Raw genomic sequence first — 57,671 nt, 5'->3', positions numbered from 1 at the left:
CGGCCAATTGGACGCTCATCTCTTCGATCCCCTCCTTCTCGTTATTTCACTTGAAATCCGCTGGCCATCACGTCCGCGCTGATGAGACGCTGGGCGGCCACGAGCAGAATGATGGTCGGCGCCGTCAGGATGATCGAAAATACCGCGCCGGCGCTGCTCGGAAAGTCCGATATAATCGAGTACATGATGATCGGCATCGTCTTGATGTCGGGGATGCCGACCAGGAACGTCCCTTGCGCTTCGTCGAGCGAGTTGAGGAACGTGAATACGGAGGCGACCATGATGCCCGGCATCGCCATCGGCAGCGTGATGCTGCGGAATACGCGCAGCGGCGTCGCGCCGACGTCCCGGGCCGATTCCTCCTGGGCGGCTTGAATGTTGCGGAAGGCCGCGGTCGGAATCCAGGTCATGAACATAAGGACGTTGATCATGTGCACGAGGACGACGCCGAGCATCGTGTTCATGAGTCCCACTTTGTAGAACAGCACGGCGATCGATACGTAGAGGCCCATTTTCGGAAAGGCGTGCGTCAGCAGGAAGGAGAACAAAAACACTCTTTTGAAAGGGAAACGAATACGGGCGAACGCGTAAGCCGCCGGAATGCAGAGAACGATGGACAGCGCGGTGACGATCGTCGCGATCAGGAAGGACAGCCCGATCGACTTGGCGACGTCGTCCTGTTCGAACACAAACTTCCACCATTTAAAGGACCATTGATGGGGCAGCAGATCGGGATACGTCCATTGGCCGCTGAAGGCCAGCACGACCAGATTCAGCAAGGGGCCCGCGAAAAACACGGCGAACACCGTCAGTAGAATAAATTCGATGATTCTTCGTCTGCCGATGGCTTTAAAATACCAGCCCACAAGGCTCGCGCCTCCTTCTCAAGTCGATTCGCGAATCAGGATTTCGCTGGCGAATTCGTTCTTTTTTAGACAGGACCTCTTCTTGATGAATGAGGCGGTCGAGCAAAGCGACGGCGTCGTACCCCATCCGGTTCGTATCGACCTTGACCGTCGTCAGCGCCGGCGCGTACGCCGCCGCGAAGTCGATATCGTCGAAGCCCATCACCGCCGCTTGTTCGGGTATGCGGACCGATCGCTGCAGCAGCACCTTCATGGCGCCGAGCGCCAGCATGTCGTTCGTGGTGAAAAGCACGGTATAACCGCCTCCGATGAAAGTCCCGAAGTGCTCCGCCATAAGCCGGGCGCCCTGCTCGAGGTTCGACTCCGGGGACAAGACGACGGCCAGGTCCGACGCCGGGACGCCGAGCTGCTGCAGCCCTTGCTTGAACCCCTCCAGCCGGAGATGGTGGCTTCGATGCTCCTGAGGTCCCGCGATGACGAAAAACCGCCGGTGCCCGAGGCCGTGCAAGTAAGCGGCCGCCTTGGCGCCGCCCTCCTCGTCGTTGCTGACGAGGTGGATGACGTCCGGATCGTCGGTCGAGCCGTTCACCATCAGGTAAGGGAGGTTGTACTTCTTGACGTGGTCGACGACGTTTTTGCGCAGTCTGCTGATCAGAATGAGGCCGTCGACGCGCCGCTCCAGCATGTGATCCGCCGAGCGGACCGACATCTCCCGATCGGTCTTGAGCAGCACCGAGTAGCCAAGCCCTTCGGCCGCTTCGAGGATCGCGTCGATCAGCTTGCCGTACAGCGGATGGGAGACGATCGGCTGCCGCTCGCGGAACACGATCACGCCGATGTTGTTCGTCCGCTTGGCGACCATCGCCCTCGCCACCGCATTCGGCTTGTACTGCAATTGCTCGACGACTTCGAGCACGCGCGCCCTGGCTTCGGGGCTCGCATAACCGTTGCCGGATATGACTCTCGAAGCCGTCGACTTGGATACGCCGGCCAGCGAAGCGATCTCCTTGATGTTATAGGTCATGCCCGCACCGCCCCTCTCCTAACCAGCCTTGCTTGACGCGCAGCAGCGTCGCGACGTCCCGCGTCGTAATCGACTGGACGCCCAGCTCCGCGTACTTCTTCATGTCCTGCGCCTCGCCGATAGTCCAGACGAATACCGACAGTCCGCGATCGGATGCGAGCGTCATAAGCTCCGGCAGGGCAAGCTGATAGGGCACGTTGAGACCGAAGCAGTCGGCGCGCAGCGCTTGCTCGCAGGCCATTCTGGCCGCTTCGGCATAGGCGGACGATCGGAAGCTGCCGATATCGACGTTCAACAGCTTCGCGATGCCGCCGTCCACGTCGTTCGCCCGAACCGCTCTGCCGTATTCGCAGCCGGTCAGCAGCACCCGGTCCGCGAGGTCCCGCTTCCGGATGAGCGCCATGATGGGCTCGACGCAATCGTCCGTCTTGAGGTCCAGATTCATTCGGGTTTGCCCGCCGCTGCCGGTTAATAGATCGAGCACGGTCTCGAGCCGGACGATCGGCGCCGCCAGCCCTGCGTCCAGCTCTTGCAGGGTCAGACGGGACAAGCTTGCGATCCGTCCGTCGGCCAGCACGACGCGATCGTCATGGCTCAGCACGAGGACGCCGTCGCGGGTGACCCGAATGTCGTCTTCGACGATGTCCGCGCCCAGAGACAGGCCCGCCCGGGCGGATTCGACGGAATTGTCCGGCGTGCCCATGCATCCGGTATGCGCGGTGATCAGTGGAAAATCGTTCATCGGCATTCTGCTCCTAATCGAAATAAATGGCGTTGGTAAAAGCGATCATCGTCGTCACGCCGCGGACGTTTCCCCACAACTCGGCCCGCATCCATGACAAGCCTTCGGTTTGCACGGACATGCGGAATGCCTGCATCCCCTGTGTCCCCTGTGTCCCCTGAGTCCCCTGCGTCCCTTCCATATCCCGGACCGCGCTTTCTTCCAGTACGCCCCTATTTGAGGACAAGCGTATGCGGTAAGCGGGATCGGCAAGCGCCCACAGACCTTGGCGGACGGAGAAGTCGATCCCGATCCGGACGATTGCCTCGGGTTCGCCGGCCGGGACGACATCTCCGATCCGGCAGGAGGCGGCGGATGTATCAACTTCCAGCGTGACCAGCGGACCGATCGTGACCGATACCCGGCCCCGGCGCAGCGCCTCTACCGCCTCCTCGCCGATCGGTCTCGACTCGTCTTCAAGGCGGAGATAGGTGACCGAGATCGGCTCGTCCGTCTCTGCGTCTTCGTGCCAATCGCGTCCGGACGTAGCCGCCAGCCGATAGCCCTCGTTCAGCTTGTCCGTCCACAACGAGAACGCGCGCGCATTGTCCGTCTTGATCGGCGCAAATGTGCCCGACCAGGCCTCGATATAGTCGAAGTCGTTCCAATCGTCCACCTCGTACTCCCAGTAACAGCCCGTGCAAGCGGGACTTCCGATGCGAAACGGATGCGCGAGTCCGGCGACGCCGCCGCGCGCATGGACGGCGGACACGCCGTCGTGGATATTGCCGGCATTCGCGTGCCGCCAGTCGACGTATTCCGCCTGGCCGACGGTGACCATGTGTCCGTGGAATGTCGTCCACTCCATGCCGGGCAAGATCGCGATTCCCGCTCGGCGCTCCGCCGTTTCCTTGTCCGCCAGGCCCGACATCGTATTGTGATCGGTGAGCGCCACGCACTCGAAGCCGAGCTTGGCCGCCGCCGACGCAAGCTCCGTCAGCGTCATTTTGCCGTCGCTATGAAGCGTGTGTGCGTGCAGCTCGCAGGCCGTCCATCTCATGGCCGCTCCCCCCTTCCGTTCCTCGTCCGCCGTCCATACTTGCAGGCGATAGGCGCAGTTGTCGGAGACGATGGCATGCAGGCTAAGCGTGATCGTCCATTCCCCCGCCGCGAGTTTGCCTTTCACTAAGCCCGGAGACACTTCGCGCTCGGAGATCGTTAGAGACTGGACCGGATCGGGGCGGTGACAGGCACCGCGGCAGCCGTCCGGGTCGTCCACCGACAACGTAATGAGGTTGTTGAGCGGCAAAGACCGGTCGAGCCTTTCCTTGGCGAGCGCCAGTTGCTCCGGAAGGACGTATTTTTCAAAGCTCTGTTCCAGCAGCTCGCGCGCTCTGCCGTCGTCGTCCAATCGCTTGGGCGAATATTCGAAATGAATTCGTACCGCATATGCCGGCTCGTCCAGCTTAAAGGCGAAGCGGACGTGCGTACGGGAGTCTTCGGGAGTCGCGTTCGCACGGATATCGATCAGCATGACAGGACTCCCTTTTTTTAATGGCGTGGTATGGGAACGATCCCACAGCTATAAATTTAATACCGAAATGTTCGAGCAGTATGTCCAAAAAAAACAAATCTGTGTAAAGGATCGGGGGGACGAGGGCATGGAGATGTGTTCTGCGCCACGCAGAAAGACCTTCAAGTCAGCAGACTCTGAAGGTCTTTTCGTTTGGTCGCTGCATAGGTACGGCTCCTGTAGCCGCGCTTTTCTCGCTTACAGCGGCTGCCTGCTCATGCAGCAGCGTTTACCTCGCTTACAGCACGGTCCCGCACCGTCGTCGCTCGAGTAACGTTGCTTTTCTCGCTTATAGCGGCTGAAAACCGAAGCAGCCGCATTCCCCTCGCCTTGGAAGAGGTGGAAACGCGCGAACCGACAAGGCCGCGACGCAAGACTCGCTGAACGAAAAAAGGAGCCTTTGCGATCGGCAAAGGTCTCCGTTTTTTTGGGTGCGCCTGCTTGGAATGTCAGCCTCGCGCTGCGCGCGCAGCGCCTTCTTCCTCGTTCGGCCCGTATACGCCCGGGGGAACGACGTCCGCCTGCCGCATCAGGATGGTCATCTGGCCGCGATGGTGAATTTGATGGCGAACGACCAGCGTGAGCACGCCGTCGTAAGTCATGTTCATCGAGCCGAACAGGAGCAGGCTCTCGGACAATCGCGCGTCCGTCCATTGGGCTTGGATCGCGTCGGCTACGGCTGCGCTCATGCTGCGGTAGGCGTCCACAATCTCCGCGGCGCTCTCGGGAACGGGCCGTTTGAAATCCGGTCCTGCGATCTGAAGACCCGCGGCGCCCAGGATGCCCGCGGGCGCGCTTGCCACATGCCAGGCGAGCTCGCCGAGCGTCTTGCGGCGGGTGGCGGATACCGCTTGCTTCAGCGAAGCGTCGCTCAGCCCCTCGAATACCTTAAGTGTCATCGCCGCTTCCTGGTTCCAGTCGCTCAGGACTTGTTCGATCGATCGATACATCCTATTCATCGCTCCTCTATAGAGTAGATATAATATATAGGTCAAGCATATCATCGTGCGCGGCCAGGAACAAATTAGGAGCCTCCCCAGATCGCTACGATCAGACTACAAAGGAAGATCATGCCCGCCGCGGGCGTCATGACGGCTTTTTCCCGCTTGCTCTTCGATGCCAGATTGCCCAGCGTGTTGAGGCCGAAAAAGACGGCAATGGCCCAAATCATGATGACGGCGACGGCGCTATCGCCCATTTGGATCACGTCCGCATACGCCAGTATCATCAGCGCGATGATAGCGAGCAGGACGGCGGACGGCAGGCTCATCCATCGGACGCGCGGCGGCAATATTCCCGCGTACTTCCCTCCCCAGCTATAGGCACCCAGCGGCAAACCAAGCAGAAGCAGCAAATGAAAAATCGCGATCAATGCCGCGATCGCCGCTCCGATGACGGCCGCAGCCTGTACGACCGCTTCACTCATGCGAGTCCCTCATCCTCCTTGATTTCCCGCAGCAACGATTGGAACCAGGACGGCATCGAGCGGTGAAAATGAAGCCCGAGCTCCATCGTCTTGAACCGATACTTGGCGAATGCGTGGCAGCGTTCGGTGCGGAGTTACACGGTTTTTCCGTGCAACTGAGCCATTTGGGTACCGGTGCAGCGTTTCGAAGGGCAGCTCGACCAGTCGCCGAACTACCCCGCGGTAATCATCCATCGTATGCCGAATTTGTCCGTCAGCTCGCCATAGTATAAGCCGAACGGCTGCATCTCGATCGGATGCCTGATCTGTCCGCCCTCGGCAAGCTTCACGAACGCTTCGCGCGCTTCGTCCTGCGACCCGTAGCCGATCGACAGCGAGATCGCCGAACCGGCGTCGACCGGCTCGATCGCATCCGCTAAAAAGACATAGTTATCTCCTGAAACGGCGATGCACATATGCATAACCTTGTCCTTGTGCTCATGATCTGCGCCCATCAGCTCGCCGTGCGTGCCGACGGACATCAGTTTGCCGCCGAGTGCCTGCAGGTAGAAGTCCGCCTGCGCTCTGGCGTCCTCCGACTGGATATACGGCTTCAATGCGCCCATGATAAGCCTCCGCCCCGATCTGTTTGTATGATCCTCCTTCAAGGTATCACAACGATGCGTGCCGGATTTCTTACGAATTGCTGTCTTTGGAAGTTTGCTTGCCTTCATCTTTGTTGCCGTTAACCTCTGCTGCCGTTAACCTCTTGCCGGGACATCCGTCTCAATCGCGATAATAGGAAAGCACCCAGCAAACGCCGTTGCGATCGGTCACGATCGCCAGCAGTCCGTTAAACGGCGCTTCGTACGCCTCCGCGTTGACCGTGCCGCCGGCCGCCAATCCTTCGTAGACCCTTCGGAACGCGTCCTCGGTCTCGAGCTTCAGGAAAACTCTAACGTAGTCGCCCTTCCGCGCCGGCTTCGCCGCCTGCGTATCGGCGAACTTCAGCGTCGCGCCGTCCACGTGCAGATCCGCGTTGAGCACCTTATCTCCCTGCTTGCGTAAAACCTCGATCTCGCCGCCGAAAATCGTCCGATAATACTCGATCTCTTCCTTGCAGTTGTCCAATACGATAAATGGGATGACGATCATTCGCGAATCTCCTCCAGTTCGGTTAAATTGCGGAGCACGATCTTTAACGATTGAATGAACGAATCGTACGCTTCGTCCGAAAGCCCCTTCCGCGTCCTCGCCTTTACGCGAGCGAGCGCCTCCTTCACATAAGGCACGATTTGCCTTCCCTCGTCAGTCAGTTCGAGCAGCTGATAACGGTTGTCTGCGGGGTCTGGATCCCTTCGCACGTAGCCTTCCGCTTCGAGTTTGGCGATCGCCTTGGCCGTCGTCGCCTTGTCGACGAGCAGCCGCGCGCTCAGCGCCTTCTGCGTAACGGCTCGCCCGGACGCGATCGCCATCAGGAAAATGTACTGGCCGCTCCCGATCCGGTAAGGCGCCAGCTCGGCGGCGATCACGACCTGCATGTGACGGTAGATGGCCGATATATACTGGCCATGCGAATCGGCGGCGCCTGCGGCTGCGCCGTCGCCGTCTGAAAGCCCCGGCTCGCTCATGTCACTCATCCTCTCCAATAGAATGCTATTGCAACTAATTACAGAATACGCTATATAGGATGATATTGCAACTAATTTAAACCAATATGTTCCTCCGATCTATCGTGCACCAATTCCAAAAGAGACTACTGCTTCAGGCGGTAGCCGATTGTCCCGCCTCGCTGCGCAACTTACCCGAAGAGGTCGTCAAGCATGGCTTCGTTCTCGGGCACGAGACCGAGAACGACGGCCGCGAGCTGTATTTTATATTCAAGCGTGAAACGCACGGTAGTCCAAAAACGCAAATGGGACGAAGCAGAATGACTGCTTCGTCTCGTTTGCGTTTTTGGACTATGCAGATTGCGCTAAGATTAACGCGCGCCATTAATTTGGGCAGCCGCTGCGATATACACGATCCCCTCTCGCTCGCCCGCCGCTCACCATAGTACTCGGAATAGCGCAAATCTGCGCTATATTTGAACGCACACCTAGCAACCGTAGGCCCGTCGCTCACGCGATACTAGGAATAGCGCAAAATCGCGCTATTCTCGAACTCACACCCTGCAACCGCACGCCCGTCGCTCACGCGATACTAGGAATAGCGCAAAATCGCGCTATTCTCGAACTCACACCCTGCAACCGCACGCCCGTCGCTCACTCGGCCCTCCGAATAGCGCAAAATCGTGCTATTCTTGAACGTCCGAGCTCCCGCTCGCCCCAACTAGCGCGGTTCGCCCGCTAAGCCGACGCGCCGCAACCGCAGCGGTCCCGGTTCGCCGCGCAGCAGCACGGGCTCGCTTGCGCCGAGCGCGCCGCGCCCGATGCGGCCGTGCCGCGCGAACGCGAAGTCCGCCGGCGCGCCCAGCACCTCGTAGTCGCCGGGCTCGAGCGCGAGCCGGCCCCAGGCAAGTCGGGCGCCGTCGACGTCGCGCCAAGCCTCGAGCGACACCTCGCCGTGCGCGCCGTCGATCTCGGTCGGCAGCGTCACCGGCGCGAGCGGCCCCGGCAGCGGCGCGTCGTCCAGCCGGAAGGCATGCTGACCCCGCTCCAGCCGGAGCGCCAGTCGACCGGGCGCCGCGGTCCAGTACGCGCCCCCCGGCGCCAAGACGGGCGGCGGGATCGCCGTCCGCCGGCAGCTCGCGGCCGGTGACGAGCTCGCGCAGGCGGACCTCGCCCGGCGGCACCGCCAGCGAGAGCGAGACATCGCGATCGGAGGACGCGGACAGCCGTCCGTCGCCCCACGCTGCCGTCGCCGGCGCGTCGCTCTCGAAGACGACGCCCCCCGTCGAGCTCGACCCGCGTTCCCTGCACGAGCAGGAGCGCATCGCCATGCACGGCCAGCGCCGCGCCGTCGAAGCGGTAGCCGCCGGCGCCGGTGTCGACCGTGCCGGCAGCAGCCGTGCGAACATAGAGCGCGGCGTCCCCTTCGAACGACAGCCGGACATAGCCGGCGCACTCCGCCGTCGCGACCGCCGCAGGCGCACCGCTGTCAAGCCGGTAAGGCGCCAGCGTCGCGATCAGCACCGCCGCCCGCTGCTTCGGCGTCGCGAACGTTGCGTGCACCTGCGACTTGCCGGCCGCCCATGCGACCGGCGTCGCCTCGTTCCCGTCCGGATCGAGGAACCGGGCCTCGACCGACGCCGTGCTGCCGCGCGAATCCGCGCCGTGCAAGCGGACCTGCAGCCCGGCCTTGCCCTTCTCGATCGTGGCGCCGACGCCGTCCGGATTCAGCGTCAGGCGCTCGTCGGCATGCAGATTCCACTCGAAGGAAACGCCCTCCGGATCGGACGCGGCCAGCTCGTCGATGACGACAAAGACGTCCGGCTTCATATAGACGATATGCCGCAAAGCGCTCGAGAGCTCGCCGCCCCGGTACGCCGCGACCGCATCGCCTGTCGCCGCGTCGAATGCCGGATGGGACGCGAATCCGACCATTCGGCCCTTGGCGTCGAAGTCGTCGATCGGCTGGCCCTGCCGTCCATCGAACGTGATCGCGTTCGCAGAGTACGTCCGCTTGGTGTAGCCGCGATGGTGCACGCTGTTGTAATAATCGTAGTAGCCGCTCTTGAGCGCCAGCGTCTCGCCGAACGCATGGATGATGAAGCCGTTCTGATCCGCCTGGCTGTGGCTGTAGCTGCCGTACGGGCTCGACTTGAAGTACAGCGAGATCCGCTCGGGATCGGTCAGGTTGCTGTGCATGGCGACGAGGCCCGTCGTCTCAAACCACTTCGCCTTCGGCAAGTCTGCCGGCGGCCGCGGGACGATGCTTTCGTCGCCGTAGAAGTAATCCTGCAGCCCCGAAGCCGTCCGCTCGCCGATCGCCTCCGCCGCCCACTTCAAACGCGGATCGCCGTACACCTGCGCCAGCCGGTTCAGCAGGCCGATGCTGGGCCAGTCCGGCAGGTAGTGGCTATCGTTGCCGAACACGCCGGTCGGACTGCCGTGCGGGAACATATAGATCGGATACAGACCCTCGTGCCGCGAAAACGCTTTGTCGTACGCGTCGATGGCGCCCACGCTCAGCAGCACGTCCATGAGCTCCTTGTTCGAGCCGGACGACCACTGCCAGTAACCGGTGCCCTGCGACCACGAGCCGTCCTCACCGCCCCATGGCGGGAGCAGGTTGATGAATGCAGGCACGGCGCGGCGCACCCACACTTCGGCTTCGGGGATGTCGTGCAGCAGGATCGTGCCCATCAGCCCGATGTAGCCGGCGATCGTCCAGCCATGGGAGTCGAACGGATACTGATTGATCGGCTGACGGTCCAGGTAATGCTCGATCAGCACCGCGATGCGCGTGCGGACCATGTCCTGGACGGCCTGCCGCTCGGCGGGAGACAGCAGGTCGTGCAGCCAGTCGTAGGCGATGGCGGAGCGGTACGCGACGGCGCGGTGAACCTGGTCGTTAATGTCGAACCGGGTCGCGGCTTCGGGGTCCCACGAGGCGAAATTCAGCAGTTGGGCCTTAGCGCGCTCGCCGATCCCGCGGTCTCCCCCCGATAAGATAGACGAACGCGGCTTTGAGCAAATGATCGAGCGCGGCGTCGGCGTACTTGCGCAGATCCTGCAGCGCCTTGACCCACTCCGGCGACACGCTGGAGATGGACCTGTCCATGTACGGGAAGGTCGGATCCGGCGGCAACGGGTCTTCCATACGCGAAAGGACCGAATCCCGGGCGTGCTCGAACACGGTTTTAGCGACGCCGTGCAGGCGCCGCTCGCGGAATGCCTCAAGCTCCCGAGGGTTCGTCCATACCCGCGGATGTGCCCTCTCCATGCGCGCGAGCAGCTCGTCGACCGGCGGCACGGGAAACGGCACGCTGCCTTCCGCAATGCGGAATTTGCGCACGTCGCTCCACGCGGACCAGCCGGTCTCGGGCGTATGGAATCGCACGCGCCAATGCCAGGTACCTTCTTCTAAAACATGCGGAAAATTATAAAAGTTGATCGCCGGCTCCGCGGACGCGGTCGCGCCGCCGTCGAAGGCGGCATCGCGCGCGAGCTCCAGCCGGTACCCGTCCGCGCCCGGGACGAAGGGCCAGCCGAAGTCGGGCGGGTTCTGCGTCGTGACGAGCGCGTCGGCCGGGCGGAACGGGAGGTTGGCGTTCGCCATTAGCTCGGCAGGCCAAGGGTATCCTGTCACTTCGCGCGGCTGCTTGATCGATGCGGCCTCCGCGCTTCTGCTTGCGTTTTCCATAACAAACTTCCTTCCTCTTCGGAATGTAGCCTCATGGTAAGCGCGGCAGCTGGACGGCACAACTCAACAATGTGCAGTTTTATGAACGATCGGCACCTGGTCGGATGTTTTCAGTTTTGTGCGGAACGCTTTTAACGGTTGTTTTGCAAGTAATGCTCGATTTTCCGCAATCGGACGTGCAGATGCTCGACCGACATCTCCGCCTTGTTCGTGATGGATTCGCGGAACGCCTCGATCTCTACCTGCATGTCTCCGAGCAGCTTGTACAGCTTTTCGTAATCCTTCACGACCTGGTCCAAAAACGCGTCCACTTGATCGGCGTCGTAGCGCCGCGACATCATGCGGCCTTTATCGAACTGCTGGTTAAAAATATCCAAGGCCGAAAACGTGACGCCTTTGTCGGCCAACATTTGCTGAAGCTTCGGGTTGACGGTCATGGGAGCACCTCCGATATTGGAATGCGGCGAAGCGCCGATCGGGCTGATTGCGCCAAGCTTAAGCCTGCTCGGCCGTGCGTCCGCGCCTCACCAGCAGGAAATAAGCGAGCATCGCGGCCGCGCTCGTCGCCAGGATGATGACGCCGAGCGGAACGGCGGTATCTTCGCCCGCGATGCCGACGAGCGGCGAGACGACCGCGCCGAGCAGGAACGGAATGACGCCGAGGAGCGCGGCGGCGCTTCCCGCCATTTTCGCCTGGCTCTCCATGGCAAGCGGGAAGGCCGCCGTGGACGTCATGCCGATGGACGCGACGAACACGAACAGCGGAATGACGAGCGTAAACAACGGACCGTGCACGTAAGCCACGATCAGGACGGCGACGCTGGCGATCATGGCCATCCACAGGCCGAACAGCAGGAAGGCGCGCTCGGATATCCGGTGCGATGCCCGTCCGACGATCTGGGAGCCGATGATTAGGCTAATGCCGTTCGAACCGAACAACAGCGCGAACAAGGTCGGCGAAGCGCCGTATATATTCTGATAAATGAACGGCGTTCCCGAGACGTAAGCGAACACGCCCGCGATCATGATGCCCTGCGCCAGCATGTAGCCGACGAACTGTCGGTCGCGCAGGAGCGTGCCGTAGTTTCGCAGCTTGCTGCCTGAAGTTGCTCGGGCTCCGCCGCTCAGCCGGAAGCGTCTCCTTCAGGCGCCACTTGGTCATGCTCCACAAGTAGACGCCGAGCAGCGACAGCGCGACGAACACGCCGATCCAGGAGGAAAACGACAAGACGCCGCTGCCGGCGACCGGCGCCACGAGCGGTCCTAAATTGCCGACCAGCAGGAGCATCGAGAAAAACCGGGTGAGCGCATGGCCTTCGTACAGGTCCCGCGCGATGGCGCGCGAGATGACGATGCCCGCGGAGGCAGCGAAGCCCTGCACGAACCGGCAGGCGATCAAGATGCCGATATGAGGCGATAAAGCGCAGCCTAACGAGGCGATTACGTAAAACGCCATGGCGATGAGCAGCGGATTGCGCCTGCCGTGAACGTCGCTGAGCGAGCCCATTACAAGCTGGCCGATGCCAAGTCCGAGCAGGCAGGCGGTGAGGCTGAGCTGTACCAGCGAAGCGGTCGTGCCGAATCGTTCCACGATCTCCGGGAACGCCGGCAGATACATATCGATCGTAAACGGCCCGAGCGTCGAAAAAAAGCCCGAGCAATAGCGCTTGTCTGACGACATGCGCGTTGTTCTGGTTGGACATAAGATGGCAATCTCCTAATCCTATCTTTTATCTGTGTCTGTAATTGCCTCAATTTAAAGGCCAGTCCATCCTACCATAATCGGACGAATTTCGACAACAATTTGCGACATGCGCGCAAAAGCGCACTCGCGCGTTCGCATTAATTGCGTTTCTTTAATTGCGTTTCTTATAATGAAGCAATAATTTAAGGATGGTCATAATTATTCGCGGAGTTGAGTTACGAACAGGTCGGGCGTAAATATTTCACTCGCATGCGGTTCTATGTAAGCATCATCTTCTCGAAAAGCCATTCATTGTATGGTTCGGAAACGAGAGCGTTTGATTAGCGTTTTCTCATGTAATAAACTGTGAAAAAGGCATCCTCGTTAAATCCAAACTTCCTATTAGCTTTGGGAGGCAAATCCTACACTAAATTGATCATTATTCAGTCGCAAGACATGTTCTAGCAATGCTATAAATCCATTTCCCTTAGGCTCCATAGCCCAATAAGTTTTTTCATTCATCATCACTTGTTGGCATCCTGTTGCTCTTACACTCGCTTTAGATGCGGACTGAGATGGAAAAATAAAAGTCATTTCATACTCAACGCCATTATCTGCAGGACAAGAGATGAAGGTTTGGGGAAATGAAGGAAGACTCGATATTTTTTCATACAACTTCTTAACGTCTGCTTCGTCTTGAATGCTCTTCTCAAATTCTGTATCAGATTGATGCAGAGGGTCTAAGCGTTTCACAATAAGCATGGCGGATTCTGGCTTAGGCGAAAGCATGTCGGCGTGTGGTGTAGTCGACGAATCACTGCACGAAGTCAAAAGGTAAAAGACCAAACAAATCAAAATGGTGATAGAAGTGTGCTTCATGCTTCCCTCCTTTATTATTTGCCACTATTTAAAACGCGATGAAGGAGGGATTGTTGCACTTTCCTTCCAGTTAGCTGATCAGCCTGCCGTTTCTTGACGGCAGGCTGGTTAATTGAACTATCGTTCTCCGTTAGCTTAAAGATCGGTTATGCTTTCCAATTTTGTGATGCTGCATAAATTATGATGTTCCCAAATAACCCCTGCTTGTACCCTATGTAACCCTCCATCTCAAGAAGCGAATGTAGTGTCAAACGAACAGCCTCCGTGGTCAATCCTTGTCCGTTTAACGGCTCATCCATGAAGTACCCCAGTGATCAGCTTGCTCATCTGAAATTCGTTCTAAATCAATCTATACGGGTAAGATATTTATTCTTTTGTGTAATCGAACGTTTTTACAACCTCGTACATGCCAGATTCGAATGTTGCCATTGTGAGTGCTTCTTTAAAAAAAAGGTAACGGTCTTGGATCGTCGCGCATCGCTTGATAAAGCTCCAAGCTTTGCCATTGAGCGTACATCGTTACTTTTGTTCCATCTGTGCTTTTGTGTAATGCACAAGAAATAAAACCGGGTGTAAATTTAACTGAACTTTCTGTTACCTGAGTCAACAGTTCCACGACACGTTCCTGATTTTCTGGTTCAACTTTGAAGACGTTAATAAAAGTCAAAATTGGATCATTAGCTTTGATTTGTGTCATTTTATTTTTCCTCCTCTAAATGGCAAAGATATTATAGATTGATCCCTTTTAACTCAAGATATGCAGACAAACCTGCAGCACCAAATTCGCGTCCGATACTGCTCGCTTTTTTAGCCACCTTGCTATGCTGCCCGTTAGCTGAGCAGTCAGCGATTCCGTTGACTTCAAGCGTACTGGTGAACCCACGCCTTTATTTGAAAGGCAACCTCGGTTACATCCGTATTGGTAGTATCAATAGTAGGCATAGGCGGGTTATAGACTTCATCCGCGATTTCAAGCAATCGTTTGGCAAAATGTTTGTGGTTTTGAATCTCTTCCTCCGTCCAGTTTCTTTCGCGCAGACGTTTTTCGCGCGTTTGTTCATCGCAATGCAGGTTTAGATAATAGACATGCTTAAAAAAAAGGAAAGTCCGCACATTTTTCAATGTCCCAAGGCATCATCGTTCCGCATAGGATCGTCATGCGCCCGCTTTGAGCAATATTTCGCGCAACCCGCAGCCAGATGTTTCGCATTTTCTCCCAATCGTGTCCGATAAATTCAACTAGATCATCCGGGTCGAAAATATCGAAATCAGGCATCATTCTCCGCAGTTCCTTAATGACGAATGTTTTCCCGGACCCGCTTGCGCCCGTCACGATAAATAAAGGCAATGTGTTTTCCATCGTCTAACCTCGTCTCCTCTCAATCCTATCGCCCCAACCATCCATATACATACCAGCTCCCCCCACACAGCCAGCGCGATCCAAAGGGCAATGATGAGCGCGCCCGCAATCCAGTTCTTCTGTTTACCTCGACCTCTTAGTGCCTCCGCCCTTGCCCGACATTCCTCCAGCACTTCTCGCGGGAGCAGCTTGAGAGCTATATAGACACCTAGCGGTACAATAATCAAGTCGTCCAGGTATCCAAGGACCGGTATAAAATCGGGGATCAAATCTATCGGACTAAATGCATACGCAACCACGCAGAGCGTGAAAGCTTTCGCGAACAACGGGACGCGCGGGTCGCGGTAAGCCAAATACATCGCCAGCAAGTTGGACTTCAGCTTTTTTGCCATCGCTTTGATTTTATGAAGCAACGATCGTTTTTTGGCGGCATCATCCAATGTCGAATCATCCTTTTCAGATGGCGTCGTTCGAAAAATCCAGTCCCCTGACATAACGCTGTCAGCAGAGTACCCCTATAATCGGAATCGTCAAATAAAAAACCCTCCCCGGGGCTGAAGGGACGATCTTTTATGCAATTTGCATCCGTAAGAATCATTACCGACGACTTGGAACGATTGATCGCATTTTATGAAAAGGTGACGGGCGTATCGGCGCAGCGGCCCGCTCCGGTCTTCGCAGAATTCGTTCTGCCTTCCTGCACGCTGGCGATCGGCCACTCCCAGACGGTGTCGCTGTTCGGTGCGGACGCCGCGCGCGCGGCCGCCAACCGCAGCCTCATCATCGAGTTCCGCGTGCCGGACGTCGATGCCGAGTACGCGCGTCTGGCGCCGCTCGTCGGCGAGTGGGTGCAGCAACCGACCACGATGCCTTGGGGAAACCGTTCCGCGCTGCTTCGCGACCCCGACGGCAACCTGGTCAACCTGTTCGCCCCGGTGACCGAGGATGCGCTGAAACGGTTCGCTGAACGGGCTTAACCGAACGGAAAACGGCAGTTCTCAATCGATTCGCCACCCGATTCGGCTATGAATCCAGTCTACGGATTTATGGCGCAAAATAAAAGGGAGCAGCCGCCATGACGGCGTCCTGCTCCTCAAAACTTCGTTATTCGGCTGCGTCGCGGTCACCGAGCAGCGCCTCGGCCAATGCGCCGCCCCATGTCACGTGAAACCGCGCGTCCGGATGGTTAATACCGTTCGACAGACGGTCGCAGACGCGCTCGCCGTCCCGAACCATCCGCTGCCATATGGCGTGGACGTCCAGCAGCGGAATGTCCAGCTCCGCGGACAGCGCGCGGATGCGGTCTGCGTACTTTTCCAATATGCCGTCCTCCGCCAGCCCTACGAATGCGGGAATGAGCGACTTGTGCTCGGCCGCGACGGCGTCGTTGTCTCTGTCCGTCATCATGCACGGCGTCATCAGCAGCAGCTCGGCTTCCGTATCGGACCGGATGCGCGCCGCCAGATCGGCGATCGCCTCCGCAAACGGCTCGAGCCCCGCCTCGCGTCCGTGCGCGTCGTTGTGGCCGAAGCAGATCGTGACGAGATCCGGCTTGTAAAGGAGAATGTCGCGCTCCCAGCGGGCTCTGGAGCCCGCAGCCGTATCCCCGCTCACGCCCGAATTGATGACATTCAGCACCGTGCCCGGGTATCGGCGTTCGATTTCTCTTTTCGCGACTTGATGGTAGACCCGCTCGTACTCCGATACGCCGAGCGCCATGCAGCCTTGCGTGACGCTGTCGCCCATGGCCACATACGTGACAGCTCGCGCCCCGGCGTCGCCGGCCTTCTCCCGCAAGCCGTTCGTTAAAACGAAAAAATGGCAATTGCGTCGGCCTCCCGTATTCTCTTATCGCCAGTCCAGCAAAATCCCCAAAAAGGGCTCCGTCTTATCCGTAATTAAGCGCCATGCGTCGGCCGCACGCTCCGCAGGAAAGCGGTGAGTCGCAAGCGAGCCCGTCTTGAGCCAGCCTTCGCTCACGCCTTGAAGCGTCGCGTCCATCCGCTCGCGCGTCCACCCGGACGGGGCATGCAGCGTGATCTCCATATCTCTGAGCCGCTGGATATCGATGAGCCCCCCGGCTGCCATAGAACCCGGCAGATACCAGATGACTGTCGCGCTTCATCTGCGGCAGCAGCCGATACATGGCGTCGATGTCGCCGACCGTATCGACGATCGCGGACACGCCTTCCGGCGCAAACGCGCGAACAGCCTCAGCCGCTTCGCACTCGCGCGTATTGCACCGGACGGCGTCGGCCGGGAATGCGCCGAGCCGTCGGACATGCCTGCCGAGCGCGATGACGCTTGCGCCGCGATGAAGCAGCGTCTGCGCGGTCCAGTTCGCGACGAGCCCGTCGCCGATGACGACCGCGCGGTCGCCCGGCAGGACCGGCGCCCGCATGCCGCAGTTGTATCCGACCTGCGTCAGCACGAGTCCGGCGTAGTCTTCGGAAGGCCGCCCTTCGGGCAGCTTCCACACTTGGCCGGACGGCGTGACCGCAGGGTTCACATGTCCGCCGAGCGGCTCGAACATGCCCGCTACGCGGCTGACCGTGGAGAATACGCGGTCGCCAGGCCGTACCGTCGTCACTTGCGAGCCAACCGAGAGGACGGTCCCCGTCTTCTGATAACCGGCCACGATCGGAAAAGGCCATGGCATCCCCTCTTCATAAGGCGTATCGCCGGCGATGCGCTCGCCCCGGAAATACGACGACTCCGTGCCGTTGCTGATCCAGGATACGTCCACGTCGATGACGACGTCGTCCGGCCCCGGCTCCGGCAAGTCCACCGGGCGGTAGGCCGCCGTCATCCGATCCGTAAAAACGACTGCATATCCTTGCACTGCATTCCCTCCTATGATCTACGAAAATTCCCTCGCCGGGAAGAAATGAAATTTGATCGCTTCCTGCGATTTCAACCGCTCGACCGCCTCGCCATATGCTGCGAACGAACCGCAATGCGTCTGAATGCACGTCGTGTCGAGCCCTTTGTTGACGACGGCGTCGAGCATCAGCTCGCGGTCCCTGTCGCCGAACGGCCGGTACCGGTACGACTCGAGCTTCATGCCCTTGGCCCACAGATGGTCCTCGTACTGAAGCGTCCCTCTTAATACGCCGAAGATGACGACATGCTCGTCGACGATACGCAGCAGGTGCTGGACCGATGCGGCCGCGCCGACGCAGTCGTAGCCCAGGTCGAAGCGGCGTCCGTCCAGCTCCTCGACATGCGCTGCTTGCCCGATGCCAAGCTCGCTCACGTACCGGATTCGCTGCTCGCTCACATCGATGCCGACGACCTCCGAGGCGCCCCAGATGCGGGCGACCTGAATCGCCAGCATGCCCGCCGGGCCGAGTCCGGAGACGACCATCGACTTGCCGCGCAGATCGCCGAACTGCGACAGGCCGATCATGACGCACTTGAGCAGCTCGAACGATACGGCCTGCAGGAACGTGACGCTATCCGGCAGCTTGATCAGTTCATGCTCCTTGTAGGACAGAAATTGGGCATAGGCGCCGTTGCCTTCGATATGCTCGAGGGCCGCGACCCGGTCGCCGACGCGCAAATTCCGCACGCCGCGTCCGACCTCCCGCACGGTCCCGGCCGCCTCGTGACCCGGCCAGCCCGGCGGCAGCGGATACGCGGGCGCCTTCGAATAGTCGAACATGTCGCGGCCGTCCAGCATGTTCATATCCCATCGCGGACAGGTCGCCACGACCTCGATCTCTACCCTCACCTCATGGTCCTGCAGCGCCGGCATCTCCGATTCGACGACCCCGTATTGTCCCGGCCCCGCGATTTGAAGCGACTTCATTTTCATGCCCATGGCTGCACGCTCCTTGACTGATTCATTCCTGATTTAACGCTTCACGAAGTAGAACTTGTCGACGTAGACCTCTTGCACGTTCGCAGGGTTATCCCATGGCATGATGTAGACGACTTGGCTGTTCGTCTGGGAAGGCGTGAAGGTCCCGATCTTGACGGTATGCCAGAACATATTTTCCATTTGCGAGGCCGCCTTCGTCTGCTCCGGCACAGGATACGTATTCGAAGTCACGTCGTACACGCCGTAGGAAAAGGCGGTCCCGGTCGGCTGGAAAAGTCGGTCGACGCCGCTTCCGTCCTTGTAAACATCGGTCGCGTATTTGATTTTGACGACCGCGTACAGATCGTACGATGCGCCGGGCGTCAGTTGAGCGCGGTCCCAGAACCATTGGAAGTTCCACGTTCTGGTCGACGTAACGGTATGCTTCGCCGTCTTGCCGTCGCCGGCGGACACGTCCGTCAGCCCCTTCGACGCGCCATTATTGACGTTGAATAACGGATCTTCGCCGACGTAAACGACCTTGGAGGCATCCTTCGTCAGCTTCAGAACCTTGCCGTCGCCCGGCGCGAAGCTCAGATTGCTTATCGTATAGCCGGTCGGCGTGGCCGTGAACGCGACACCCGACTGACTTCGCAGATCGGTCACCGCCGAGATACCCATCCCGAGCGCCGCACGGTCGATCGTGACGGTAACGTTGGCCGCGCTCAGGCAGTCGTGGTTCACGACGACCAGGTAGTAGTCGCCCGTCTGCCGATCGATATGCGTCGTCACATCGGCCGCCGCGTATGCCGCGTTGCCGCCGCCCGAGGCGGTCGCGACGTTCGCGACCCGCTCCATCCGGCGGATCGTCGGCTTCAGCGCCTCGATCTCGCCGAACAGCGTCTGCACGTTGCCGTAGTCCGGGCCCGGCTGGCCGTGTTCGTCCACGATGCCGTTCCAGTCCAGCTCGGTCTGGTAGACGAAATAAGTGAAGCCTTTGGACCCGTGGCCGATCGCCTCGTACGTCATCGCGCGAATCTCCGCCGCGGTCGGATTCCGCAGCCAGCCGGCCGCCTCGGTCGTCTGCAGAATCGTCCACATCGGCGCGTCGTCCGCGATATCCTTGCGCACCTGGTAGGACGAGAAGTCCGTGTACGACTCGAAGGAGAAGCCGGGATAGTGATAAATATTGCGAAAATCCCCCGATCGCGCTGCCTTCCGTGACACCGTACGGATCGATATTCATGACATGCGGCTTCTGGACGTCGTAATGCAGCGGCACCCGGTCTATCCCGACGTAAGTGCTGATGACCGCCCGACTGGGGTCGATCGTCTCGAGCATCCGCTTCATATCCTTCAAATTGTCGGCGAGCTTGGCGTCATTGCCCGGTTCGTCGTAGAGATAGTACGCGTACAAAGCGCTGTTGCTCATGTACGGCGCGACAATCTCGCCGATCCGGGCGTACATCGCCTGCTCGTCGTTGTACAGCGCTTCGTTGAACAAGGCATAAGCCGCGTCCGGGAGCCCGACGACCTTCAGCTGATGGTTCGCCGCCTGGGTCAATGTCTCGGCATAGACGGCTGCCGGCTTGGCATGCCAATTGGCGAGAAAAACGGTGTCGGCGCCCAATTGATGAATGTCCGCGAACGTATCGTCAAGATAATCGGCCGCTTCGACGGGATCGTAGGGGATCGCCCCCCGCTTCGTAGAAAACGCCCTTGGGCACATCGTTTTTCACCGGATTCGCGCTGGCTGCGAGCGACACCCCCGCGATCACCTGCACGTTCACCCGGCGCAAGTCGGTCGAACCGCTGCGGACGCGCACGACGTACAAGCCGTTGCTCACGTATTGTCCGCCGTCGTTCTTCCCGTCCCAGACGACCGCGCGGCTCCCCGAGGAAGTCGAAGCCGGCGTCAGCGTGCGAACCGTCGCCTGGTCCGATACCCGCTGTACGATGACGCTCTCCGTCTGCGGCGCCGGCAGCGTATACGCGATGCGCGTCGAATCGTTAAGTCCGTCCTGATTGGCCGGAGACAGCTTGTAGGGATAGGCGTTGATCGCCTTTGCGGCGCTCTCGTCTTCGGGCTGCCGGGTTAGCGCCACGCGATCGATCCGGACAGCCGGGAAGTTCGCCGCATTGTTGACGGGATAGAAGCAAACGCGAACGTCATGCGCGGGATCGACCGTCACCGTACCGAGCTGCACCTGATGGTAGTACGCCACCTTCGGTATCGTCGCGGAGGAGACGACCGTGGGATTGACCAGGTAGCTGCTCGTCGTCAGGTCGTACACCAAATATCCGAAAAGATCGCCCGACGACGTCTGCCAGTCGGACCGCTCCGGCTTGATGTCCGCCGTGATCCGGTACGGCTTGCCCGCCTCGATTCGGGCGCCGTCGATCTTCGCCTGCACATTCCAGCCCGAGCCCGGGCCGTTCGCCATTCTGGCGGCGCTGTGATCCGGCGTCATGCCGTCCGTCACGAGCGAAGCGCCGTTAAATTTATAGAATGACGCGTCCTCGATCTGCACGTTGCTGTATTCCTTGAAAATAAACGCGTCCACGTAAATGTCGGACACCTGTGCCGCATTGGACGCGCCCCCTACATAGAAGCTGAGCGAGTTGACCCCGGCGTTCGGCGCGAACGTGCCCAGCCTGTATTCCCGCCAGACGCCGTCCGCGGTATTCGCCGCCGCAATCGTCCGGGCGGGAACGACATCGCTTGCGTTCGTCGCGTCGTAGATGCCCGCCACGAAGGCATTGCCGGTCGGGGCAGGGACCGCGTGCTTGACCTTGACCTTGACGTAGACGTCGTACAGCTTCCCTGCCTTCAGCGTACCGAAGTCCCAATTCTGGTACTGGATCTTCCACGCCGCCGAGTCGTTCGTCATATGCGCCGAGTAGCCGTCGCCCGCGGACGCATCCGCCGTGCGTGCCGCTCCGCCGGACAATGTGAACTGATCGTCGGCAATCGCCTGGTCCTGGGCGTGCGCGCTTCCCGCGCCGAACCCGATGGCCGCAAGTAACGTTAAGAATGCAACTAGCCTGCTTGCGCCGAACTTCATCGCGATCCTCTCCCTTAGCCCGGTATGAGCGGGAGACTTGCGTCTCCCGCTGCCTTTCCGTTACACGCTTACTTCTTCAAGCCCGCGTAGGTTTCCGACGCTTTGGTCATGTTCGCCATCCAGTAGTCGATCGCTTTTTGGGCGCCCATGCCCTTCAGTTCGTCCATCATCTTCGCCTGCGTCGAGTCGTACGCTTCCTCCGTCGCCGCGTAGATCAGCTTCGGCGCCATGCGCACCAGGTAATCCGTCACCTTGGTCTCGATGCGCTTGATATCGTCCGGCATGCTCGTATCCGTGCCCAGCTCGTTGTCCATATCGTAGTAGATCGTCCGGATCTCGCCCGCTTCCACGCGCTTCTCGACGAGCTCGCCCGGATACGATACGCCGTAATGCTTCGAATAATCCTGGTCCAGCTCCGTCATCTGGGTCCGCCAGAAGTCCGCTTGATTCGTAAAATTGATCGGTGTCCCGTAATCCGGATCCGGGTAGCCGTCGACGAAGCCCGCCAGGTTCCAGTAAAGCCCGATGCCGGTATTCTGCGAGAAGTTGGGATCGTTTTTCTGCGCGTCGATCGTCGCTTGCTTCCATTGCGGCTTGCCGTCCACCACGTCCCAATCCTTGCCCTGGATGCCGTTCTGGATCAGCCTCGAGCCTTCGAAAGATTGCAGGTAGTCGATCAGCTCCATCGCCCGCTCGGGGTGCTTGCTGTTCTTGGAGATCATGACCAGGCGGTTGGAGAAGCCGTTCTCTCCGAATTCGCCCAGGTAGACGGTCTGCCCCGCCGGAACCGGCAGCGGCTCCCATCCCTTCAGCGGGTCTTCCTTGGCCAGGGCCGCGTTCGCCTCCGTCACGCCCGCCCAGGTCCAGGGCGACAGCAGGACGCGCCCGCTCTTCACCTTTTCGGTAAAGTTCTCGTACTTTTGCGTGAACGAATCGGGATCGAGCACGCCCATCTCGTTCGCTTTGCGGTAGAACTTCGTGCCTTCCCAGTAAGCGACGTTCGGATCCAATATGCCGCCCGCCGGCTTGAACGTGCCCGGCTCCAGGTAGACGAACAGGTTGTTTTTATTGATCCGGTTGAACAGGCGGTCGAACATCTCGTACGGAACGAGTCCCCAATCGAACAACGGGGCCATGCCGTACACCTTTTGTCCCTGCGCGTTCGTCGGATGCTTCTGCTGCATATCCGCGAGCAGCTTGAGCAGATCGTCCAGATTGTTCACGGCCGGGAACCCGAGCTCTTTGTAATAATCCCAGCGGATGTTGTATGCATGGTTGCCGTACTTGTACTGCGGCCCCTTCCGGCTCGCGATGCCGGGGATGGCGTACAGGCTGCCCGGTGCCGTTGCTGAAAAAACGCTTGCTAATCTCGATCTTCGACGGCGACTCCTTCAGAATGGTCTGACCGTGCTTCTCGATCAGTCCGTCCAGCGGGATGACCTGATTGCCTTCGATCATCTGCTTTAAGTACTTGGGGGCGTTCTGCAGCACGATGATGTCGGGCAGATCGCCGCCGGCCAGCATGAGGTTGAACTTTTTGTCGTCGGTTTGCGTGTCGAGCTCTAGCGTTACGCCGGTCTTCCGGCGAATCTCCTCCATGACCGGATCGTGCTGCGCGCCAGGCGCGAGCGTCGCCATGAACAAGGCATTGTCGCTCGACAGCTTGAGCGTGACCGGCTCCTTCTCCGACGCCTGCGTCGGACTCGCGCCCGCCGTGGCGGTCGCCGCAGCGCTCGACGCCGCCGCGGACGAGGCCGCGGACGGCTTCGGGTCGTTCGAACCCGCGCATCCCGTCATGACCGCTACGGTCAGGATGGCCGCCATTCCCGCGACGCGCCTTCTCTTGTTTCGAATCATCGATCGGACCCTCCATTTTTTTGTGGTTATATACGATGGCCCCGGACCGCAGGGCCCTGTATATCAAGCGTTAGCCTTTGACCGCGCCGAGCATGATGCCCTTGACGAAGTACCGCTGCATGAACGGATAGATCAGCAGGATCGGCGCCGTGACGATCATCGTGATCGCCATCTTGACATTTTGCGGAGAAATAAGGTGTCCCGACGTCTGGTTGCCCATCATGCGTCTGGTCGTCTCTTGCGCGAGCGCCTCCGATTGCTTGAGGAAGTTGAGCAGCGTCAGCTGCAGCGTCTGCAGATTCGGATCGTTGACGAGGAACAGATTGTCCATCCACGCGTTCCACTGATTGACCGCATTAAATACGGTGATCGTCGCGACGATCGGCAGCGAGACCGGGAAAATGATCCTGGCGAACACGGTCAGATAGCCGGCGCCCTCGACGACCGCGGCCTCCTCCAGCGCGGCGGGAATTTGCTCGATGAACGTTTTCATCAAAATGACGAAAAATCCGACGATCACGGTAGGCAGGATGTAAAGCCAGAAGCTGTTCTTCAGCCCCAGCATCTTCATCGTCAGGTACCAAGGGATCAAGCCTGCGTTCAAATACAGCGTCACGACGACGAAGCGATAGACGGTTTTGCGAAACGGCATTTCCTTTTTTGGTCAGCAGGTAGGAGAAAACGCGCAGCTGAACACGGTCAGGATCGTGCCGACCACGGCGCGCGCCGAGGACACCCAGAACGATACCGAGATCGTCTTCTGGCTCAGCATCTCGCGGTATACCGTCAGATTGAAGCCTTCCGGCCATAGATAAACGCCCTTCGTCACTTGGAGCGGGTCGCTCACCGAATTGATCAGGATGTAGTAGAACGGATAGACGCAGCATAGCGCGAACAAGACGAAGAAGACGGTATTAAGCGTATGAAACAGAACATCGTGCCACCGGCCGGGCCACATCGACTGAAGCACGCTCCTTTCTTTGCGGTTAAATGATGCTCTCCCCGCGTATTCTCTTGGCGATCCCGTTCACGGTGAAGAGGACGACGACGCTGACGATCGTCTTGAACATGCCGAGCACGGTCGAGTAGGAAAAATCGTTGTTCTCCAGCCCCACCCGGTACACGTAATAATCGATGACGTCGAGCTTGTCGGCGACCAGCGCGTTGTAGAACACGTAATATTGCTCGAAGCCGTTGTTCAGCATGTTGCTCACGTTCAGCAGCAGCAGCACGACGAAGGTCGGCATGATGCCCGGCACCGTGATATGCCAGATCGTGCGGAACCTGCCCGCGCCGTCGACCTTGGCCGCGTCGTAGAGTTCCTGGTCGATCCCCGCGATGGCGGCCAGATAGATGATCGCGCCCCAGCCGAGCCCTTTCCACAAGCCGACCAGCGTCTGGAACCCCCAAGCGATCTCGCTGTTGCCCAGGAAGTTGAACGGCCGCGCCAGCCATTCCAGCTTGATCAACACGTTGTTGACCACGCCGTCCGAGACTGCGAAAAAAACGTAGAACACGGAGTACACGAGCACCCAGCTGATGAAGTTCGGCAGCGTCGTCGTCACCTGCACCCATTTTCGCAGCAGCTTGCCCCTCATCTCGTTCAGCAGAATCGCGAACGCGACATACAAGGGCGACACCAAAATGCCGAGAAAACTGAGCGCGAGCGAGTTTTTCAGCACCCGAGCCAGATCCATCTCCTGCTCCGTAAAAGCGATCCTCAAATATTTCAGCCCGACGAACTCGGACCGGTTCAGCGGAATGCCCGGCTTGTAATCGAAAAAGCCGTACACCCAGCCGAAGAGCGGGACGTAGTAAAAAACGAACACCACCGCTATGAACGGAAGCGCCAGCAGCAGAAGGGTCCAGCCCTGCTTCCTTTTCACGCTTCCGGCTCCCGTTCGCCCCGCCGCCATTGCCTTCAAGTCCACTCTCCTCCTCACAACCCCTTGTCTGTCTTGCAAAGCCATCATAAAAGCAAAAAGCATGCAGCTAAATGACCGCAGCTCCGAAAATCATGTCCGTTTTTCGGAGCCGCTGCATCGTCGGCTGGCATGCCATGCGAAAGTGTTCTTATTTACGGATTTGTTTGCTTGTCTTCAGGTGTTGCGGTCGGGATGCGGATCTCGACAGTCGTGCCGCCGGACGCGGCACGGGAGATCGAGAGGCCGGACGATCCCGGGAAGTTCAGGCGAATCCGGCGGTGCACGTTGTTAAGGCCGATGCCGAACGCCGAGGACCCGGATGCGTCGGATGCGTCGGACGCGTCGGACGCCTCTACTCCCGGCTTGTCACCCGCCATCCACCGCCGCAGATCTTCCAATTTCTCGTCGGTCATGCCCTGTCCGTCGTCGACGACGCGGACGAGCAGGTCGGCGTCGACGCGTTCCGCTGCGATACGTATCGTTCCCGTGTAGCCCGTTTTCTCGAAGCCGTGAAGCACCGCATTCTCCAGCAGCGGCTGCAGGAAAAACCGCGGCACGACGCAGTCTGCCGCCCCCCTCGGCCACCTCGAATCGGATCTCGATGCCTTCGCCGTACCGGTAGTTCAAGATCGTGACGTAGTTTTCGGCGTACGCAAGCTCCTCCTTCAGCGCGCACAAAGGAGCCGTGCTTTTGAAGATGGGCCGCAGCAGGCTGCTCAAGGCCGTGATGCTCTTCGTAATGTTGTCCGCCCCGCCGACGACGGACATCCACTTGATCGTGTTCAAGGTGTTAAAAAGAAAGTGGGGGTTGATCTGCGCCTGCAGCATCTGGATCTCCGTTCTGGTCTTCTCCTTCTCCGTCTCCCGATTCTGCTCGATGAGCTGCCTGATCCCGCCCGACATCCGATTGAAGCCTCCGCTGAGCCGGCCGAATTCGTTCGTGTCGCGGTCGTCCAGCGCGATGTCGAGCTGCCCCTTCTCGACCTTTCCCATCGCCTCCATCAAGTTCCGCATCGGCCGCATGATCTTGCGGATCCAGAGCGCGGAGGCGACGAGCGCGGCGATGAAGCACACGCCCACGATCCAGAACAGCTGGTATCTCAGCTTCAGGATGTCCCCGATCAGCTCGTGAATCGGCACTTCCTTGACCATCGTCCAATCCGTGGACGGAATGCGGTAATAGACGATTTGCTCGTTGTTCCCTTTGACGCTGCCGCTCTCCGTGCCGCCCGGAATCCGGCCGCAGGCATCGCTGCCCGCGCCAAGCAGCGTTTTGTTCGCATGCGAGACGATCACGCCGGCAGCGTCGCACAGATAGATTTGTCCGTTCAGCCTGGATCGCAGGTTGTTGTACAGGGAAAACAGCTTCTCTTCCTTGACGTTCATGATCAGGATCGCGGTCGGGAGCGATTGATAGAGCGACTTGACGGAGCGCGCCGCCGTGACGAGGCTTCTGTCGCCGGCTGTCCCGGCCGCGGGCTCGGAAGGCTCGCCGAAGTCCGCCTGCCGGTTCGCGCCCGACCAGACGATCTGGGGATACGTCTTTTGCAGGCCCGCATTCAGCGATTCCCGGTACAGATCGGTTGCGTAGAAGCTGGCCCGCTTCGTATCGTCGCGGAGCAGCGCGGTCTTCTGCCCGGCGACGCCGATCGCCCTGCCGTCCTCCGCATACAGGTAGATGGAGTCCAAATATTCGTAGGTTTGCAGGTAAGCGTCCATCTCCGCCATCAGCTCGCGGTGCAATTCGATCTGGCTCGGAATCTCCTTCAGCTCGTTGTCCAGAAACTGCTGAATCTTCGGGTCGATCAGCAGCTGCTTCGTCATCTTGTCGATCTCTTCGCGGAACTCGTTGACCGAATCGCCCGCCTGCAAAAAGTACTGCATCGACGATTCGTTCGTCTTCCGTTCAAGAATGCCAAGCACGCCGAAATAAGTCAGCAGGGCGCTGACGATCAGGGCGATCAATGTGATCAGGAGAAAGGACAGCCGAAGCTCGAACTTCAGACTGCGGCTCTTGACGTTCGGCGCGATGCCGTCATGCGTCTTCAAGCCGATCCTCCTCCGCCGCGCCTCCGTCCCATTGCTTGCGGTATTCGCGCGGGCTCAGTCCGCACACCTTTTTAAAGGCCCGGCTAAAATGGCTCGTGTTGACGAATCCGACCCGTTCCCCGATCTCGTAGGCTTTTAGATTCGTATGCAAAAACAGCTCTCTCGCCCGTTCCACGCGGTAATGCAGCAGATAATCCCCGAAGTTTTGGTTCATCTCTTTTTTTGAACAGCGTGCTGAAATAATTCGCGTTCATCGACACCGTATCGGCGACCTGCTGCAAGGATAGATCCTGCGCGTAGCGGGACTCGATATAACGGAGGGCGCGGGTGATCGGACCGCTCGTGCGCTTCTGGGCGGCCAGCGCCCCGACGGATTCCCGCGCGTAGGCTTCGAGCAGGTCGATCATCTCGTCCAGCGTCCCCGCATCGACGAGCCGCTGCGCGTAAGCGGAGCAAAGCGAGGTCATCTCCTCGCCCGCCAAGCGCAGCGTCAATACCGGCGCGTGCAGCCATTGCATGAACGTATGCAGCGTGTCGCCCCTGGTACGGTAGTCGCCCCGCGCGACGAACGCGTCGATCTTCCCGGCCATGTCCGAACGGAGCTGCGGGCTTGCCGGCTCCCAGGCGTCGGCCAGCCTGAGCAGCCTTTCCCGCGCGATTGCCGGCAGGCTCGTCCCGCCGCCGGCGCCGGCGAAGTAGTCGCGCCCCGTCCCTTCCGCGAAGCTTCGCTCCAGCGCTTGGAGGCTCTCCCGGTACAGCCGCTTGAGATGCCGGTAGCCGTTCTGCCTGCCGCTGATCCCGAACGTAATCGGCACGTTGAAGTACGTCAGCATCGCGCGGCGAATTTGCCCGGTCATGCGGTTTAGCGTCTCCCCCGCGTCTCGCTCGCCGATCGCTTCGGGATGGCTGAACAACAAGACATACCGTGTGTCCGTGTCCTGGAACGCTTCGCAGCGCCCGTGCACGTTGATGACCTCGTGCAGCACGTTCATGAGCGACAGCCGGACCAGTTGGCCGTTGTCGTCGCCGAACTTTTCCCGCAAGGTTCCGAACGACGCGATCTCCATCGTGCAGACGGTCACGTTTCGCGGACTCAGGTTAAGCTCCAGCTCGACGGCCTTGCGGCCGAACGCTTCTTCGTCATACTTGCTTGCGAATAAATAATCCTTTAACAGCGTTTCCTTCATGACCGCCAGATCCGCGCCGGACGCGATCGCCCTGCGGGAGGCTTCCGGGAACGCGGAGGCCAGCTCGTCCTTGATTCTGGCCAGCATCGCCTCCATCTCTTCGGGAGTCATGCTGTGCTTCACGATATAACCGCTGACGCCGAGCGACATCGCCTGCTTGGCCAGCTCGAACTCTTCCAGGCAGGTCAGGATCAGCAGTCTGGTCTTCGGATTGACGCCGCGAATTTTCGAGAGCAGCTCGATGCCGCCCATGACCGGCATTTTCAGGTCCGTCACGACCACTTCGGGCTGCAGCTTCTCATAAGCCTGCCAGGCATCCGCGCCGTTGGGAACGTCGGCTACGACCTCCATATCAAAGCGGCGCCAGTCGACCGCATTTTTTAAGCCGAGCCTCACCAGCATTTCGTCTTCCGCAAGCAGAACGCGATAAATGGCTTCTCTCCCCTTCGTTGAAACCGTTTACTTTTAAGCAACAGCGTACAGTAAGATCGCCTGTTAATCAATAAACTTGTCTACAACGCTCGCCGACATGGCTCAGCCTGCACGACAAAAAGCTCCCCATTGCCTGGAGAGCGATTTCCCGCGTTTGCACGTTCTGATTTAATCTTCTTTAATCTTCAATCCTTGACGTCCCCTGCGTTCATCCTTCAACCGGCGGATCGACATGGAGATCATGATCGGGCGCAGTCAGTGCCCATCTCGTAAAAGTAACTTCAAAACCCTCCCGGGTCGGCGAACATGCGAAAGGGCCTGCCCGGTTACCCGTCGGATATGGAAACCTTGCGACGCGAATGGTCCGCCAGGCATGCTTATCGCTTCGCGCCCGGATAATGACGGCATCCTTAAGGATCGACGCGCGTACGGTAACTTCTTCGCCTGCCCATTCAGGCACGGCTGCAAGCGACCAGTCCGAATAACCGTCCGTGACCACCGTTGCCAGCTGAGGAATGCCGTCGTTGATTTCAATGCCTGCTTTAATCCATTGCCCCGGACCGTGGTATAACAGCACGCCTGCCTGATCGTACAGCTCCGTAAAGGAATGGAGTCGAAAACTCACCTCGATCGCCGTCTCAGGATCCCAATGCGCAAGCAATGCCGGCCCGTCTTCATATTCAAATCCATACAAAGTCTTCTTCCAAAAATCCCTCCCCTTCTCGGGCGACACCTTCAAAAATCCGCCTTCCTCCCGGAAGCTGTGCGGAGGATTAAGCCACGCGCCTGCTTGCCATTCCATCCGTTTGCTCGGTGGCGTCATCTATGCGCCTCCTTTCTTCATTAAAGCGTCCGGACATTCGCCAACCGGTTAACGAACCGGCTCGTAACGGAGCGCCATGACGCCGGAGCGGAAGGGCCTGGTCTCGATCAGCTTCAGGTTCAATCGCTCATGGATGCCCCCCCAATAATCGGGGACCGCGCCCGGCAACGATGGGCTGCACCAGAAAGTGATACTCGTCCACCAGCCCCAGCTCCGCCAGCGTGGAACCGAGGCCGGGACCGCCGTTCACGAGCAGGCGCTTCCCTGCTGCCGTCAGCTTCGGCACTTCCTCGGAGACTAGCCCCTTCAGCAAAAAAGAATTCTGCCAGGACAAGCGATCCAACGTCCGGGAGAAAACGTATTTGGGCGTCTCGTCGAGCTTGCGCGCGAAGTCGACCATGTATGCGGGGCCCTCGCCGCTACGGGCAATGGGCGGCCAAGATCGCTCCATCAGCTGGTAAACCTCGCGTCCGTAAAGCCCGCCATCGGTCCGGTCCATCAGTTCCTCCGTATACCGGTGAAGCTCCTCGTCGGCCACCACCTGCGTATGATCGCAACAGCCGTCCAGCGTCACATTCATCATCAGTATGATACGTCCCATTATGCAGCCTCCTTTATGTCTGCATTGTATCATTCAGGCGCAAGCCCGGTTTCTCATGGATTGCTAACGTGCGCAGCGCGGGCAAATGCTAACCTGCAAAAGTTCATCGCGCAAGGCATAGATGGAGGGTTTTGGCGCTCTATCGTGCAAAAGTGCGTCATTCAAGGCAGGGATGGGGAGTTCTGGCGTTCTATCGTGCAAAAGCGCGCGATAGACCGTCTCTTTTGGCGAGAAGACGGGGGGTTTCGGTAAAAAAAGCTGCACTTTTGCGCGATAGATGGTGCGACGAACGGGCGCGGCTCTCGATCGTGCATTTTTGCGCGATAGCCCTTTATGAGCCACTTCACTTTTAATCGATTGACGATTTAAGCCGTGCCGTGCGGGATCGAATATTTTGCTTATGCAGCAAACCTTCGTCTCAATCGGCCGTGAATGCCAGCCCCGTCATCGACTCGGCAACGCTCCAAAGCCGCTTGGCCGACTTTCCATCCACGGCGTACGCGTCGACGCCGGGACGAGGAGCGTCGTTCGACGCGCCGGCGTCGATCAGCTCGGCGATATCGCCGTTTTCGCAGTAGACGCCGCCCTTGCCGCGCAGCATCTCGCTCGCAGCGCACCAGACGATCGTGGCCGCCCCTTCCGGAATCGTCTTCCGTTCGTCATTGTATGAGGCGAACGTTCTTTGTCCGCGCTCGTTCAGCGCACCCATTCCCCGCATCTCGTCATCGGTCAGATACTGGGACAAATTCGTGACGATCGATCCCGGATGAACGGCGAAGGCGCTTATGCCACACTCGCGTCCGCGCCGGTCAAGCTCCACCGCGAACAATGAGGCCGCCGTCTTGGACTGTCCGTATGCGGCCCACTTTTCGTAACCGCCCTTGCGATAGTCGATATCTTCCCAGCGAATGTCGCCCAGCCGATAGCCGCGCGAGGAAACGATGACGACTCGGGCCTCTCCGGCCGCCTTAAGCGCCGGCCAAAGTCTGGCCGTCAGCCGGAAAGGGCCGAGGAAATTCGTCGAGAACTGCAGCTCGTGTCCCGCCGCGTCTCGTTCGAGCGGAATGGCCATGATGCCTGCGCTGTGCACAAGCATATGGAGCGGGCGAGCCGAATCCAGAAATTGTCGCGCGAACGCATCGATAGACGCCGGATCGGCTAGATCCAGCTCGGCAGCTTCCGCACCCGGTATGCTTGCGGCCGCCTCCGCAGCCTTTTGCAGCGATCTTGCCGGTAATATCACTTTGGCGCCGGCCTCCGCCAGCCGCCTGGACGTCTCCAAACCGAGGCCCGAATGTCCGCCGGTAACGATCGCGATCTTCCCCGTCAAGTCTGTATGGGCGAGAATCTCGGCCGCCGTCGTGCGGGGACCGTAGCCTGTCGATAGCGGAGCTTGGGGCGTTAAAATAGTCATTGATTATCGTCCTTTCGTCGTTCCATCCTTAATGTCTTGGAAATGCTTGAGCTTGTACTTAATGACCTCAAGCGTCTCCGATAATTGTCTGGCCTGCTCTTCGACGCGTACGCGGTGCTTGTCCAGGAGATCGAAGCAGGCCGTCTCGTCATTACGGTTGTACGCCTCCACATACGTCTGGATCTCCTTCAGAGGCATCGAAGTATTGCGCAAGTAAAGCAGGAATCGGATCCGGCCGAGATCCTCTTCCGAATAACGGCGTACGCCGCCGGGCCCTCTTTCCGGCGATCGCAGCAGCCCTTTTTTCTCGTAAAAACGCAAGGTATCCGGAGCAAGCCCGGTCTCCTGCGATATTTCGGCAATCGTATATTGTCGCGACATCGATGGTATCCTTTCTAAAGTCAAGCGTGATCATGATCACCACCAGCATACCCGCTGGAGTACGCTCCAAGTCAAGCGGCTGCGTTGGGATTCTTTTTCGGGCATGGAGACGAAAAAGCCGCGTGCGGATTTTGTTTTGCGCATGAGCGTTTAGAGAACGGACTGAGGCGCCGTTATTCTTTTTCATATGGCTATTCGCAGCTCGCTCGCGGACTCAGATGACGTTATTGCGGGATGGTCGGCCTTTTTTTAGCCTTGAGTCGGAGCCATAACGTCCCTCCAGTCCGCAAAGACCGTCATTGGGCCGGTTTTTACGAAATTAGCGTCTCCTGAGTCCGATGCTATCTGCCGGCTTGCATTCAACTGCTACCCGCGGTTCTCCATTTCGCCAACCCGCTTTCCTTACCGCCTATTATCGCCGCAAGATTCGCAAGTGAAGCTGTCTTTTGTCCGGATTTACATATTCCTCTAGATGAAAAAACGAGCCTCCCCGCCTTACAGCGAGGAAGCCCGTCCAGTCCGTGAATCGTTATGGTGTACGTAAAGCGATTGCGCGTGTCAGCGCTTCGACGGTCTCGGCTCTCGTCGCATTCGCATGCGGACGGAACGCGCCGTCCTGGTAGCCGATGAACAAGCCCTTTTCCGCCGCGGCCGCAACCGACGGCAGCGCCCAATCGGCGATTGTCGCGCGATCGGTAAAGGCAGCGTTCTTGCCGCCGCCGGCGATCGGCTGCAGCTTCAGCGCCCGCGCCGTCATGACGGCCATCTGCTCGCGCGTAATCGGATCGTCCGGCCGGAAATTGCGGTCTTCATAGCCGTCGACGATGCCGGCCGCATGGGCCGCGACGATGGCGTCGCGCGCCCAGTGATTCGCCGTGTCGCCGAAGGCGCCGGCCTTCGCGTCCGTTCCCGCGATGCCGAAGGCGCGTACGATCAGCTGCACGAACTCCGCCCGCGTCACTTTGGCATTCGGACGGAACGTGCCGTTCGGATAGCCTTTGACGTAGCCTTGACCGACCATCGTCAGAATGCTCGCTTCCGCCCAATGGCCAGAGATGTCGCTAAGCGCGGGCAGCTGCTGACCGGAAGGAAGCGCTCCGGGCGCCGTCAGTACGGCGAACTTGGTAAAATGATTCGTCTCGCCGCTGACCGTGCCGCGATTCCAGTCGATCGAAGCGTTGTTGAGCGGCACCCACTCGCCCGTCACCTCGTTCAGCCAATAGACGCCGACTTTGTCAGTCTTGGCGTCCAGTCTGGCGTTGTCGAACGGCAGCGTGATCGTGACCGGCTTCAGGAAGATGCCGGGCGCCGACTTCGCGATGTCGTATACGCGGCTTACGCGGCGCGGCGCATCGGGCAGCTTGCCGGCGGCATCCTCCGTCAGCGCCGCGATGTAGGCGCGGAACGCTCCGGGAAAGACGTCTGCCGGGAAGCGAATCGAGGCGCCGGCGCCGGAGATCGTCCCTCCGACGGAAGGATCGATGCGCCAGCCGGCTTGTTCCGACGGTTGGTTCGGCTGGGCCGGTTGGCCCGTGCCGTCGTCGTTGCCGCCGTCAGGGCCACTATTGCTGCCGCCATTTTCGCCGCCGTCGTTGCCGCCATTATTACCGCCATTATTACCGCCATTATTACCGCCATTATTACCGCCGTTATTACCGCCATTGTTGCCTCCGTTGTTGCCGCCATTGTTGCCCCCGTCGTTGCCGCCGGACTTCGCAAGCTTCAGCACGTTGACGAGGAACGTCCGCGTTTGCTTGACGATGCCCTTGGAGACGGTCGCCGTCAGCGTCACGGCGGCGTCGCCCGCTTCGAACGACGGACGCGTCACCTTCCCGGTCGCCGCGTCGATGATCTGCGGCGCGTCGGACGACCAGACGATCGTCGTCCCGTTCGCGCTCGCGGTCGGCAGCACGACGTTGTTCGTCGTACCGGTCGGCCCCTCGCCCGCTGCATAACCGATGGCAAGCGCGCCGAGATCGTTCATCACCGCCTCCAGATCGGTCATGTGTCCGGCCGTCTCAGCGAGCTTTGGCACGTTGACAAGGAATGTCCTCGTTTGCTTGACGATGCCTTTGGAGACGGTCGCCGTCAGCGTCACGGCCGCGTCGCCCGCTTCGAACGTCGGCCGGGTCACCTTCCCGGTCGCCGCATCGATGATCTGTGGCTTGTCGGACGACCATTCGACGTCGGTTCCGTTCGCGCTCGCGGTCGGCAGCACGAGGTTCTTAGTCGCGCCGGACGGTCCTTCGCCCTCCGCGTAGCCGATGGAGAGCGTGCCCAGATCGGCCGTCACCGCGTCCAGATCGGTCATCGCGACGACGCTGCGCTGGTCGATGTCGAAGACGCCGTAGTCCGTCCACGCATATTGCTCGTTCACCCGATAGCTCGCCGCTACGACCGCCTGCCCTTGCCGCAAGCCCTTCAGATCGCCGCCGGCGATCTCCGCATATTGCCCGCCCGAGAGAATGCGCCACTCGACCGAGTCGTCCGGCAGCCGCACCGCCTTGCCTGCGCCGTCGTAGGCGTACAGACGCAGCGGCTGGCTGGCGCCCGAGCGCATCTCGCGCTGCATGCCGATGACGACCTTCTCGATGCGGCCGACGGCCGGGTTGACGATCCGCTCGACGTACGTGTTGTCCAGACCGAATGCGTCGGATGCCGCGATCTCGACATCGAACGCCTGCTCGTCCGGCAGCGGAAGCCTGTAGGCGAAGCGTCCCGTATCGTCCACCTCGGCCGGGTAGCCGTTCACCGTCACGACGGCGCCGATATCGGTCTGGCCCGTGAGTTCGACCTGGCCGTCCGGGAACGCCGGCTCGTCGACCGCCAGCATCGGCCCGTTCTTCTTCACGACGACCCGATACGTCTTCTCGTCGGCGTCGCCGTCTTCGTCGTACGCGGCGACTTCGATCTCGTTCGTGCCTTCCTTGAGCACGACGTTCGTCGTCCACGCCATGCCCGTATATACGTCAGGCTCGGCGTAGGGATCGTACATGGACGGATTCACCCGAACCTCCGTACGGACCGCCCCGTCGCTCGTAAAGCTGAGCGTCACGTCCCCCGTGCTGCTGCGGAAGTACGGCAAGCCATCCGCATCGCGGTCCATTCGCACGACGCCGCTCGCCGGATCGACCGGCTGCACCTTGACGTCGAACGCAGGCGGATCGGGTACCGGCAGCTTCAGCTCGACCGGCGACGACCATTCGCCGAAATATTGCTCCGGCTGCGCTTCGGTCACATTTGCGATAACCGAGACATCGTAAGCTACGCCTTCGGCGAAGCCATCCGCTTCGACGTCCTCATACCGCGCCGGCTGACCCGAGGACGGCACCGGGTGCTCGAAGAGCACGACAGGCGCCTCGTCATCCGCCGGTTTCCCGTAGATCGTATACGAGCGAACGTCGTCCGCTTCGACTTTGTCCCAGCCGATGCGCTTCTTGCCGGCGCCGGCGTCGACCGCCACCACGGCTTTCGCTTCCAGATCCTGCTCGACGACGCCGTATACGGCGATGTCGAACGATTTTCCGGCAGGAAGTCCGTACAGCGTCGTTTCATACACGCTGCCGTTGGTTTCGTCGCTCGCGACGGGCTCGCCGTAATACGGGATCGCATACGTCGCGCCGTCCGTATCCTTCAGCCGGATGACGTATTCCGATATGCCAGCGATCGGAGACCAGACTGCCGCGTATTGGCCCAGTTTAAGCGGATCGTCCACGAAAGCCCAATCGGCCGCCGGATAACCGTCGTAAGGATCCTTCGCCGTGCCGTCGGGTACTTCGCTCACCGCCTGCACGACGATCCGGTACGTCTCCGGCGTCCAGCCTCTGATCTCGGCCGCGTACCTGTCCCTCCCTTCCTCGAAAGGCACGAACGTCCAGTTCGAGCCCTCCGCCGGCTTTCCTTCCGCGTCTACCGTGAAGATGTAGTAGCCGGCCAGATGGTCGCCAGCCGAGGCGTCCCATTCGACCTTCAGCGCGCCGCGGCCGATCGCCTTGGCCGTCACGTTGCCCGGCGCGGTCGGCACCTTCGGGTTCGTCACGGCGAACGGCGCGGAATCGCGGAAGCTGTTCTGCAAAAGCGCGCCGCTCCCGTCGTACTGCTTCAGCACCGCGACGATCTTGTAGGCGCCGCTCGCGATGCTCTCCGGCAGCTTCGGACGAAGCGTCGCCTCGTCGTCCGCGATCGTCGCGTCCGCGGCGATGCGCGTCAGGAACGGCTTCGCGGCATCGACGCTTTGCAGATACAGATCGACCTTGGTCCGCCCGTCCGCCGGCGTCCGCGTAAGCTTCAGATCGACCGCCGTCTCTCCGCCGTCCTGCGCCGCTTGAATCGTCTCGATCTCCGGCGTCGGGGCGGCGTCGAACGCTTCGACTTCCGCCGGCAGGCTGCTCGTCAGCGTCCACGTCCCGGCTTTGCTCCGCTCGGCGGGCACCGTGACCGCGATATAGCTTTGAACCTCGCCGGTGTCCGGATCGGTGTATTCGCTGCGGTACACGTTCGCCCCGTCGCCTTCCTCGACCAGCCGAACCTCCTCGCCGTCGGGATCGGTCAGCTTCAGGACGATGTCGCGGTCTTTCGCGTACTTCGCTTGAACGAGCAGCGCTTCCCCGCCCGCGGATTCGAATGCGGTCGCCGTCTTCGCGGCCAGCGACCTTACGGCGCCGGCTGCCGTCTTGACCGGAAGCTGCTTCAGATTGGTGCCGATCGCCAGCCGGTCAGGATCCGCCTCGCCTGAAGCCGACAGCGCCGAGAGGGCCGACACCGCCGAGAAGCCTTTCTGATCCGGATTGAAAAATTGCAATTGCTGGGTGCTCCACGTATAGCGCACGCCGACCGGGATCGTATTCAGCGCCTTGGCGTACGCCTGAACGAAGTTCGTGTTCAGCGCCGCGGACGCGTCCGCGAGCTTCAGCCCCGGGAAGATCGGCGAGTACGGCGGCAGCTGGACGGAACCCCGGACATAACCGCCGAAGTAAAATTGCGACGACTCGTTGTTGTAGCTGAGCTCGACCGATGCCTGGCCGACGATGACGTCGAGCAGCGTGATGCGCCCGCCGATCAGCGCGCCGGACACCGGATAGAACATGATCTTGCCCGTCATGTCCGCGATCGGGAAGAAGTACAGATTCGCCGTCCCGCTCAAGGAAGCTTCCCGCGCCCCGATGGACAGCTTGACGTTGGACGCGCTGAGCGCCCGCTTGCCGAGCAGGACAGGCGACACCGTATCGGTCACGCCGAACCAGAAGCTGCCGCCGAAGTCGGGATAGATGCCCTTGGCGATGCTGTCGCGGATCGTGTGCAGCCCTTTGATCTCCCCGCCGAGCTGATTGATCGTCAGCGGAATGTTCGGGATATTGATGAAGCCGACATTGTCCGCGTACTCGGCCATGAATTCGTCCGGGAACACGATCGTTCCGCCTTCCGGCGTCGGTACGGTAAAGATGCCGAATTTGCCCTGAATCCGCGAGCTGCGGTTGAAGCTGCCACCCGATCCGGTCGGGACGGACTCCAGGTTCGGCAGACTCAGCTTGGCGTAGATGCTGTACAGATTCTGGATCGAATCGATGCGCAGCCGCCCCTCGACCCCGCCGGTTTGGCCGGGCTTCAGACTGTCCATCGTGACGAACGGACCGATCTTCATCTGCGGCAGCCCGACGCCCGCTTCCAGCGCGAACTTGATCTGCCCGTCCTCGTAGACGCGGAATTGATCGACCGCCACCTCCGCATACAGCAGCTTGCTTAATGCGGCGTTGTCGCTGGCCCCGAAAAGCGGTACAGCGTCTTCATGATCGACAAAATGTCGAGCGAGCCTTTGAATTCGGCCGCGTATTTTTTTGGCGTCCGGATCGTAGACGACCTTGACCTGCTTGATGCCGAGCACGTACGGTCCGACGATCGCCTGCGCGTCGTCGCTGAACCCGAATACGTTCGGGTTTTTGATTTTCATATCGTTGACGTTAAAGGTGAAGGCCTTCTGCCAGATCAGCGGCGAATTCGGAATCTTCGTCAGCTGCTTCAGGTAGATGCGGCTCTGGTCGTTGCCGCTGACGACCGCTTGGGTCGCCCTGTCGTACACGAGGCCGTTGTCCTCGTATTCGTACGTAACCGGCTTGACGACGATCTCGCCGGGCATGTCCGCGTCGAACTCGGACACGGTCAGCTTCAGCACGTTGCCGAGCGATACCGCTTGCGACGGATGAGGCACGACCGAATACGTGCCGTCGCCCATGTCCTGGATGTTGCCCTGGATGCGGAGCACTTCCTCCTCGCCCGCCGGGACGGACGGCAGCGCGCCGCCTTTGGCGTAATAAATCTTGTTCGTCCGCAGCGTATACTGCCCGCCGATGTCCGTGCGCGTCTTGAGCGTATCCTTCTTCGTGATCAGGAGCGTGCCGTACCCGCGCTTCATGACCGAGATGTCGTCGGTGATGCGGATCGCGTCGGGACGGTACATGCCCTTGCTCAGATCGTGCTCCACGCCGATGCCGTAAGCGCCGAGCGGCAGTTGCGGAAGCATGACCGACAGCTGGCTGTCGCTCTCGACGGTGACATACTTCGATTCGATGTTCGTCCGCTGGCCGTTAGCAGCCTGAATGTACACATGCCAGCGGTCCGGAGCGTCCTTGAGAAAATTCAGGTTGCTGCCGTAGAGGACGACCTTGCGGAACGCTTCCTTCTCGTACATGCGGTTCGGCGCGACGGCCGTGAACTGGATATCGGGCGGCTGCCGGAAGTCGTTCAGCACGACGATATGCGCCGTCTCTTCCCGCGTCTTCACGCCGGGCGCGTCGGGATCGCCTACCGTCACGCGCACCTTGAAGGCATAGACGTTGACCGCATCCGCGCCGGTCGCGACGAACCGCCAGCGGAAGGAGAGCCGCTCGCCCTTGGCGACCGCCGGGATATAGGCGACCCGCTCGCTGCCTCCGGTCAACTGGGCGCTGCCCGGGTATACGATCTCGACGCGGACGTCTTTCTGCGCGACCGACTTTGCGAGATTGTTCGCAAGCTCCGCGGACAGCTCGAACGAAGCTTGGCCGCCGGTCTCCGCCGTCACCTTCTGCGGCGCCGAGACGGTCACCGCCATATTGTCGAGCAGCGTCTGCCGCTGCTTCATCTCGCCCATGCCGACCAGGGTCGAAAACGACGCGGAAGCGCCGCCTTCCAGGGACGCTTCGTCCCAATAGACGGCAACCGCGCTGTCCGCCGTTCCGTAAAGCCCCCCCGTCCGCCGTATAATCGGTCCACTGGTTCCAGTCGTATTTCCATTTCGTCGCCGACAGGCCGTTCCAGTGACCGAAAATGACGCGGCTGGGCTTCTTCTCGCCGAAGCCGTACAAGGTGCCGTAGGCGACGACCTGCGGATCGTCGACGTCGTCCATCGCCTGCCAGTACAGCGGCACCTCGGCAGGACCGAATTCGCGTTCGCCGATGACGGGCGTCAGCTCGCCCGGCGCCATCAGCAGCGGCCCGTCGTTGTCGCCGGCCTTGACGTCGAGCAGAATCCGCGTCCCGAGCTTGACGCTCTTGCCGGACTTGTTGTCCACCCGGTACGACAGCCGCGCATTGCCCGCCGGCAGCGTCTTGTCGCCCTGCGGCACGAGCTCGACCGTCTGGCGGATGTCGACGCCCCGGTATCGCCATACCGACACGATCCGGTCGCCTTCGACGACGGGCTCCTGCACGAAATAGCCGTACGGCGCCGATTCCGGGCCGTACGCATGTCCGTAGATCGCTTCCTCGCCGTCGATCCGGAAGCTCGTGAACGACGTCTCCGGCATCTCCGGATTGTAGACGAGCGGCCGATCCTCGTCGCCGGAACGTACCGGATCGCCGCCGGTCGTCCCCACGCCGATCCGCCCGTTCGCCTCGTTCACGCTGATGCGAAGCACATCGTCCGAGAGCTGGGGCCGGCCTGCGGCCAGCGTCCATCCCGGCGCCAGGCCCGAGACCGCCACCGCGACCGCGATTGCCGCCGCAAGCCGTTTTTATCCATCGCATGCGCATTGACCCGTTCTCTCCCTTTTTCTACTGCACATTGATCTGTCCGACGAAGGTTCGCCGTTCCCGGTCCTGGACGAAGAAGGTGTACCAGCCCGCTTCGTCAAGCGTAAGCGTCCGGCCCGCGATCGGCGTACCGCCGCTCTTGAAGGCGCCCGCAGCGTGCTTGCCGGGCAGATACTTGAAGACCAGGTCGTCGCTCTCCTGCCCGGCAATGTCGAAGCGCAGCGTTCCCCGCGATATCGCGATGTCGCCGCGCAGCCGAATCTGGTTGACGAACAAGCTGATCCCGTTCATTTCCATAACCGACACGCTCCGAATGGCGCGCGCGGCGTTGCCTGCGCTGTCGGCGACCGTATAGACGATCTCGTAGTAACCGCCTTTGTACACGTCGACCTGACTGGACACGCCGACCTTCGCGGTCAAGTCGCCGTCCCGGTTGTCGACGGCCGTATAGCCGGGCTCGTCGAACGTGAACGGCAGCCCCTGATAGACCGGATAGGTGAGCGGTCCGGCGAGCGTCAGCGCCGGCGGTTCCTTGTCGATATTGGCGACGGCGGCTTTGTACTCGCGAACGACGCCGTTGACGTCTTTGACGAGAAAGACGAATTCGCCGTTGTCCGCAAACATGTAGGACGCGCTCCCCCCCGTTATTGATCACCGCGAATCCGTCCGGCAACTGTACGGACGCCGTCACCGGCTTATTGGTCAGCGCCGTCGTGCTGTAGGAGACGGATACGGCTGGCGCGGTACTGTCGATCCACGTCACGACCGCCTTGCGGTTGTTTTCGCTCACGTAGCCCCGAAGGGCGCTGCCCGCCAGGTCCTCGACCTCGAACACATGCTCGCCGTTCGCCGCGAACGTGTAGGACAGCCAGCCGTTACGATAGGCGATGCCGTCGCCGACGCCCGGCTTGACCCGCTTGCCCACGTACAGATAGGCCGTCACTTCGCCCGCGGTCGGCTGGCTGTTCGTATAGATGGCCGCTCCGCCTCCGGCCAGCGGGCCAAAGCCGGTCTTGTCGATCTGTCCGACGGACACCCGAATCGTCTCCGTCTCTCCGCCGTCCGGCTGAATCTGAATCGAAAGCGGCGAGCCAAACGGCGTAGCGTTTTTTATCGTCAGCGTATGCGACGTATCCGCAACGGCGGGATCGACCCCGTCTGCATTCAGGACTTTAACCGGCACGCCCGTCGTCAGCGTCAGCACGACATCCTGATTGGTCATCTCCGTCGTGCTGAAGCTGGCCGACACGGCCGTGGCGGACACCGCAGGGCCGATGACGAATGACTGCGCGTAAGGCTCGCCTGCTGCCTTTCCTTCCGCATCCAGCGGCTGCGCGCGCAGCAGGTACTCGCCGTCCGCCCCGGCCAGCACGATCTCCTGCCCGCTCGGCACGTTTTTCCAATCCTGAACGACGTCGCCGCCGGCCTTCTCGATCCGGTAGCGCACGTCGCCCTCGGCGGCGAGCAAGCCCGCCGCATGCGTGTAAAGCCGCACTTTGTGCTCCGGCGCCGAGGCCAGACGTCCCTGCGCGTCGACGCGGTCGACATAGGTCGCCTTCAATTCCAGCGCGTCGCTGCCCCGGAGAACGTAATAAGAAGAGGAGGCTGCGACGATATTGGCTTTGTTGCCGGCCGCGAACGGATCTTTGTCATACGGAGGCTGCTTGTGGCGCTGCTCGACGCCTCTTACGTAGACGTAAAGGCGTAAGGCGGACCGGTCCGTAAAATAAGGCGTCGTGTCGATGCCCACCTGCGCCGTCCTGCCGCCGGCGGCCAAGGGCACGTCCGTCCATTTGGCGCCCATCGACTCGCATGCGCCCGGGCTGCGCGCGCAGAAGTCGAATTCGCTGACCATGTACTGCACGGCGCCAAGGCCCGTATTGTCGGCGACATGGGCTTCGACGACATAATCGCCGCGGGCGAGCGGCTGGTCCGCAAAGTCGATCGTGAGCGGCGTCGTATCCTTGATCAGCTTGACCGGCACGGGGTTGGTCGCGTTTTTATCGGTCAGAAAACGGTCGGCATCATAGTACACCTGCTGCCACATGAAGCCGCCCGTGACGGCGTCGACGGTTTTGACGTACAGATAGTGCGCCCCTTCGCCAAGCGCGGACGTGTCCCCGTTGGGCAGGACCGCCCAGTAGCCTTCGTATTGGCGCCCGTTCAGCGGGTTGGTCTCGACAGCCTGGTAGGTGTCGGAGAAAGGCTTGACCGGCAGGTTGTCCACCGGCAGCTTGGAACTGGTACTCCACAAGTAGCCGCTCGCAGTCAGATCGACGTCGGCATAGCCCTTGTAGCCGTTCACCGACTTCTGCCCCGTGCTGTACACAAACGCGGCGAGCCAGGTATACGCGTTTTTCGGCATCTCGTACGTTTGCCGCAAAAATTTGAAATCCGCGACCGCCGTGCGCAGGACGTCCGCGCGCATCGCCGGATCGACGCCGCCATCGGCCAGCATTTGAAGGTATCGGCCTCCCGCATCGCCGGAGCCCCCGCCGATTATATAGAAGGGATTCATCGTGACCCGGGATTCGACGAACCCGCCGGGGCCGGGATAAAAGAGCGTGTAGGGCCTCCAATTGCCGCCGCTGTCTCTCACCTCGATGTCCAAATCCGCCGCCTTGCCGCGCGCTTCCGGCGGTACCGGAATGTAGTTGCGCTCCGCCATCGTCGTCCAGTCGACCGACTTGCTGTACATGCCGGCGCTCAGCCTGTACTTGAACTCGAAGTCTTGCGGATCGAGCACGGCGTCCTTCACGTCGACGATGATCCGGTCGACGGACAAGCCGCTTGGCGGCTGGCCGCCGCGCTGAAGATCGGCCGGATTCGGCGTGATCGTCAGCGTCGGGTACTCGCGCTTGAACTGGGCGGCGGCCATGCCGGAGATGCCCGACAGGTCGATGACGGTCGTCGACTTGAGGACCGTCTGTCCGTTGTCCGGATTAAGCGCGTAGTACTTGATCGACCCGTATTGGCCGTCGAGCGCCAGCTTGCGATCGAGCGTGAGCGGTCCGCTTGGATCGGAAAGTCCCGGCTCGAAACGGAACACAAGCGTATGGTCGCCTTCCTGTCTCTTGATGACCGCTCGACTGCGTTCCCACCAGTTCAGGGCGCTGTCTTTATCGAAAACGTATAAGGCGCCTTCGGTGAAGCCTGCCAGCTTTTCTTTTACGGTAATCTTCCATTCCAGCCAGCCGTTCGGTCCTACCACGTAGCGATTCGCGTACGATTGGTAGACGACGCCTTTGTCGCTTGCCGTCATCTGCACGGCGACCGCCGTCAGCTTGGTCTGCTCGTCCGCCTGCGCGGCCGACGCGAACGCCGCCACGGCGATCCAGGCGACGGCCGCAAGCGCGATTCCCAGACGCCAGCCGCGAATAAAACGGCCGCCTGCCGCTGCCGATCGGACGGCTCCGCGCATGAAGCGGCGCGCAATGGCGCCCGGCAGCACGATTCTCTTGCGATTCATCTTTGTTTTCCCCTCCGCACGAATTAAACGCCGATCACCTGAAATGCCGATTCTCCCCTTCCGGCTTTCTATTCCGCCATGCTTAATTGTTAAGGCAAGAAGCGCGAATGACCAGTGACCGGCGTCATGATGACGAAATTTGTCAAAATGTCTCCGTTCTAGCACGCGCAGCGGTATAATAGGAACATCGAACGTGGAGGCGGAGGTTGTTCTTTCCTAATGATTCGCGTAGTCATCGCCGACGATCAGACGCTGATGCGGGACGGCCTGCAGACGATCATCGACCTGCAAAAAAGATATGCAAGTGGTCGGCGCCGCCGAAGACGGCGAGCAGGCATGCGCGCTCGTCCGCGAGCTGCGTCCCGACCTTGTGCTGATGGACATTCGCATGCCGCTGCGGGACGGTATCGAGAGCACCAAGACGATCAAGCGGGAGCATCCCGAGACGGCCGTGCTGATCTTGACCACCTTCGCCGAAGACGACTATATCGTCGATGCCCTGGCGAACGGCGCCTGCGGCTATATGCTGAAGGACCTGCCCGCGCTCAAGATCGTCGAGTCGATCCGCGACGCGGTCAAGGGCCAGCTCATGCTGCCCGCCTCCGTCGCCGCGAAGCTTGCGTCGCGGCTCGCCTTCCTGACGAAGGCGCCTGCCGACGTGCTCGATCCGAACCGGCTGCGCCAGGAGATGATCCGGTTCACCGACCGCGAGAAGAAGGTGATCCTCCTCATGCTGGAGGGCCGGAGCAACCGGGAGATGGCCGAATATCTGTTCATGAGCGAAGGCACGGTGAAGAACTACGTCAGCGTCATTTATCAGAAAATCGGCACGAACGATCGCGCCAAGGCGCTCCTGCTGCTGCAGGGCCTGATGCGGGAAGCGGAGCCGACGGGCGGCGGCGAGGATTAACCCGGAATAGAACGGCGGCGGCGGACAGACGGACCATGACCGAATCGATGACCGCCGTCACTGGTCACGCGACGAAAGAAGCGGCGATGATGGTGGTTGGGCGCGTTCGTATATCCGCGAGCCGGAATGGAGAATTCCATGTTGTTGTCGAAAACCAAACCGTATATCGTCATGCTGATCGTGCTGGCGATCACGATCGTTCCCCTCGTGCCGTTCGCGATCCTCGACCAGCGCGTCACGCCTTCGTACGCGGACGTTTATCCGGTCGGCGCGCAGCAGCAGCTTCGCGCCTATGCCGGCGACCTGCCGAACGACCGGCTTGATGCGGCGCCTTGGCGCAGCGCGTCGGACATCTGGCAGGAACTCCGCGGGCGCAAGACGACCGGCTACTTCTGGTATGCGCTGGCGCTGCCGGACAACCGGTGGCGCGACCCGTATTTGTTCGTTCAAGGACTGCTGCATTACGAGGTTTACCTCGGCGGCTCCGTCATTCTGGAACGCGGCATGCGGGAGCCGCACGAGCGCCGCTTCGTGCCGGGCTCCAGCCTGGGCCGCGCGCAGCTGCCGCTCGACGCGTCCGCCGATCGCACCTTATACATACGCGTATACAAGGACAACGAATTCGCAGGCGTAGGCGGCGTTTATATTCGCAGCTATGCCGATCAGCTTGCCGCGTTGTTCGGAGATTACGCCTATTTGATCGCGCTCGGCTTCGTCTCCGCGCTGATTGGCGTCGGAGCGCTCGTTTTTTTCTTTTCCCGCCGGGACCGGAGCTATCTCTACTTCGCCTTGTTCGCCCTCTACATCTCGTCGCTGTGCGTCGGACGGGCGTTCCCCCCTCCTGCAGCTGTTCGCGGACACGTATCTGTATCCCTACTACATGAACGCGATCGTGCCGCTTGGCGTCATGTGCTTTCTGCTTTTCTACGAATCCGTATTCGGTCCGGGCTATCGGAAAATCGTACGCCGGCTATGGCAGGCCATGCCGCCTTTCTTCGCCGCCTCGATCGGCGCCGCCTGGCTTTATCCCGCTGCCTATCCGGCGATAAACACGGTGTTTTTTGCGCTTATGCTGCCGGTCATCGCGATCGTGCTGGCGCATTCCGTCGCCCACTACCGCCGTCGGCGAAGCCCGGAAGCGCTCTGGTACCTGGCCGGCTTCTCCGCGCTCGGGCCCGTGCTGGCCGTCTATTTCCTGTCGGCCGTCGGCATCTGGTGGGTATGGCTGGATCGGTTGATTTTCGAGCAAAGCCGGTTCATGCACGCCTTTTTCGTGCTGCTGTTCTGCATGGGGATGGTGCTTCGGGAACGGGTGCGGGCGGTGTACGCCCAGGTCGAGCGGCACGCCGAGGAGCTTGAACGCAAGAGCGTCCGGCTGACGGAGCTCGACAAGCTGAAGGACGACTTTCTCGCGAACACGTCGCACGAGCTTCGCACGCCGCTGAACGGCATCATCGGCATCGCCGACACGCTCGCGCGCGGCGCGGCCGGCCCGGTCGGCGAGAAGGTTGGCGACCAGCTGCAGATGATCGCCGTCAGCGGCAAGCGGCTCGCGCACATGGTCGACGACATTCTCGACATCTCCAAGCTGAAGCACGGCGATCTGCGGCTGCGCCGCGAGCCGGTTGCTCTGGCGCCGCTGACCGGCGTCGTCGCCGCGCTCGTGGCGCCGCTCGCCCGGGACAAGGGGCTGCGCGTCGTCGTCGACATCGCCGACGATGCGCCGCTCGTCTTCGCCGACGAGAACCGCGTTCAGCAGGTGCTGTTCAACCTTATGGGCAACGCGATCAAGTATACCGATGCCGGCGTCGTTCGCGTGACGGCCAAGCCGGTCGGAGACGCGCTGCACGTCGCGGTCGCCGATACGGGCGCGGGCATCGATCCGCGGGAGCTGCCGCGGCTGTTCGAGCCGTTCGAGCAGGGCGAGGCCAGCTTGCGGGGCGCAGGTCTTGGCCTGCCGCTGGCGCGGAAGCTCGTCGAGCTCCACGGGGGCACGCTATCCTGCGTGTCCGAGCCCGGCAAGGGCAGCGTGTTCACGTTCACGCTGCCGATCGCGGCGCGCGGCGAGGCGGCCGATGCGGCGACAGCGGATGCGGTTGCGGTGGAGGCCGCGGCGGCAGCGGAGGCGTTGTCGGAAGCGGGGAAGGCGGCGGAATCAGTGGAGATGTTGCCGGAAGCGAAGAAGGCGGCGGGGGCCGTGGAGGCGTTGCCGGAAGCGGAAGCAGCAGCGACGTTCGAGGCCGATACGGCGATACCAGTCGCGGCATCTGTCGCCGAACCGGAATCGAAGCTTGGCGCGATTGCCGACGAACCGCTTGAGCCTGCTTTGGCTGCGACTTCTGATACTTCTGATACTTCTGATACTTCTGCGGCTTCTGCGACTTCTGCGGCTTCTGCTGCCCGGTCCACGGAAACGCCGAGCGCTAATCTCGCTTCAGCCGTGGCGCTGATCGTCGACGACGATGGGATTAACCGCCAGGTGCTGACCAATCTGCTGTCGCTTCAAGGGATGCGAAGCGTTGCCGCGGCAGACGGCCGGGAGGCGCTGGTCTGGATCGCCGCGAACGGCAAGCCCGATCTGGTCATCGCCGACGTCATGATGCCGATCATGAACGGCTACGACCTGTGCCGAACGCTTCGCCTGTCCTACGATGCCGGCGCGCTGCCGATCCTGCTGCTGACCGCCACCGGCAGTCCGGCGGACATCGCGGCCGGGTTCGATGCCGGCGCGAACGATTATCTGGTCAAGCCCGTCGTCTCCGACGACCTGCTCGCCCGCGTGCGCGTACACTTACAGCTGTCGCGGCTGACCGGCTCGCTCGAGCGTCTCGTGCAGGAGCGAACGGCCGAGCTGGAGCGCGCCAATCGGCAGTTGATCGATTCCGTGCACGAGACGGCGCATGCGCTCGCGGAGGTGTCCGTGCTGGAAGAGCGCAACCGGATCGCGCACGACATGCACGACCAGGTCGGCCACACGCTGACGGCCGCCATGATCCAGATCGAAGCGGCGAAGCTGCTGTTCGAAGGCGACCCACAGCGGGCTGTGGGCAAGCTGGATGCCGCCCGCGAATCGGTGCGCGAAGGGCTCGACGAGATCCGTCGCACGGTGCGGTTGCTGAAGACGGCGGACGAGCAGGAAGCGCTGCTCCCTGCGCTGCACAGTCTGCTTCGACGGACGGGAGAGCTGACCGGCATTGCCGTCGAATACACGATCGAGCCGCTGCCCGCGCTGGACGAAGCGCTCGGCGCGACGCTGTACCGGGCGCTGCAGGAGGGGCTGACGAACGGCATTCGGCATGGCGGAAGCCGAACGTTCAACTTCCGATTGGGCATTGCGGATTCGCAGCTCCGCTTCCGCCTGGCGAGCGACGGACGACCGTACGAGACCGGCCCGTTCGGCTTCGGCCTGACCGCGATGAAGGAGCGGGTCGAGCGTCACGGCGGTACGTTCGCCGTCTCCGCGAACGGCGGCGTCGGCTGCCTGCTTGCCATCGAGATTCCGCTTCCGGCGAAGCATTAGACGGAATGTACGAATCCGGGGACGATCGCCGCTGTCTCGTTTAATTGTCGTCTCCGGTCAGCCGATCACGCGATAGCGAAGCTGCATGACTCCGCATCTGAAGCGTCCGGGAGAACACGATCTTCTCGGCAGTTCGCCAAATGTGCGCGAAGTCCCGCATGACGTCCGGTTGATCGGCGCCGGACGGGCTGGTTTAGATGTCCGCCGTCTCCCAGTACACCATCGATTCGCGTACATTCCGCGCCCGTACAGGTAGGTGCCTATCGGCCGCTGGAAGTCCGTCCAGAACGCAAATACCTCGGCATCCGAGATCGAACAGTCAAGCTTGCCGCGCTTGTCCTTAATGTAACCGTCCAAAATTGCGAATCTATCTGTCCGTTCGATTCCAGACTGCGCCCCCGAATATGTTAAAATAAACGAGACTCTCGCTCGGAAAAAAATGAATTTCATGCACGAAAGGGGAAGGCTGACGTATGCCCGGTCGGAACGATCCCTGCCCTTGCGGCAGCGGCAAAAAAATATAAAAAATGCTGTACGCCCAAATATGACAAGCCAGTGCCGGCCGCCGCGCCCAGTATGGCAAGCTTGGCAAAAGCATTGACGAAAACGCTCGATCCAAAAAAACCGACCGCAGCCGGATGCTGCAAAGCGCATGTCGGACGAAGACATCTTAAAACGGTTGAAACGAATGGGTATTCCTGTAGATCGGGAGATTTTCCTACGAGATCTTCAGACGTTTATGCATTCAGATCGGGTGGCACAGCTGTGGCTGGAGCAAAGCGGCTCGCCTTCGGTTCGCGAAGAGGCGATGTTCCCGACGCTCGCGGCCAAAGAGCTCAGCAGGCGCTGGGCGCCGGATGTGCTTAGCTTCGACAAGCTGGAAGACATGGTCGAACGTCTAAGCGATTACGGCTCGCCGCAACAGGATGAAGAACGTCTGGCACTTCTGCGCACCGTCTGGGATCGATTGAAGACGCATTTTATCCTCCCGCTGGGCATTCGTGCCTGGGACAATCTCTATGCGCGATTCCCGACGTTTATCGACTTTGCATGGGTGTTAGACGAATATTCGCTGACGCTACGCAATGCGTCAGTCGCGCTGGAGGTCGAGCAACGGAAGGCGCTGCTGGAGGAAAGAATCGCGCTCTGCCGCGAGCAGCAGGAGCTATTTACCGACATCGAGCCCGACCAACTGCTGAACTTGCGTATCGAAATCGGCGAATCGTACGGGCTGATGGGGGATTTCGCCCAATCAGATCTGACGTTTGAAAACATTACGGCCGACCTCCCGGACGCCGTATGGGCGTATATTCAGTGGGGAGATCTGTACAGGAAAAGCGACCGCGCCAAAGCAGCATCGATCTACAGCCTTGGGCTGGAACGGTGTCAAGGAAATCCGGACAATCTGTTCGACCTCAAAGAGCTGGAGAATCGAATGGCCGGGCTGGCCCAGCTATAAGAGCGCGCATCGTTGCGTTCTCTAAGGCCATTTGGAGATCGATCGACTCAACCCGGCATTCGCTCACGGTTCCTTCTTTCCGTTTATTTTCTCAAAATACGGGGCTAGTCTGGAGGCTAGCTCCTTAAACTGTCGCCGTTCTTCTTGGGTCAGCTTCTCCTCATGTCTAACCTTCTCGTCGGATTCGCTCGCGCGGTGAAAAAGGTTCAGCAAGAGATTAAACTTTTTAACACGCGCTTTAGCCGAAAAAGCCGCCTGTGGCCTTTGAGTGCGCAATGGCGCGCAGCGAACGGACTGAGGAACCCTTATTTTTGTTCCTGACGCGCTTTGCGGACCGCTCGCGGACCCAGGAGCCTTTATTGCGGAATTGGAGACCTTTTTTTAGCCTGGATCTGGGGAATAACGGCTCTCCAGTCCGAAACGATCGCAATTGCACCGTTTTGCACGAAATAGCGTCATCTGAGTCCGGTATCTTTCCTGTAACGACTAAATAGTCACCTCAAACTCGTTTACATATACCGCGTTCCCGGTAACCTCTATCTCATGGCCGCCCTCGGATACCGATACGCTCACCCTGCCATCCCGGCCGATCTCCTGTCCTTGTTCGATTACAAGCTTCAATGGGGCGGACGCGTTGTTTATGTACCTGGCATAATAAGCTCCCATGACGCCGGAGGCCGTACCCGTCACCGGATCTTCGATCGTACCGGAAAAAGGCGATGAAAAGTGACGCGCATGCATATGCGCACCGGGATCGTAAGTCTCCAGACAAAACGGGTGGATCGAGGATCTCGGCATCTCTACCAGCACCTCCGGAAATTGCTTATTATGCGGACGCATGCGTTTGAAAGCATCCAGGCCTTTAATGGGAACCAGCAATGTCCACGTGCCTGTGCTGCCGTACAGCGTTGGCAGTCGTGTTTCGATATCGTCCTCTTCAATGCCCATCGAATGAGCCAGGTTTCTAATGGAGCCATTGAACGCTTGAAACTGGGGAACAGCTTGTCTCATCGTGATAAAAAAGCTCGCTGTCCGAAGTAAACCGAATCGGCAATACGCCGGCCTTCGTTTCGATTGTAAGCTCCGATTTGTCGCCCAGCAGGCCTTTTGTTTTTAGTGCATACAAAGTGGCCATCGTCGCGTGCCCGCAAAGATTTATTTCATGTCCGGGCGTAAAAAAAGCGGATTCTAAGATCCGCCCGATCCGAAGTCATCGGGAATGCCGTTTCATTAAACCCGACGCGCTCCGCAATCTCCCGCATTTGCTCCTCCGAGAGATTTTCGCCGTTAAAGACGACGCCTGCCGGATTTCCCTTATTCGGAATATTGCTGAATGCGTCATAGTGATAGACTTTTACAGGTTGCACATGACCACCGTCTCTCTTTGCGTCTTCATTAAGCGATAGTCTTCCGGATCAGTTACGCATCGTTCCCTTTTTTTATTTGGCGCTTCACAAGCCTCACCGACTGCGAACAAACGTTGATCCCCCGGGACAGGGAGATCCGAACGCCAAAGGCCATCTCTCTTCTCCTGCTTCAGGGGTATATTTTTTCGCCTTTTTCAAGCATCGCGACAAACTGTTGAATTTTTTTCGCCCGGGTTTCCGGCTTCTTGACATTATGGATTCTGAAAAGAATTGCAAATTTATTTTGGTTATTTAACGTATCATAGAACGCCTTCGCTTGGACATTACGCTCAAGTTCAATTGCGAAATCCTCAGGCATTGAAGCGATGCTTTGCGATTCGTAGGCCTTATCCCACTCTCCATTGTTTTTGGCAGCTTCAATCGCTTTGAACCCCGAAGGCTTCATTCTTCCATTCGTAATAAGAATCTCCGCTTTGTCTTTATTTACTTTCGACCAGATGCTTTTCGCCTTACGCGGCGTAAATCGCTGTATCCACAGTTTTTCATCAAACTTTTCCTTCTGGCTGTCAACCCAGCCGTAGCACAATGCGCTTTCAAGTGCCTCATCGTAGGATACGGTCATCACACCGGAATTTTTTTTCGATATTTGCAGCCGGATTCCCGGCGAAGTGTCATGATTGTTCTCAAGCCAATTCTCGAGAGATCGCTGCTCGCCAAATAACATAACCGGTAATTCCTTCGACTTATCGATCACTTGAATCGCCTCCTGCTTGTAGTGTACTTCAATATAGTTGACAGATACAGTCAGTGAAACAAGCTTTCGCAATAGAACTTGCACGAGCTAAATGAACAAATCATTTGAGCTTTTCAGCAAAGTATTTTGCACCTGTTTCCAGCTATACTAAAAGGATAAGCGGGGAATCGCTTGTTAAGAAACATCGGGAATGGCATAACCGAAAGGGTGAACATGAAGTGGAAAATAGAGCAGTCGCAGGCATAAGTAAAGCGGGGACGTCCATGGCGATTCGATCAAGCAAAATGGTCAAGGCACCGCATGAACTGGTAAAGTCTCCGCATAAAAAAAGGGAGCTTGAAGCTGGATGGAATGTCCGTCATCGAATTTTGTTTTTACACGCAAGGCATAAAAGGAGCCTTTTTTCTTCAGGATCATCTGCTGCTCATCGTCAAATCGGGCGTCTATACCGTTCGCTTCGGCGATCAGACCTATACGATGCGAAGCAACGAAATGATGCTTATTCATAAATCCATTGGCGTCGAATACGAGAAAACGGGCGAACCCGATTCCGATTACATCCTCGACTATATGATGTTTTTCCTGAACGAGAAGATCGTAGATGAATTCCTCACTTTTGCCGGTCTTAAACCCATTTATCTCGTGAATGATGTCGTTCCGATCACCGTCTTCCCGATCAATGACCGCATTGGAAGCTATATCGAGTCGTTAAAACCGTATTTCAACAATCCGGATGAAGTCAAAGAAGGTCTGGTCCGCGTAAAGCTGATGGAATTGCTGTTTCACATTGCAGATTCGAATGATCGTTTTTTGTATCAAATGGTGCAACCCCTAAGCAAGGACAGAGGCAGCATCGCAAAGGTCATGGAGGAGAACTTCTTGAATCCCGTTTCCCTGAACGACCTGGCCTATTTGTCCGGCAGAAGCGTAGCGACGTTCAAAAGGGATTTTCAAGCCGTATACAACACCACGCCGCTCAAATGGGTTCGCAATCGGAGGCTGGATAAAGCCAAGGAACTGCTCGCGAATACGGCGTTTACTGTGACGGATATCTGTTTTTCGACCGGATTCGAAAATATCGCCCACTTTTCCAAAGTATTCAAGGAAAGATTCGGACTCCCGCCGTCGGCGTTTAGAAACAAAATGAGCTAAATAAACAAAAAGGATGAGCTTGTAGGCAAAGAACTTCATTCGTCTCCTTGATATCCTGAACTCATGCGGTAAACGCCGCAGGTATTCAATATAGAAGGGCGTTGAAACAAATGAAAAAGGTGAAATTGCAAAATGAATGGATTCCTTCGATCGCGCTTGGTACCTGGTCATGGGGGACCGGTCAAGGCGGCGGGGATGCTATTTTCGGGAATGATCTTTCCGCGGCACAATTAAAACCGGTTTTTGATGCGGCGATGCAGGCCGGGCTCTACTTATGGGATACTGCGCCTGTGTACGGAATGGGAGCCTCCGAAAGTATTCTGGGCGAGCTTTCAAAAGGCCGCGACGATGTGCTGCTCTCAACGAAATTTAATCCACGAATTGGCGGGCCTGTTGAAGACAGCTTGAACAGCAGCCTGGAGCGGCTCGGCGCAGACCATATGGATATCTACTGGATCCACAATCCGCTGGATGTAAAGAGATGGACGCCAGCGCTGATCCCGCTCATGAAAAGCGGAAAAGTAAAATATGCAGGCGTCTCCAACCACAATCTGGAGGAAATCAAACTCGCGCAAAGTATTCTGGCAGAAGAAGGGCTTCGAATCTCTGCCGTACAGAATCATTACAGCTTGCTGTACCGTTCGTCCGAAGAAGCCGGAATTATTGATTACTGCAACGAAAACAACATCGTGTTTTTCTCCTACATGGTGTTGGAGCAAGGCGCATTAACCGACAAATACAATGTTAAAAATCCTCTCCCAGGCGGCACCAGGAGAGGTGAGGCGTTTAATGAAGACGTGCTTGCGAGGCTGGAAGACTTGATCCATGTGATGAAGGAAATCGGCGACAAGCATCATGCGACTTCTGCGCAAGTTGCAATCGCTTGGGCCATTGCGAAAGGAACCGTTCCGATCATCGGCGTTACGAGAACCGTCCAAATTGCCGATGCTGCAAAAGCCGCCGAAATCGTGCTGACCGCACAGGAAATCCATGATCTTGAGGCAGCGGCCAAAGATACAGGAATCGTAATCAAAGGGGAATGGGAAAAGCCGATGCATTAAATCTGTTGAGCAATCCTGCCCGTTAGTCGAGCAGCCTGCCGATCACGTCGGCAGGCTGTTCTTAGTTAGGAAGGATTCACCTGCAATACAGCGGGATCTTCACCGACGCACCTGTCCTTCTGCTTCTTTATTGCCCACGGTCATCCATACCTGCACGGCGATCATCGCCATAACGATAAGGAGCATCGCGAAAATCGAAGATTTGAAACTCCCGCTCTGATCATAGATCCAGCCCATCAAAAGCGGACCGCAAGCCCCCATCACATAACCGCCCATCTGCGACATGGCCGACCAGGTCCCGGCTTCCTCCGCTGTCTTGGTCTCGCTAATCGGGAGCATCAGCGCCAGAGGGAACAATCCGCCGGCCCCAATCCCTGAGAAAAAGGACGGCCGGAAGCATCGGTAACTGCAGCAGCAGCATGCCCACGCCTATAAACTCCGACAAGCTGCATAAGACAAGCAGCAATTTGGGTTTTCCGGAACGTTTAACGACATGCGGAACAATCCATGCAATCGGAATCTGGATCATGGTGAAAATAGTAAGAAACATCGCGGAACTTGCCGGGCTGTATCCGAAGCTGCGGGCGATCGGCGAAATCCATGCTGTAATCGAGTAAAACATGCTGGCCATTAAACCGAAAAAAACGGTCAACTGAATCGCCTTTTTGTTCGCGATCGGGAGTCTCTGACGCGTGGTTGCGTTCGATGGATGAGGCTTGCGTCGAACCAAGGCAAGCCAAGCCATAAGCGCGAGCAAACCTGGAATAGCCCAGCTGGACAAGGCGAACAGCAAGTTATGTCCGCTGTGCGTGTATATCGGAATCGTGAAGCCCGAAGCCAAAGCGGCGCCTACCGTCATCGATATCGAATAAACGCTGACGATGTCAGGTCTCTCCGGGAAATACTTTTTAATAAAACTGGACAGCATCGGTCCGGCCAAGCTGATGCCGATTCCTCCTGCCAAAGCAGTAACGAGCAGCATCAGGACAGAACTGTCGCTTCCCCCGCAGTACCGTAGCTAAAGTAATGAGAAGGAGCGAGAAAAAGACGGTACGTTCCAGTCCGATTCGATGGCTTATCACCGTCGCGACCGGAGAAAATATCCCCATGCACAAAACGGGCAATGTGGTAAGAAGACTCGCCGTCAAAGCGTTCATCCCCAGCTGGGATTGGATCGTACCGAGCAAAACGGCCGCCGATGTAATGATGGGCCGCAAATTCAGGGCAGCCATACATAAAGCGAATAAATACAACCATTTTTTCATCGCTGCTCATCCCCCCCTGCTGCTAAGTAAGGATGAGTATAGACTTCCGACAATCATTGATCAATACAATAAATCATATTATTATGATAGTAAAAAACTATCGAAAAGAAGGTGAAAACGTGGATACTCGAAATATAACGTATTTCATGGCTGTATTTGAGCATCTTCATTTTACAAAAGCCGCCGAGGCGCTCGGCATTTCTCAGCCTACGTTAAGCCAGCAGATTCGCCTGCTTGAAGCAGATTTCGGTATCCCGCTCTTCGATCGCATCGGCAAAAAAGTGATCGTGACAGAGGCAGGCAAGCTGCTGCATCAATACGGTATCAAAATGCTGCAAGCCGAAACGGATGCGAAAAATGCGATTAAAGAACTTATATCCGAGAAACGTGGCACCGTGCGGCTGGCGGTATTGCCATCGGATCTGGATTTCCGGTTAGTTCCGCTCTTCGTCGAATTCAAGACCCAATATCCCGACACCCAGCTTCAAGTTTTCTCGACGATCTTTGTAAGGGATGAAGTACTTAATCATAAAGTCGATTTAGGCATTGGACTTCGTAGTCCAGTCGATAAAAGACTGGTTCAAGTCCCTCTCGGAAGCGAGCCCTACTACTTGTTTGTCCATATGGCAAGTGAGCTGGCCAAGCGGGATGAGATCGCTCTGGAGGAGCTCAATCAGCATTCGCTTGTGATGTACCCGAAGGGCTATTTGGGTCGGGATTTGGTGGATGAAGCATGCAGAAAACAAGGCTTTGAATTGCCGACTGTCATGGAGGTGGACTCGGCCTCGTCATTGCTGCAATTAGTTTCCGCCGGCGTTGGCGTCACTATACAACCGAGAGACTTGCTTCAACAACATTCGGATTGGCCAGATATCGTATCCATCCCCATCTCCGAGCCTGCGCCCATTCGCCACCTGGAACTGACGTACTATGCAGACCGATTTATCAGCAAGGCCCAGCAGAAATTATCGGAAAGGCTCATCGAATTTTTTCAATCCAAAATGCGCTAATTGATTTTTTATTTTTACCCGGGTATAATTCAAATGAGCAGAAAGGAGAAACAACATGAATGATGCCCTCACGCACTTAACCTGCACGGCATTTTCGGGCGAGGGGATCGTCGCCAGCGGTTCGTTGCAGCACGTCGTCACGACAGTGAAGGCTGCTCTGAGCGATAGAGAATGCACACAGCTGCTTATATTCGACGATTCCACGGGGGAAGCCGATCGATGTCGATTTTCGTGGAAAGATAGATGATGTGCTTCAACGATTAAAGGAACAATTTAGCGGCGCATCCGATACGGAATTGAATCCCCAGACGACACGGCGGGTCGGCCGCCCCAAGCTGGGTGTTGTATCCGGCGAAGTTACGTTATTGCCTCGGCAATGGGAATGGCTCAAGAGCCAACCTGGCGGAGCGTCGGTAACGTTACGAAAACTGATTGATGAAGCTCGCCGTGCAGGAGAACAGCGGAGTACCATCCGGGAGTCACAAGAAGCAACCTATAACTTTATGACGGCGATGGCCGGGGACTTCCTTCATTACGAAGAAGCTTTGCGCGCATTGTATGCCGGTGATGGGGATCGTTTTAATCGCTTTATCGAAGATTGGGCGCCTGATATCCGAGACCATATCAAGAAATTATCCGCCCATGCCTTCCCAGGGAGGAGAACATAACCATGAACATTGTGAAAGTGAACGGCGTTGAGCTGGCCTATGACCATTTCGGTCAAGAAACTGACGAGGCTATCCTCCTGATCGCCGGGCTTGGAACCCAGATGATCCGCTGGACGGTTCCGTTTTGCGAAGGATTGGCGGCGCGGGGGTTCCGGGTGATCCGCTTTGACAATCGCGACGTAGGCTGCTCAACGCATTTTAGCCATTACCCGACGATGGATTTTGCCGCATTGGCGACAGCGCTCATGTCGGGACAGCGACCGGATATCCCCTACACGCTCGATGACATGGCAAACGACGCGATCGGGCTGCTCGACGCCCTTTCCATCGACCGGGCACATATCGTTGGCAGGTCAATGGGGGGCATGATCGCCCAGCTTGCAGCAAGCGATTACCCTGAACGGGTTCTATCGCTCACCTCCATCATGTCGAGCTCCGGCAATCCCGCCCTTCCGCAAGCTGCTCCCGATGTCATGGCGATGATGACGACGCCGGCGCCGAACCCCTTTGAAGATGAAGCAGGCTTTTTGGAACACAGCCTCACTTTTGCCAAACGCATCGCCGGCACGGGTTATCCGTTCGAAGAGGACGCTTATCGGGCCCTTGTTCTGGAGGAAGTCCAGCGCGCCTACGATCCAGGCAGTGTCGGACGACAAATCGCTGCGATCGCGGTC

At 59.1% G+C, this 57,671-nt stretch carries 51 protein-coding genes and 5 pseudogenes (2 of these 56 running past the window's edge); 11 read left to right on the top strand and 45 right to left on the bottom strand.

Annotation, left to right across the window (positions count from 1 at the left end; all coding sequences use genetic code 11):
- From OMP40_RS35635 to OMP40_RS35545, 19 genes and pseudogenes are all read right to left on the bottom strand, one after another.
- Nucleotides 1-19, bottom strand: a pseudogene (locus tag OMP40_RS35635) (ABC transporter ATP-binding protein); it reaches 1,033 nt to the left of the window's first position.
- Nucleotides 20-41: 22 nt separating this feature from the next.
- On the bottom strand, nt 42-866 hold the full coding sequence (locus tag OMP40_RS35630; protein ID WP_277538618.1) for an ABC transporter permease: 825 nt from the start codon (nt 864-866) through the stop codon (nt 42-44).
- Complete coding sequence (locus OMP40_RS35625) at nt 850-1,890, bottom strand: LacI family DNA-binding transcriptional regulator (RefSeq protein ID WP_277538615.1); 1,041 nt, start codon at nt 1,888-1,890, stop codon at nt 850-852. The genes OMP40_RS35630 and OMP40_RS35625 overlap by 17 nt, the downstream gene beginning before the upstream one ends.
- The gene (locus OMP40_RS35620) at nt 1,880-2,632 is read right to left on the bottom strand and encodes a glycerophosphodiester phosphodiesterase (RefSeq protein ID WP_277538613.1); all 753 of its coding nucleotides are present in this window, start codon (nt 2,630-2,632) and stop codon (nt 1,880-1,882) included. Before OMP40_RS35620 ends, OMP40_RS35625 begins: the two co-directional genes overlap by 11 nt.
- Before the next feature lie 13 nt (nt 2,633-2,645).
- On the bottom strand, nt 2,646-4,145 hold the full coding sequence (locus OMP40_RS35615; protein WP_277538611.1) for a CehA/McbA family metallohydrolase: 1,500 nt from the start codon (nt 4,143-4,145) through the stop codon (nt 2,646-2,648).
- A gap of 488 nt (nt 4,146-4,633) precedes the next feature.
- Nucleotides 4,634-5,134 carry a DinB family protein gene (locus OMP40_RS35610; protein ID WP_277538609.1) on the bottom strand — a complete coding sequence of 167 codons (501 nt, stop codon included), beginning with the start codon at nt 5,132-5,134 and terminating at the stop codon, nt 4,634-4,636.
- Between the two features lie 74 nt (nt 5,135-5,208).
- Nucleotides 5,209-5,610 carry a hypothetical protein gene (locus OMP40_RS35605; protein WP_277538603.1) on the bottom strand — a complete coding sequence of 134 codons (402 nt, stop codon included), beginning with the start codon at nt 5,608-5,610 and terminating at the stop codon, nt 5,209-5,211.
- Nucleotides 5,611-5,822: 212 nt separating this feature from the next.
- Entirely contained in the window at nt 5,823-6,215 is a 393-nt protein-coding gene (locus OMP40_RS35600) for a VOC family protein (protein WP_277538601.1), read from the bottom strand.
- A 160-nt stretch (nt 6,216-6,375) separates the two neighbouring features.
- Entirely contained in the window at nt 6,376-6,744 is a 369-nt protein-coding gene (locus OMP40_RS35595) for a VOC family protein (protein ID WP_277538599.1), read from the bottom strand.
- The gene (locus OMP40_RS35590) at nt 6,741-7,220 is read right to left on the bottom strand and encodes a MarR family winged helix-turn-helix transcriptional regulator (protein ID WP_277538597.1); all 480 of its coding nucleotides are present in this window, start codon (nt 7,218-7,220) and stop codon (nt 6,741-6,743) included. The genes OMP40_RS35595 and OMP40_RS35590 overlap by 4 nt, the downstream gene beginning before the upstream one ends.
- Nucleotides 7,221-7,920: 700 nt before the next feature.
- A complete protein-coding gene (locus tag OMP40_RS35585; RefSeq protein ID WP_277538595.1) occupies nt 7,921-8,187 on the bottom strand; it encodes a hypothetical protein in 267 nt (88 codons plus the stop codon).
- Nucleotides 8,184-10,154: a heparinase II/III domain-containing protein gene (locus tag OMP40_RS35580; protein WP_277539713.1), complete on the bottom strand. Its 1,971-nt coding sequence runs from the start codon at nt 10,152-10,154 to the stop codon at nt 8,184-8,186. Before OMP40_RS35580 ends, OMP40_RS35585 begins: the two co-directional genes overlap by 4 nt.
- Nucleotides 10,155-10,164: 10 nt before the next feature.
- Nucleotides 10,165-10,896 (bottom strand): DUF4962 domain-containing protein, encoded by a 732-nt coding sequence (locus OMP40_RS35575; RefSeq protein WP_277538594.1) that lies wholly within the window; start codon nt 10,894-10,896, stop codon nt 10,165-10,167.
- A 131-nt stretch (nt 10,897-11,027) separates the two neighbouring features.
- The gene (locus tag OMP40_RS35570; RefSeq protein ID WP_277538592.1) at nt 11,028-11,333 is read right to left on the bottom strand and encodes a DivIVA domain-containing protein; all 306 of its coding nucleotides are present in this window, start codon (nt 11,331-11,333) and stop codon (nt 11,028-11,030) included.
- Between the two features lie 58 nt (nt 11,334-11,391).
- A pseudogene (locus OMP40_RS35565) lies at nt 11,392-12,514 on the bottom strand (multidrug effflux MFS transporter).
- 468 nt (nt 12,515-12,982) lie between these two features.
- Nucleotides 12,983-13,459: a hypothetical protein gene (locus OMP40_RS35560; protein WP_277538590.1), complete on the bottom strand. Its 477-nt coding sequence runs from the start codon at nt 13,457-13,459 to the stop codon at nt 12,983-12,985.
- A gap of 442 nt (nt 13,460-13,901) precedes the next feature.
- Nucleotides 13,902-14,156 carry an antibiotic biosynthesis monooxygenase family protein gene (locus tag OMP40_RS35555; protein WP_277538588.1) on the bottom strand — a complete coding sequence of 85 codons (255 nt, stop codon included), beginning with the start codon at nt 14,154-14,156 and terminating at the stop codon, nt 13,902-13,904.
- Between the two features lie 393 nt (nt 14,157-14,549).
- Nucleotides 14,550-14,819: a hypothetical protein gene (locus OMP40_RS35550; RefSeq protein ID WP_277538586.1), complete on the bottom strand. Its 270-nt coding sequence runs from the start codon at nt 14,817-14,819 to the stop codon at nt 14,550-14,552.
- On the bottom strand, nt 14,789-15,211 hold the full coding sequence (locus OMP40_RS35545; RefSeq protein WP_277539712.1) for a YkvA family protein: 423 nt from the start codon (nt 15,209-15,211) through the stop codon (nt 14,789-14,791). Before OMP40_RS35545 ends, OMP40_RS35550 begins: the two co-directional genes overlap by 31 nt.
- 180 nt (nt 15,212-15,391) lie before the next feature.
- Here OMP40_RS35545 and OMP40_RS35540 point away from each other — a divergent pair, with 180 nt between their 5' ends.
- The gene (locus OMP40_RS35540) at nt 15,392-15,796 is read left to right on the top strand and encodes a VOC family protein (protein WP_277538584.1); all 405 of its coding nucleotides are present in this window, start codon (nt 15,392-15,394) and stop codon (nt 15,794-15,796) included.
- Between the two features lie 127 nt (nt 15,797-15,923).
- Here the strand turns inward: OMP40_RS35540 and OMP40_RS35535 are convergent, their stop codons facing one another.
- The 21 genes and pseudogenes from OMP40_RS35535 to OMP40_RS42780 form a co-directional block, all read right to left on the bottom strand.
- A complete protein-coding gene (locus OMP40_RS35535) occupies nt 15,924-16,616 on the bottom strand; it encodes an SGNH/GDSL hydrolase family protein (protein ID WP_277538582.1) in 693 nt (230 codons plus the stop codon).
- A 91-nt stretch (nt 16,617-16,707) separates the two neighbouring features.
- Entirely contained in the window at nt 16,708-17,661 is a 954-nt protein-coding gene (locus OMP40_RS35530; protein ID WP_277538580.1) for an MDR/zinc-dependent alcohol dehydrogenase-like family protein, read from the bottom strand.
- A gap of 18 nt (nt 17,662-17,679) precedes the next feature.
- Nucleotides 17,680-18,642, bottom strand: a complete 963-nt coding sequence (locus tag OMP40_RS35525) for an alcohol dehydrogenase catalytic domain-containing protein (protein WP_277538578.1) — start codon at nt 18,640-18,642, stop codon at nt 17,680-17,682.
- A 33-nt stretch (nt 18,643-18,675) separates the two neighbouring features.
- Entirely contained in the window at nt 18,676-19,848 is a 1,173-nt protein-coding gene (locus tag OMP40_RS35520; RefSeq protein WP_277538575.1) for an alpha-amylase family protein, read from the bottom strand.
- A 428-nt stretch (nt 19,849-20,276) separates the two neighbouring features.
- Complete coding sequence (locus OMP40_RS35515; protein ID WP_277538571.1) at nt 20,277-21,686, bottom strand: FlgD immunoglobulin-like domain containing protein; 1,410 nt, start codon at nt 21,684-21,686, stop codon at nt 20,277-20,279.
- Between the two features lie 68 nt (nt 21,687-21,754).
- Nucleotides 21,755-22,783, bottom strand: a complete 1,029-nt coding sequence (locus OMP40_RS35510; protein WP_338131400.1) for an extracellular solute-binding protein — start codon at nt 22,781-22,783, stop codon at nt 21,755-21,757.
- Nucleotides 22,752-23,543 (bottom strand): hypothetical protein, encoded by a 792-nt coding sequence (locus tag OMP40_RS35505; RefSeq protein WP_277538569.1) that lies wholly within the window; start codon nt 23,541-23,543, stop codon nt 22,752-22,754. The genes OMP40_RS35510 and OMP40_RS35505 overlap by 32 nt, the downstream gene beginning before the upstream one ends.
- Before the next feature lie 70 nt (nt 23,544-23,613).
- Nucleotides 23,614-24,195: a carbohydrate ABC transporter permease gene (locus OMP40_RS35500; protein ID WP_277538567.1), complete on the bottom strand. Its 582-nt coding sequence runs from the start codon at nt 24,193-24,195 to the stop codon at nt 23,614-23,616.
- Between the two features lie 12 nt (nt 24,196-24,207).
- Nucleotides 24,208-24,501, bottom strand: coding sequence for an ABC transporter permease family protein (locus OMP40_RS35495; protein ID WP_277538565.1), 294 nt, complete (start codon nt 24,499-24,501; stop codon nt 24,208-24,210).
- 28 nt (nt 24,502-24,529) lie between these two features.
- Nucleotides 24,530-25,459 carry an ABC transporter permease gene (locus tag OMP40_RS35490; protein ID WP_277539710.1) on the bottom strand — a complete coding sequence of 310 codons (930 nt, stop codon included), beginning with the start codon at nt 25,457-25,459 and terminating at the stop codon, nt 24,530-24,532.
- 161 nt (nt 25,460-25,620) lie between these two features.
- A complete protein-coding gene (locus OMP40_RS35485) occupies nt 25,621-25,986 on the bottom strand; it encodes a sensor histidine kinase (protein WP_277538563.1) in 366 nt (121 codons plus the stop codon).
- Nucleotides 25,987-26,086: 100 nt separating this feature from the next.
- Nucleotides 26,087-26,491 (bottom strand): annotated as a pseudogene (locus OMP40_RS42790) (sensor histidine kinase); the annotation flags it as partial.
- A 1,012-nt stretch (nt 26,492-27,503) separates the two neighbouring features.
- A complete protein-coding gene (locus tag OMP40_RS42785; RefSeq protein ID WP_420872111.1) occupies nt 27,504-27,692 on the bottom strand; it encodes a helix-turn-helix domain-containing protein in 189 nt (62 codons plus the stop codon).
- On the bottom strand, nt 27,601-29,124 hold the full coding sequence (locus tag OMP40_RS35475; protein ID WP_277539709.1) for a response regulator transcription factor: 1,524 nt from the start codon (nt 29,122-29,124) through the stop codon (nt 27,601-27,603). The genes OMP40_RS42785 and OMP40_RS35475 overlap by 92 nt, the downstream gene beginning before the upstream one ends.
- Before the next feature lie 220 nt (nt 29,125-29,344).
- Complete coding sequence (locus tag OMP40_RS35470) at nt 29,345-29,938, bottom strand: DUF1349 domain-containing protein (protein WP_420872110.1); 594 nt, start codon at nt 29,936-29,938, stop codon at nt 29,345-29,347.
- A 148-nt stretch (nt 29,939-30,086) separates the two neighbouring features.
- Nucleotides 30,087-30,560: a dihydrofolate reductase family protein gene (locus OMP40_RS35465; protein WP_277538560.1), complete on the bottom strand. Its 474-nt coding sequence runs from the start codon at nt 30,558-30,560 to the stop codon at nt 30,087-30,089.
- Nucleotides 30,561-30,978: 418 nt separating this feature from the next.
- The gene (locus OMP40_RS35460; protein WP_277538558.1) at nt 30,979-31,974 is read right to left on the bottom strand and encodes an SDR family NAD(P)-dependent oxidoreductase; all 996 of its coding nucleotides are present in this window, start codon (nt 31,972-31,974) and stop codon (nt 30,979-30,981) included.
- 3 nt (nt 31,975-31,977) lie between these two features.
- Nucleotides 31,978-32,355 carry a MerR family transcriptional regulator gene (locus tag OMP40_RS35455; RefSeq protein WP_277538557.1) on the bottom strand — a complete coding sequence of 126 codons (378 nt, stop codon included), beginning with the start codon at nt 32,353-32,355 and terminating at the stop codon, nt 31,978-31,980.
- Between the two features lie 529 nt (nt 32,356-32,884).
- A complete protein-coding gene (locus tag OMP40_RS35450) occupies nt 32,885-34,666 on the bottom strand; it encodes an S-layer homology domain-containing protein (RefSeq protein WP_338131399.1) in 1,782 nt (593 codons plus the stop codon).
- Between the two features lie 4,270 nt (nt 34,667-38,936).
- Nucleotides 38,937-40,313, bottom strand: a complete 1,377-nt coding sequence (locus OMP40_RS35445) for a hypothetical protein (RefSeq protein WP_277538556.1) — start codon at nt 40,311-40,313, stop codon at nt 38,937-38,939.
- Between the two features lie 70 nt (nt 40,314-40,383).
- Complete coding sequence (locus OMP40_RS42780; protein ID WP_420872132.1) at nt 40,384-40,986, bottom strand: DUF5011 domain-containing protein; 603 nt, start codon at nt 40,984-40,986, stop codon at nt 40,384-40,386.
- Nucleotides 40,987-44,135: 3,149 nt separating this feature from the next.
- Here OMP40_RS42780 and OMP40_RS35435 point away from each other — a divergent pair.
- The 5 genes from OMP40_RS35435 to OMP40_RS35420 all read left to right on the top strand — a co-directional run bounded on the left by OMP40_RS35435 (nt 44,136) and on the right by OMP40_RS35420 (nt 49,720).
- Nucleotides 44,136-44,741, top strand: a complete 606-nt coding sequence (locus tag OMP40_RS35435; RefSeq protein ID WP_338131365.1) for a response regulator transcription factor — start codon at nt 44,136-44,138, stop codon at nt 44,739-44,741.
- 138 nt (nt 44,742-44,879) lie between these two features.
- The gene (locus OMP40_RS35430) at nt 44,880-46,100 is read left to right on the top strand and encodes a hypothetical protein (RefSeq protein ID WP_277538553.1); all 1,221 of its coding nucleotides are present in this window, start codon (nt 44,880-44,882) and stop codon (nt 46,098-46,100) included.
- Entirely contained in the window at nt 46,000-48,261 is a 2,262-nt protein-coding gene (locus OMP40_RS35425; RefSeq protein WP_338131398.1) for an ATP-binding protein, read from the top strand. Before OMP40_RS35430 ends, OMP40_RS35425 begins: the two co-directional genes overlap by 101 nt.
- Before the next feature lie 473 nt (nt 48,262-48,734).
- Nucleotides 48,735-48,785 (top strand): SEC-C metal-binding domain-containing protein, encoded by a 51-nt coding sequence (locus OMP40_RS42775; RefSeq protein ID WP_420872131.1) that lies wholly within the window; start codon nt 48,735-48,737, stop codon nt 48,783-48,785.
- Nucleotides 48,786-48,913: 128 nt separating this feature from the next.
- Nucleotides 48,914-49,720, top strand: a complete 807-nt coding sequence (locus OMP40_RS35420) for a hypothetical protein (protein ID WP_277538551.1) — start codon at nt 48,914-48,916, stop codon at nt 49,718-49,720.
- Nucleotides 49,721-50,206: 486 nt separating this feature from the next.
- On the opposite strand, the pseudogene OMP40_RS35415 reads toward OMP40_RS35420, so the two are convergent.
- Together OMP40_RS35415 and OMP40_RS35410 are read right to left on the bottom strand one after the other, a co-directional pair.
- A pseudogene (locus tag OMP40_RS35415) lies at nt 50,207-51,087 on the bottom strand (PhzF family phenazine biosynthesis isomerase).
- Nucleotides 51,088-51,256: 169 nt separating this feature from the next.
- A complete protein-coding gene (locus tag OMP40_RS35410; protein WP_277538549.1) occupies nt 51,257-51,841 on the bottom strand; it encodes a YdeI/OmpD-associated family protein in 585 nt (194 codons plus the stop codon).
- Between the two features lie 336 nt (nt 51,842-52,177).
- Between OMP40_RS35410 and OMP40_RS35405 the strand changes: the two genes are divergently transcribed.
- A complete protein-coding gene (locus tag OMP40_RS35405) occupies nt 52,178-52,993 on the top strand; it encodes a helix-turn-helix domain-containing protein (RefSeq protein WP_277538547.1) in 816 nt (271 codons plus the stop codon).
- A 110-nt stretch (nt 52,994-53,103) separates the two neighbouring features.
- Nucleotides 53,104-54,054, top strand: a complete 951-nt coding sequence (locus OMP40_RS35400) for an aldo/keto reductase (protein ID WP_277538544.1) — start codon at nt 53,104-53,106, stop codon at nt 54,052-54,054.
- Nucleotides 54,055-54,153: 99 nt separating this feature from the next.
- Here the strand turns inward: OMP40_RS35400 and OMP40_RS40875 are convergent, their stop codons facing one another.
- The 3 genes from OMP40_RS40875 to OMP40_RS40865 are packed head-to-tail and all read right to left on the bottom strand — an operon-like array spanning nt 54,154 to nt 55,329.
- Entirely contained in the window at nt 54,154-54,339 is a 186-nt protein-coding gene (locus OMP40_RS40875; RefSeq protein WP_338131364.1) for a hypothetical protein, read from the bottom strand.
- 40 nt (nt 54,340-54,379) lie between these two features.
- Nucleotides 54,380-55,036 carry an MFS transporter gene (locus OMP40_RS40870; RefSeq protein ID WP_338131363.1) on the bottom strand — a complete coding sequence of 219 codons (657 nt, stop codon included), beginning with the start codon at nt 55,034-55,036 and terminating at the stop codon, nt 54,380-54,382.
- On the bottom strand, nt 55,036-55,329 hold the full coding sequence (locus OMP40_RS40865) for a hypothetical protein (RefSeq protein ID WP_338131362.1): 294 nt from the start codon (nt 55,327-55,329) through the stop codon (nt 55,036-55,038). Before OMP40_RS40865 ends, OMP40_RS40870 begins: the two co-directional genes overlap by 1 nt.
- A 109-nt stretch (nt 55,330-55,438) precedes the next feature.
- Here OMP40_RS40865 and OMP40_RS35390 point away from each other — a divergent pair, with 109 nt between their 5' ends.
- The 3 genes and pseudogenes from OMP40_RS35390 to OMP40_RS35380 all read left to right on the top strand — a co-directional run.
- Entirely contained in the window at nt 55,439-56,329 is an 891-nt protein-coding gene (locus OMP40_RS35390; RefSeq protein ID WP_277538542.1) for a LysR family transcriptional regulator, read from the top strand.
- A 55-nt stretch (nt 56,330-56,384) separates the two neighbouring features.
- Nucleotides 56,385-56,997, top strand: a pseudogene (locus tag OMP40_RS35385) (DUF2239 family protein).
- Nucleotides 56,998-56,999: 2 nt separating this feature from the next.
- Nucleotides 57,000-57,671, top strand: partial view of an alpha/beta fold hydrolase gene (locus OMP40_RS35380; RefSeq protein WP_277538540.1) — the 5' portion only. Its footprint extends 222 nt past the window's final position; the window shows 672 of its 894 coding nt (coding positions 1-672); the start codon lies at nt 57,000-57,002; its stop codon lies beyond the right edge, outside the window.

The sequence above is a fragment of the Cohnella rhizosphaerae genome (assembly GCF_029525575.1).
GTDB classification, from domain to species: domain Bacteria; phylum Bacillota; class Bacilli; order Paenibacillales; family Paenibacillaceae; genus Cohnella; species Cohnella rhizosphaerae.
Note: the sequence above shows the minus strand (reverse complement) of the source record. Positions and strands in the feature narration are given on the sequence as shown.

What these genes read in the sequence shown, in the direction of transcription:
- OMP40_RS35625 (WP_277538615.1), bottom strand. Translation starts at nt 1,890, where the DNA reads ATGACCTATAACATCAAGGAGATCGCTTCGCTGGCCGGCGTATCCAAG.
- OMP40_RS35620 (WP_277538613.1), bottom strand. Translation starts at nt 2,632, where the DNA reads ATGAACGATTTTCCACTGATCACCGCGCATACCGGATGCATGGGCACG.
- OMP40_RS35615 (WP_277538611.1), bottom strand. Translation starts at nt 4,145, where the DNA reads ATGCTGATCGATATCCGTGCGAACGCGACTCCCGAAGACTCCCGTACG.
- OMP40_RS35610 (WP_277538609.1), bottom strand. Translation starts at nt 5,134, where the DNA reads ATGTATCGATCGATCGAACAAGTCCTGAGCGACTGGAACCAGGAAGCG.
- OMP40_RS35605 (WP_277538603.1), bottom strand. Translation starts at nt 5,610, where the DNA reads ATGAGTGAAGCGGTCGTACAGGCTGCGGCCGTCATCGGAGCGGCGATC.
- OMP40_RS35600 (WP_277538601.1), bottom strand. Translation starts at nt 6,215, where the DNA reads ATGGGCGCATTGAAGCCGTATATCCAGTCGGAGGACGCCAGAGCGCAG.
- OMP40_RS35595 (WP_277538599.1), bottom strand. Translation starts at nt 6,744, where the DNA reads ATGATCGTCATCCCATTTATCGTATTGGACAACTGCAAGGAAGAGATC.
- OMP40_RS35590 (WP_277538597.1), bottom strand. Translation starts at nt 7,220, where the DNA reads ATGAGCGAGCCGGGGCTTTCAGACGGCGACGGCGCAGCCGCAGGCGCC.
- OMP40_RS35575 (WP_277538594.1), bottom strand. Translation starts at nt 10,896, where the DNA reads ATGGAAAACGCAAGCAGAAGCGCGGAGGCCGCATCGATCAAGCAGCCG.
- OMP40_RS35570 (WP_277538592.1), bottom strand. Translation starts at nt 11,333, where the DNA reads ATGACCGTCAACCCGAAGCTTCAGCAAATGTTGGCCGACAAAGGCGTC.
- OMP40_RS35560 (WP_277538590.1), bottom strand. Translation starts at nt 13,459, where the DNA reads ATGAAGCACACTTCTATCACCATTTTGATTTGTTTGGTCTTTTACCTT.
- OMP40_RS35555 (WP_277538588.1), bottom strand. Translation starts at nt 14,156, where the DNA reads ATGACACAAATCAAAGCTAATGATCCAATTTTGACTTTTATTAACGTC.
- OMP40_RS35550 (WP_277538586.1), bottom strand. Translation starts at nt 14,819, where the DNA reads ATGGAAAACACATTGCCTTTATTTATCGTGACGGGCGCAAGCGGGTCC.
- OMP40_RS35545 (WP_277539712.1), bottom strand. Translation starts at nt 15,211, where the DNA reads ATGGCAAAAAAGCTGAAGTCCAACTTGCTGGCGATGTATTTGGCTTAC.
- OMP40_RS35540 (WP_277538584.1), top strand. Translation starts at nt 15,392, where the DNA reads ATGCAATTTGCATCCGTAAGAATCATTACCGACGACTTGGAACGATTG.
- OMP40_RS35525 (WP_277538578.1), bottom strand. Translation starts at nt 18,642, where the DNA reads ATGGGCATGAAAATGAAGTCGCTTCAAATCGCGGGGCCGGGACAATAC.
- OMP40_RS35515 (WP_277538571.1), bottom strand. Translation starts at nt 21,686, where the DNA reads ATGAAGTTCGGCGCAAGCAGGCTAGTTGCATTCTTAACGTTACTTGCG.
- OMP40_RS35510 (WP_338131400.1), bottom strand. Translation starts at nt 22,783, where the DNA reads ATGTTCGACCGCCTGTTCAACCGGATCAATAAAAACAACCTGTTCGTC.
- OMP40_RS35505 (WP_277538569.1), bottom strand. Translation starts at nt 23,543, where the DNA reads ATGATTCGAAACAAGAGAAGGCGCGTCGCGGGAATGGCGGCCATCCTG.
- OMP40_RS35500 (WP_277538567.1), bottom strand. Translation starts at nt 24,195, where the DNA reads ATGCCGTTTCGCAAAACCGTCTATCGCTTCGTCGTCGTGACGCTGTAT.
- OMP40_RS35495 (WP_277538565.1), bottom strand. Translation starts at nt 24,501, where the DNA reads ATGTGGCCCGGCCGGTGGCACGATGTTCTGTTTCATACGCTTAATACC.
- OMP40_RS35490 (WP_277539710.1), bottom strand. Translation starts at nt 25,459, where the DNA reads ATGGCGGCGGGGCGAACGGGAGCCGGAAGCGTGAAAAGGAAGCAGGGC.
- OMP40_RS35470 (WP_420872110.1), bottom strand. Translation starts at nt 29,938, where the DNA reads ATGGAATGGCAAGCAGGCGCGTGGCTTAATCCTCCGCACAGCTTCCGG.
- OMP40_RS35465 (WP_277538560.1), bottom strand. Translation starts at nt 30,560, where the DNA reads ATGGGACGTATCATACTGATGATGAATGTGACGCTGGACGGCTGTTGC.
- OMP40_RS35460 (WP_277538558.1), bottom strand. Translation starts at nt 31,974, where the DNA reads ATGACTATTTTAACGCCCCAAGCTCCGCTATCGACAGGCTACGGTCCC.
- OMP40_RS35455 (WP_277538557.1), bottom strand. Translation starts at nt 32,355, where the DNA reads ATGTCGCGACAATATACGATTGCCGAAATATCGCAGGAGACCGGGCTT.
- OMP40_RS35450 (WP_338131399.1), bottom strand. Translation starts at nt 34,666, where the DNA reads ATGACCGATCTGGACGCGGTGACGGCCGATCTGGGCACGCTCTCCATC.
- OMP40_RS42780 (WP_420872132.1), bottom strand. Translation starts at nt 40,986, where the DNA reads ATGTTTGCGGACAACGGCGAATTCGTCTTTCTCGTCAAAGACGTCAAC.
- OMP40_RS35430 (WP_277538553.1), top strand. Translation starts at nt 44,880, where the DNA reads ATGTTGTTGTCGAAAACCAAACCGTATATCGTCATGCTGATCGTGCTG.
- OMP40_RS35425 (WP_338131398.1), top strand. Translation starts at nt 46,000, where the DNA reads ATGCACGCCTTTTTCGTGCTGCTGTTCTGCATGGGGATGGTGCTTCGG.
- OMP40_RS35420 (WP_277538551.1), top strand. Translation starts at nt 48,914, where the DNA reads ATGTCGGACGAAGACATCTTAAAACGGTTGAAACGAATGGGTATTCCT.
- OMP40_RS35400 (WP_277538544.1), top strand. Translation starts at nt 53,104, where the DNA reads ATGAAAAAGGTGAAATTGCAAAATGAATGGATTCCTTCGATCGCGCTT.
- OMP40_RS40875 (WP_338131364.1), bottom strand. Translation starts at nt 54,339, where the DNA reads ATGTCGCAGATGGGCGGTTATGTGATGGGGGCTTGCGGTCCGCTTTTG.
- OMP40_RS40870 (WP_338131363.1), bottom strand. Translation starts at nt 55,036, where the DNA reads ATGCTGCTCGTTACTGCTTTGGCAGGAGGAATCGGCATCAGCTTGGCC.
- OMP40_RS40865 (WP_338131362.1), bottom strand. Translation starts at nt 55,329, where the DNA reads ATGAGCAGCGATGAAAAAATGGTTGTATTTATTCGCTTTATGTATGGC.